Annotated in this window: 47 protein-coding genes and 1 pseudogene (1 of these 48 only partly in view); 19 read left to right on the top strand and 29 right to left on the bottom strand. The window is 73.8% G+C overall.

Annotated elements, in window-relative coordinates:
* Positions 1–218 (top strand): annotated as a pseudogene (locus AC1RSJ_RS02950) (DEAD/DEAH box helicase); the annotation flags it as partial.
* Between the two features lie 174 nt (positions 219–392).
* Here the strand turns inward: AC1RSJ_RS02950 and AC1RSJ_RS02945 are convergent.
* Positions 393–974 (bottom strand): NUDIX hydrolase family protein, encoded by a 582-nt coding sequence (locus tag AC1RSJ_RS02945; protein WP_493116833.1) that lies wholly within the window; start codon positions 972–974, stop codon positions 393–395.
* A 149-nt stretch (positions 975–1,123) separates the two neighbouring features.
* On the opposite strand from AC1RSJ_RS02945, the gene AC1RSJ_RS02940 reads away from it, so the two are divergent.
* The 7 genes from AC1RSJ_RS02940 (at position 1,124) to AC1RSJ_RS02910 (ending at position 10,474) form a co-directional block, all read left to right on the top strand.
* Positions 1,124–2,260, top strand: a complete 1,137-nt coding sequence (locus AC1RSJ_RS02940) for an enolase C-terminal domain-like protein (RefSeq protein ID WP_493116832.1) — start codon at positions 1,124–1,126, stop codon at positions 2,258–2,260.
* The gene (gene kduI, locus AC1RSJ_RS02935) at positions 2,257–3,072 is read left to right on the top strand and encodes a 5-dehydro-4-deoxy-D-glucuronate isomerase (RefSeq protein WP_493116831.1); all 816 of its coding nucleotides are present in this window, start codon (positions 2,257–2,259) and stop codon (positions 3,070–3,072) included. Before AC1RSJ_RS02940 ends, kduI begins: the two co-directional genes overlap by 4 nt.
* 56 nt (positions 3,073–3,128) lie before the next feature.
* Positions 3,129–3,881, top strand: coding sequence for an SDR family oxidoreductase (locus tag AC1RSJ_RS02930; protein ID WP_493116843.1), 753 nt, complete (start codon positions 3,129–3,131; stop codon positions 3,879–3,881).
* Positions 3,882–3,943: 62 nt separating this feature from the next.
* Positions 3,944–4,582, top strand: coding sequence for an alpha/beta hydrolase (locus tag AC1RSJ_RS02925; protein ID WP_493116830.1), 639 nt, complete (start codon positions 3,944–3,946; stop codon positions 4,580–4,582).
* Between the two features lie 93 nt (positions 4,583–4,675).
* Positions 4,676–9,370, top strand: a complete 4,695-nt coding sequence (locus tag AC1RSJ_RS02920; protein WP_493116829.1) for an ATP-dependent helicase — start codon at positions 4,676–4,678, stop codon at positions 9,368–9,370.
* A gap of 4 nt (positions 9,371–9,374) precedes the next feature.
* Positions 9,375–10,172: a DNA-formamidopyrimidine glycosylase family protein gene (locus AC1RSJ_RS02915; RefSeq protein ID WP_493116828.1), complete on the top strand. Its 798-nt coding sequence runs from the start codon at positions 9,375–9,377 to the stop codon at positions 10,170–10,172.
* Entirely contained in the window at positions 10,169–10,474 is a 306-nt protein-coding gene (locus tag AC1RSJ_RS02910; RefSeq protein ID WP_493116827.1) for a DUF1905 domain-containing protein, read from the top strand. The genes AC1RSJ_RS02915 and AC1RSJ_RS02910 overlap by 4 nt, the downstream gene beginning before the upstream one ends.
* Positions 10,475–10,551: 77 nt before the next feature.
* On the opposite strand, the gene AC1RSJ_RS02905 is transcribed toward AC1RSJ_RS02910, so the two are convergent.
* Positions 10,552–11,280: a hypothetical protein gene (locus AC1RSJ_RS02905; RefSeq protein WP_493116826.1), complete on the bottom strand. Its 729-nt coding sequence runs from the start codon at positions 11,278–11,280 to the stop codon at positions 10,552–10,554.
* A gap of 124 nt (positions 11,281–11,404) precedes the next feature.
* On the opposite strand from AC1RSJ_RS02905, the gene AC1RSJ_RS02900 reads away from it, so the two are divergent.
* Entirely contained in the window at positions 11,405–12,517 is a 1,113-nt protein-coding gene (locus tag AC1RSJ_RS02900; RefSeq protein WP_493116825.1) for a DNA glycosylase AlkZ-like family protein, read from the top strand.
* Between the two features lie 116 nt (positions 12,518–12,633).
* On the opposite strand, the gene AC1RSJ_RS02895 is transcribed toward AC1RSJ_RS02900, so the two are convergent.
* On the bottom strand, positions 12,634–14,022 hold the full coding sequence (locus tag AC1RSJ_RS02895) for a glycoside hydrolase family 32 protein (RefSeq protein ID WP_493116824.1): 1,389 nt from the start codon (positions 14,020–14,022) through the stop codon (positions 12,634–12,636).
* A 47-nt stretch (positions 14,023–14,069) separates the two neighbouring features.
* Here AC1RSJ_RS02895 and AC1RSJ_RS02890 point away from each other — a divergent pair, with 47 nt between their 5' ends.
* Complete coding sequence (locus AC1RSJ_RS02890; protein WP_493116823.1) at positions 14,070–15,161, top strand: glycoside hydrolase family 172 protein; 1,092 nt, start codon at positions 14,070–14,072, stop codon at positions 15,159–15,161.
* Between the two features lie 200 nt (positions 15,162–15,361).
* Here the strand turns inward: AC1RSJ_RS02890 and AC1RSJ_RS02885 are convergent, their stop codons facing one another.
* The gene (locus AC1RSJ_RS02885) at positions 15,362–16,705 is read right to left on the bottom strand and encodes an alpha-L-fucosidase (protein WP_493116822.1); all 1,344 of its coding nucleotides are present in this window, start codon (positions 16,703–16,705) and stop codon (positions 15,362–15,364) included.
* Between the two features lie 87 nt (positions 16,706–16,792).
* Here AC1RSJ_RS02885 and AC1RSJ_RS02880 point away from each other — a divergent pair, with 87 nt between their 5' ends.
* The gene (locus AC1RSJ_RS02880; RefSeq protein WP_493116821.1) at positions 16,793–17,722 is read left to right on the top strand and encodes a helix-turn-helix domain-containing protein; all 930 of its coding nucleotides are present in this window, start codon (positions 16,793–16,795) and stop codon (positions 17,720–17,722) included.
* Between the two features lie 297 nt (positions 17,723–18,019).
* Here AC1RSJ_RS02880 and AC1RSJ_RS02875 read toward each other — a convergent pair whose 3' ends face one another.
* The 3 genes from AC1RSJ_RS02875 to AC1RSJ_RS02865 are packed head-to-tail and all read right to left on the bottom strand — an operon-like array spanning position 18,020 to position 20,870.
* A complete protein-coding gene (locus tag AC1RSJ_RS02875) occupies positions 18,020–18,844 on the bottom strand; it encodes an alpha/beta fold hydrolase (protein ID WP_493116820.1) in 825 nt (274 codons plus the stop codon).
* A complete protein-coding gene (locus tag AC1RSJ_RS02870; protein ID WP_493116819.1) occupies positions 18,841–20,235 on the bottom strand; it encodes an FAD-binding oxidoreductase in 1,395 nt (464 codons plus the stop codon). Before AC1RSJ_RS02870 ends, AC1RSJ_RS02875 begins: the two co-directional genes overlap by 4 nt.
* The gene (locus tag AC1RSJ_RS02865) at positions 20,232–20,870 is read right to left on the bottom strand and encodes a LysE family translocator (protein WP_493116818.1); all 639 of its coding nucleotides are present in this window, start codon (positions 20,868–20,870) and stop codon (positions 20,232–20,234) included. Before AC1RSJ_RS02865 ends, AC1RSJ_RS02870 begins: the two co-directional genes overlap by 4 nt.
* Positions 20,871–20,929: 59 nt before the next feature.
* Here AC1RSJ_RS02865 and AC1RSJ_RS02860 point away from each other — a divergent pair, with 59 nt between their 5' ends.
* Both AC1RSJ_RS02860 and AC1RSJ_RS02855 read left to right on the top strand, forming a co-directional pair.
* The gene (locus tag AC1RSJ_RS02860; protein ID WP_493116817.1) at positions 20,930–21,907 is read left to right on the top strand and encodes a glycoside hydrolase family 43 protein; all 978 of its coding nucleotides are present in this window, start codon (positions 20,930–20,932) and stop codon (positions 21,905–21,907) included.
* Complete coding sequence (locus AC1RSJ_RS02855; protein ID WP_493116816.1) at positions 21,904–22,302, top strand: hypothetical protein; 399 nt, start codon at positions 21,904–21,906, stop codon at positions 22,300–22,302. The genes AC1RSJ_RS02860 and AC1RSJ_RS02855 overlap by 4 nt, the downstream gene beginning before the upstream one ends.
* 40 nt (positions 22,303–22,342) lie before the next feature.
* Here AC1RSJ_RS02855 and AC1RSJ_RS02850 read toward each other — a convergent pair whose 3' ends face one another.
* From AC1RSJ_RS02850 to AC1RSJ_RS02825, 6 genes are all read right to left on the bottom strand, one after another.
* Positions 22,343–23,215 carry an ATP-binding cassette domain-containing protein gene (locus tag AC1RSJ_RS02850; protein ID WP_493116815.1) on the bottom strand — a complete coding sequence of 291 codons (873 nt, stop codon included), beginning with the start codon at positions 23,213–23,215 and terminating at the stop codon, positions 22,343–22,345.
* Complete coding sequence (locus AC1RSJ_RS02845; protein WP_493116814.1) at positions 23,212–24,255, bottom strand: ABC transporter permease; 1,044 nt, start codon at positions 24,253–24,255, stop codon at positions 23,212–23,214. The genes AC1RSJ_RS02850 and AC1RSJ_RS02845 overlap by 4 nt, the downstream gene beginning before the upstream one ends.
* 67 nt (positions 24,256–24,322) lie before the next feature.
* Positions 24,323–25,288, bottom strand: coding sequence for a sugar ABC transporter substrate-binding protein (locus AC1RSJ_RS02840; protein WP_493116813.1), 966 nt, complete (start codon positions 25,286–25,288; stop codon positions 24,323–24,325).
* Positions 25,289–25,331: 43 nt separating this feature from the next.
* Complete coding sequence (locus AC1RSJ_RS02835) at positions 25,332–26,231, bottom strand: TIM barrel protein (protein ID WP_493116812.1); 900 nt, start codon at positions 26,229–26,231, stop codon at positions 25,332–25,334.
* Positions 26,232–26,346: 115 nt separating this feature from the next.
* Entirely contained in the window at positions 26,347–27,144 is a 798-nt protein-coding gene (locus tag AC1RSJ_RS02830; protein WP_493116811.1) for a TIM barrel protein, read from the bottom strand.
* The gene (locus AC1RSJ_RS02825) at positions 27,141–28,235 is read right to left on the bottom strand and encodes a transaldolase family protein (RefSeq protein ID WP_493116810.1); all 1,095 of its coding nucleotides are present in this window, start codon (positions 28,233–28,235) and stop codon (positions 27,141–27,143) included. The genes AC1RSJ_RS02830 and AC1RSJ_RS02825 overlap by 4 nt, the downstream gene beginning before the upstream one ends.
* Positions 28,236–28,378: 143 nt before the next feature.
* Between AC1RSJ_RS02825 and AC1RSJ_RS02820 the strand changes: the two genes are divergently transcribed.
* Entirely contained in the window at positions 28,379–29,134 is a 756-nt protein-coding gene (locus AC1RSJ_RS02820) for a GntR family transcriptional regulator (protein WP_493116809.1), read from the top strand.
* Here the strand turns inward: AC1RSJ_RS02820 and AC1RSJ_RS02815 are convergent.
* From AC1RSJ_RS02815 to AC1RSJ_RS02775, 9 genes are all read right to left on the bottom strand, one after another.
* Positions 29,101–29,679 (bottom strand): hypothetical protein, encoded by a 579-nt coding sequence (locus AC1RSJ_RS02815; protein ID WP_493116808.1) that lies wholly within the window; start codon positions 29,677–29,679, stop codon positions 29,101–29,103. The genes AC1RSJ_RS02820 and AC1RSJ_RS02815 overlap by 34 nt on opposite strands.
* Before the next feature lie 49 nt (positions 29,680–29,728).
* On the bottom strand, positions 29,729–30,739 hold the full coding sequence (gene iolG, locus AC1RSJ_RS02810; protein ID WP_493116807.1) for an inositol 2-dehydrogenase: 1,011 nt from the start codon (positions 30,737–30,739) through the stop codon (positions 29,729–29,731).
* Between the two features lie 60 nt (positions 30,740–30,799).
* Positions 30,800–32,695, bottom strand: coding sequence for a 3D-(3,5/4)-trihydroxycyclohexane-1,2-dione acylhydrolase (decyclizing) (iolD, locus tag AC1RSJ_RS02805; protein WP_493116806.1), 1,896 nt, complete (start codon positions 32,693–32,695; stop codon positions 30,800–30,802).
* Between the two features lie 18 nt (positions 32,696–32,713).
* Positions 32,714–33,556: a 5-deoxy-glucuronate isomerase gene (locus AC1RSJ_RS02800; protein WP_493116805.1), complete on the bottom strand. Its 843-nt coding sequence runs from the start codon at positions 33,554–33,556 to the stop codon at positions 32,714–32,716.
* Between the two features lie 23 nt (positions 33,557–33,579).
* Positions 33,580–35,082 carry a CoA-acylating methylmalonate-semialdehyde dehydrogenase gene (locus tag AC1RSJ_RS02795; RefSeq protein ID WP_493116804.1) on the bottom strand — a complete coding sequence of 501 codons (1,503 nt, stop codon included), beginning with the start codon at positions 35,080–35,082 and terminating at the stop codon, positions 33,580–33,582.
* Between the two features lie 34 nt (positions 35,083–35,116).
* Positions 35,117–36,019 carry a Cgl0159 family (beta/alpha)8-fold protein gene (locus tag AC1RSJ_RS02790; RefSeq protein WP_493116803.1) on the bottom strand — a complete coding sequence of 301 codons (903 nt, stop codon included), beginning with the start codon at positions 36,017–36,019 and terminating at the stop codon, positions 35,117–35,119.
* Positions 36,016–36,981, bottom strand: coding sequence for a 5-dehydro-2-deoxygluconokinase (gene iolC / locus AC1RSJ_RS02785; RefSeq protein ID WP_493116802.1), 966 nt, complete (start codon positions 36,979–36,981; stop codon positions 36,016–36,018). The genes AC1RSJ_RS02790 and iolC overlap by 4 nt, the downstream gene beginning before the upstream one ends.
* A 62-nt stretch (positions 36,982–37,043) precedes the next feature.
* Positions 37,044–38,237 (bottom strand): Gfo/Idh/MocA family protein, encoded by a 1,194-nt coding sequence (locus AC1RSJ_RS02780; protein WP_493116801.1) that lies wholly within the window; start codon positions 38,235–38,237, stop codon positions 37,044–37,046.
* A gap of 111 nt (positions 38,238–38,348) precedes the next feature.
* On the bottom strand, positions 38,349–39,200 hold the full coding sequence (locus tag AC1RSJ_RS02775; RefSeq protein WP_493116800.1) for an NAD-dependent epimerase/dehydratase family protein: 852 nt from the start codon (positions 39,198–39,200) through the stop codon (positions 38,349–38,351).
* A 79-nt stretch (positions 39,201–39,279) separates the two neighbouring features.
* On the opposite strand from AC1RSJ_RS02775, the gene AC1RSJ_RS02770 reads away from it, so the two are divergent.
* From AC1RSJ_RS02770 to AC1RSJ_RS02760, 3 genes are all read left to right on the top strand, one after another.
* Complete coding sequence (locus tag AC1RSJ_RS02770; RefSeq protein WP_493116799.1) at positions 39,280–39,963, top strand: SDR family NAD(P)-dependent oxidoreductase; 684 nt, start codon at positions 39,280–39,282, stop codon at positions 39,961–39,963.
* A 102-nt stretch (positions 39,964–40,065) separates the two neighbouring features.
* Complete coding sequence (locus AC1RSJ_RS02765; protein ID WP_493116798.1) at positions 40,066–43,014, top strand: glycosyl hydrolase; 2,949 nt, start codon at positions 40,066–40,068, stop codon at positions 43,012–43,014.
* Positions 43,015–43,084: 70 nt separating this feature from the next.
* Positions 43,085–43,606: a DUF6609 family protein gene (locus tag AC1RSJ_RS02760; protein WP_493116797.1), complete on the top strand. Its 522-nt coding sequence runs from the start codon at positions 43,085–43,087 to the stop codon at positions 43,604–43,606.
* Positions 43,607–43,734: 128 nt separating this feature from the next.
* On the opposite strand, the gene AC1RSJ_RS02755 is transcribed toward AC1RSJ_RS02760, so the two are convergent.
* Both AC1RSJ_RS02755 and AC1RSJ_RS02750 read right to left on the bottom strand, forming a co-directional pair.
* Positions 43,735–44,139 carry a VOC family protein gene (locus AC1RSJ_RS02755; RefSeq protein WP_493116796.1) on the bottom strand — a complete coding sequence of 135 codons (405 nt, stop codon included), beginning with the start codon at positions 44,137–44,139 and terminating at the stop codon, positions 43,735–43,737.
* Positions 44,140–44,148: 9 nt separating this feature from the next.
* Positions 44,149–44,610: a helix-turn-helix transcriptional regulator gene (locus AC1RSJ_RS02750; protein WP_493116795.1), complete on the bottom strand. Its 462-nt coding sequence runs from the start codon at positions 44,608–44,610 to the stop codon at positions 44,149–44,151.
* Positions 44,611–44,688: 78 nt separating this feature from the next.
* Here AC1RSJ_RS02750 and AC1RSJ_RS02745 point away from each other — a divergent pair, with 78 nt between their 5' ends.
* Positions 44,689–45,072 (top strand): VOC family protein, encoded by a 384-nt coding sequence (locus AC1RSJ_RS02745; protein ID WP_493116794.1) that lies wholly within the window; start codon positions 44,689–44,691, stop codon positions 45,070–45,072.
* A 7-nt stretch (positions 45,073–45,079) separates the two neighbouring features.
* Here AC1RSJ_RS02745 and AC1RSJ_RS02740 read toward each other — a convergent pair whose 3' ends face one another.
* The 5 genes from AC1RSJ_RS02740 to AC1RSJ_RS02720 are packed head-to-tail and all read right to left on the bottom strand — an operon-like array spanning position 45,080 to position 50,282.
* Positions 45,080–45,904, bottom strand: coding sequence for a ThuA domain-containing protein (locus AC1RSJ_RS02740; protein WP_493116793.1), 825 nt, complete (start codon positions 45,902–45,904; stop codon positions 45,080–45,082).
* Positions 45,901–47,109 (bottom strand): Gfo/Idh/MocA family protein, encoded by a 1,209-nt coding sequence (locus AC1RSJ_RS02735; protein WP_493116792.1) that lies wholly within the window; start codon positions 47,107–47,109, stop codon positions 45,901–45,903. The genes AC1RSJ_RS02740 and AC1RSJ_RS02735 overlap by 4 nt, the downstream gene beginning before the upstream one ends.
* Positions 47,106–48,002, bottom strand: a complete 897-nt coding sequence (locus tag AC1RSJ_RS02730; protein WP_493116791.1) for a carbohydrate ABC transporter permease — start codon at positions 48,000–48,002, stop codon at positions 47,106–47,108. Before AC1RSJ_RS02730 ends, AC1RSJ_RS02735 begins: the two co-directional genes overlap by 4 nt.
* A gap of 1 nt (position 48,003) precedes the next feature.
* Positions 48,004–48,948, bottom strand: coding sequence for a carbohydrate ABC transporter permease (locus tag AC1RSJ_RS02725; protein WP_493116790.1), 945 nt, complete (start codon positions 48,946–48,948; stop codon positions 48,004–48,006).
* Positions 48,945–50,282 (bottom strand): ABC transporter substrate-binding protein, encoded by a 1,338-nt coding sequence (locus tag AC1RSJ_RS02720; protein ID WP_493116789.1) that lies wholly within the window; start codon positions 50,280–50,282, stop codon positions 48,945–48,947. Before AC1RSJ_RS02720 ends, AC1RSJ_RS02725 begins: the two co-directional genes overlap by 4 nt.
* A 210-nt stretch (positions 50,283–50,492) precedes the next feature.
* Here AC1RSJ_RS02720 and AC1RSJ_RS02715 point away from each other — a divergent pair, with 210 nt between their 5' ends.
* Positions 50,493–51,133, top strand: partial view of an ROK family transcriptional regulator gene (locus tag AC1RSJ_RS02715; RefSeq protein WP_493116788.1) — the 5' portion only. 571 nt of this gene lie beyond the right edge of the window; only the first 641 of its 1,212 coding nucleotides appear in the window; its start codon is at positions 50,493–50,495; its stop codon lies beyond the right edge, outside the window.

The following is a 51,133-nucleotide window of genomic DNA, read 5'->3' as shown; positions in this document are numbered from 1 at the left end:
GTGCCGCAGCGGGCGCCGAGGCCGGCGCCGGGCGCCGTCAGGGCGGCTCCGGTCAGGGTCAGCGCTCCGGCGGATCGGGCACCGGCCGCGCCGGCGGCTCGCGCGACGGCCAGCGCTCGGGCTCGACCCGCAGCGGCTCGACCACGATGTACTCGACGTCGTCCGGCTCGCAGTCGAACGGCGGCGCCCGCCGCACGGGCCGTCGCGCCCAGGGCTGATCCGGCCCGATCGATCCCCGTTCTCCAGGACGGTCGACCCCGTTCTGCAGGACGAATCGCGCCGATTCACGCGGGATCCGGCGACCCGGTCCTGCAGAACAGATCTGTCCTGCAGAACGGATCGGTGATCCGGACCCGGTGCGGTGCGCGCCGGCCGGCCGGCCCCGAGCGGGACTAGCCGAGCACGCCGACGGAGGCCAGCGCGGCGCGCAGCAGCGTGCCGCGTCCGCCCTCCATCTCGGCGTGCACCGCGGAGGACGAGGCCTCGGCCGGCGTCATCCAGGTGAGCTCGAGCGCGTCCTGGCGCGGCTCGCACGTGCCGGTGACCGGCACCACGTAAGCGAGTGCGACGGCGTGCTGACGGTCGTCGACGTAGGCGGAGAGCCCCGGGATCGGGAAGTACTCCGCGACCGAGAACGGCACCGGGCTCGTCGGCAGCTGCGGGAACGCCATCGGCCCGAGGTCCTTCTCGAGATGGCGGAACAGCGCGTCGCGCAGCGTCTCCCCGAACATCACGCGGCCGCTCACGAGCGTGCGCGTGATCTCGCCGGCGGCGTTCGCGCGCAGCAGCACGCCCACGCTCGTGACGACGCCCATCCCGTCCGTGCGCACCGGCACGGCCTCCACGTACAGCAGCGGGATGCGCCGGCGCACGTTCGCCAGCTCGGCGTCGGAGAGCCAGGCCGAATTCGCGTCCTCGGGCTCGGAAGCGGATGATCCGGAGCCGGGAGGGTCGGGGGTGCCCACGTTCGCCATGCTCCGATGCTACGGATGCGCGGACGCGAGTGCGGACAGCGGCGCGGATACGCCCGGGCGATCCTCCGAGGTCGCAGGAGATCCGGGGTCGGAGGGGACGTCCGGCGGATAGCGTTGACGACGACCCGGAACCGTCGCGAAGGAGCGCCATGTCCGCCGACCCCGCCATCGCCGCCGTGGAGCTCGGAGAGCTCGTCACGCGCTACCCCAGGACCGTCGGGCGCAACGCCCGCCTCGGCAGCCACGGCCCCGGACCCGATTCGCAGATCGCGGTGCTCCGCACCGACGACGGCCGGGTCGGCTGGGCCCTCACCGAGGGTCCGACCGGCGGAGCGGACGCCCTCGTCGGCCGTCCGCTCTCCGAGCTGATCGGACCGGACGGCATCCGCGACGACGCCCACCAGCCCTTCGACGCCGCCCTGCACGACCTGCTCGGGGTGGTCGAGGACCGCCCGGTGGCCGCGCTGCTCGGCGGCGCCGGACTGCGCGGCGGCCCGATCGGGGCCGACGGAATCCCGGTGCCCGTCTACGACGGCGCGATCTACTTCGACGACCTCGACCCGGAGGACGCCCCCCGCGGCATCGAGCGGCTGCTCGAGGAATGCGCCCAGGACGCCGACCTCGGCTTCACCGGCTTCAAGCTGAAGATCGGCCGCGGCAACCGCTGGATGGACCGGGAGGCCGGCGACCGCCGCGACATCGAGGTCACGCGCGCCATCCGCGAGGCGTACCCGGATGCGCGGCTGCTCGTCGACGCGAACGACGGCTACGACCGCGCCGGGTTCCTCGCCTACCTCGAGGCCGTCGCCGACGTGGGGCTGTACTGGGTGGAGGAGCCGTTCCTCGACGACCGCGCCGACCTGCTCGCGCTCCGCGCCCGGCTCGACGAGCTGAGCCCGGCGACGCTGATCGCGGAGGGCGAGACCTCGCCCGAGGTCGAGACGCTGCTGCCGATCGCGGCCGAGGGCGGCATCGACGTGCTGCTCATGGACGTCATGTCGTACGGCATCACCGCCTGGCGCCGCGTCATGCCCCGCGTGGTCGAGGCGGGCGCCGAGGGGTCGCCGCACGCCTGGGGGCGCCCGCTCAAGACGCTCTACGCCGCGCACCTCGCGCTCGGCCTCGGCGGCGTGCCGGTCGTGGAGGGCGTGCCCGGGCTCACGGACGGCGTCGACGCCGAGCTCGTGCGCATCCGCGACGGTGCGATCACGGTGACCGACCGGCCGGGGTTCGGCCTCGCGCTCCCGCCGGCCGACCGCATCCGCCCGCTGGAGGTCCGCTCGTGAGAGCGCTGCCGTCGACCCACCCCGACGACTTCGCGGCGCTCGGCACCGACGGGCTGCGCGACCGCTTCCTGGCCGACGGCCTGTTCTCGCCGGGCGAGGTCACCTGGGCCTGGGCCGCCGACGACCGGATGCTGCTCGGCGGCGTCGACGTCGAGGGCGGTCCCATCGCGATCGCCGCGCCCGAGGAGCTGCACGCGCCGTCGCTGCTGGCCGGGCGCGAGCTCGCGATCGTCTGCCTCGCCGGCGAGCTGACCGCGGAGGTCGACGGCGAGCGCCACGCGATCGCCGCGCTCGACGTGCTCTACGTCGGACGCGGCGCGGCCTCCGTCGCGCTGAGCGGGGCGGGGCGCGCGTACCTGGTGTCCGCGCCGGCGCACGCCGCGCATCCGACCGCGCTCGCCCGACGGTCCGAGGTGTTCTCCGCGGATCTCGGCGAGCCGGAGTCGGCGAACGTGCGCACGATCCGCCGCTACATCCACGCCGACGGCGTCGCCTCGGCGAACCTCGTGCTCGGTATCACGACGCTCGCCCCCGGCAGCGTGTGGAACACGATGCCCGCGCACACCCACGCGCGGCGCACGGAGGTGTACCTCTACACCGGGCTCGGGCCGGACGGACGGGTGCTGCACCTCGCCGGACCGCCGTCGGCCACCCGCTCGATCGTGGTCGCGGACGACGAGGCGGTCGTCGCGCCCGGATGGTCGGTGCACCTCGGCGTCGGCACGCGCGCCTACTCGTTCGTCTGGGCGATGGCGGGCGAGAACCAGGACTACGCCGACATGGACGCCGTCGACGCCGCGGAGCTGCGGTGACGGACGCGCCGTCAGGCGCGGTGCAGTCGGCCGCAGTGCAGTCGGCCGCGGCGCCCCTGTTCGACCTCACCGGGCGGCTCGCCGCGGTGACCGGCGCGCGCCGGGGCATCGGGCGGGCGATCGCCACAGCCCTCGCCGCGGCCGGGGCCGACATCATCGGCATCAGCAGCTCGCAGGAGCGCGGCAGCGCGGTGCAGCACGACGTCGAGGCGCTCGGGCGCACGTTCGAGCCGATCCGGCTCGACCTCGCCGACCGCGACGCCGTCGTCGCCCTCGGCCGCGAGCTGCGCGATCGGGAGCGCGCCGTCGACGTGCTCGTCAACAACGCGGGGCTCATCCGCCGCGCGCCGGCCGTCGAGCATCCCCTCGCCGACTGGGACGAGGTGCTCGCCGTCGACCTCGCCAACCAGTTCGCGCTCACCCAGCCGATCGCCGAGCGGATGCTCGCGCGCGGCGCAGGGAAGATCCTCTTCACGGCATCGCTGCTGAGCTTCCAGGGCGGCGTGAACGTGCCGGGGTACGCGGCCGCGAAGTCCGGCATCGCGGGGCTCACCCGCGCTCTCGCGAACGAGTGGGCGCCGCGCGGGGTCAACGTGAACGCGATCGTGCCCGGGTACATCGCGACGGACAACACGGAGGCCCTCCGCGCCGACCCGGACCGCTCGCGGCAGCTGCTCGAGCGCATCCCGGCCGGGCGCTGGGGTCGAGCCGAGGACCTCGGCGGCGCGGCCGTGTTCCTCGCCTCGCCGGCGGCGGACTACGTGCACGGTGTGCTGCTGCCGGTCGACGGCGGCTGGCTCGCGCGGTAGGCGGCGGGCCCGCTCCGGATCCTCGTCAGCGCTCGGATCGGGGGCCCGCGTAGCGTGGGGACATGCGCGTCGACCCGTCCGCCGTCCTCTGGAGCACGCCGACCGCCGAGCGGGCCGGGCGTCCGCTGCTCGTGCTGCTCCACGGCCGCGGCTCGCACGAGGGCGACCTGTTCGGCCTGACGCCGCGGCTGCCGCTCGGCGCCACGATCGCGTCGCTGCGGGCGCCGATCTCGGAGGGGCAGGGCCACTCCTGGTTCCCGTCCGACGGGACGCCCGGCGACGTGTCCGCGACGGCGGCGGACGCCGCAGCGGGTGCCGTGCTCGAGTGGCTCGATACGCAGGACACCTCCGCCGGGGTCGGGCTGCTCGGCTTCAGCCAGGGCGCGATCGTCGGCACCCAGGCGCTCCGGCTCGCGCCGCGCCGATTCGACTACCTCGTCGCGCTGAGCGGCTACGTCGCCCGCCAGGACTCGGAGGGGGATGCACGGCTGCGCGAGCTGCCGACGCCGGTCTTCTGGGGCCGCGGCGACGCGGACCACGTCATCCCGGCCGCGTCGGTCGAGTGGAGCATCCCCTGGTTCGCGACGCACACCGCTCTCACCGAGCGCGTCTACCGCGGCATGGGCCACAGCGTCTCCCCCGACGAGCTCGGCGACATCGCCTCGTTCATCGCCGGCCGTCTGACGCCGGGCGGCCCCTGATCCCGCACCGGCCCGCATCGCCGCACCTGATCGCCGGCTCCGGATCAGGATCCCGGATCGGCGCGTGTCGGACGCTCCGGGCAGGATGAGCGGATGGGCGACGTGCTCGAGCGCTTCTCCCCGGCGACCCGCGAGTGGTTCACGGGGTCGTTCCGCGCGCCCACGCCCGCCCAGTCCGGCGCCTGGGACGCGATCTCGACCGGCCGCAACGCGCTCGTCGTCGCGCCGACCGGCTCGGGCAAGACGCTCTCGGCCTTCCTCTGGTCGCTCGACCGGCTGGCGACGACGCCGCGTCCGGACGATCCGAAGCACCGCACCCGCGTGCTGTACCTCTCGCCGCTGAAGGCGCTCGGCGTCGACGTGGAGCGCAACCTCCGCTCGCCGCTCGTCGGCATCACCCAGACGGCGAAACGGCTCGGCGCCGAGGTGCCGGCGATCTCGGTCGGCGTGCGCTCCGGCGACACGCCCGCGGCGGACCGGCGGACGCTGCTGCGGGATCCGCCCGACATCCTCATCACGACGCCCGAGTCGCTGTTCCTCATGCTCACGAGCGCCGCGCGCGAGACCCTCGCCGGCGTGGAGACGGTCATCGTCGACGAGGTGCATGCGGTCGCGGCGACGAAGCGCGGCGCGCACCTCGCCGTCTCGCTCGAGCGCCTCGACGCGATGCTCGAGAAGCCGGCCCAGCGGATCGGCCTGTCGGCGACCGTGCGGCCGCGGGAGGAGGTGGCCCGCTTCCTCGGCGGCCGCGCGCCCGTCGAGATCGTGGCGCCGCCCATCCAGAAGACGTTCGAGCTGCGCGTCGTCGTGCCGGTCGAGGACATGACCGAGCTCGGCGTGCGGAACGCGTCGCCCGATCCGTCGCTCGACGACGACGGCGCCGACGAGGCGGGGCTGCAGAGCGCCGGCTCGATCTGGCCGCACGTCGACGCGGCGATCGTCGACGAGGTGCTGCGGCACCGGTCGACGATCGTGTTCGCGAACTCGCGGCGACTGGCCGAGCGGCTGACGGGGCGGCTCAACGAGCTGTACGAGGAGATGGTCACCGGCGAGGCGCCCGCGACGTTCCCGGCGGAGGCGGTGGCCGGCTCCGGGATCACCCGCGTGGCGACCCTGGAGAAGGAGCGCACCGCGACCGACGAGGCGCCGGTGCTCGCCCGCGCGCACCACGGCTCCGTGTCGAAGGAGCAGCGGGCGGTCATCGAGGACGACCTCAAGTCCGGCCGCCTGCGCTGCGTCGTGGCCACCAGCTCGCTCGAGCTCGGCATCGACATGGGCGCCGTCGACCTGGTCATCCAGGTCGAGTCGCCGCCGAGCGTGGCGAGCGGGCTGCAGCGGATCGGGCGCGCCGGCCACCAGGTCGGCGAGATCTCGAAGGGCGTGCTGTTCCCGAAGCACCGGGCCGACCTGCTCCACATCACGGTCGCGAGCGAGCGGATGCGGGAGGGCCTCATCGAGTCGATGGCCGTGCCGCAGAACCCGCTCGACATCCTCGCGCAGCAGACCGTGGCCGCGGTCGCGCTCGACGAGCTCGACGTCGAGGAGTGGTTCGAGACGGTGCGCCGCAGCGCGCCGTTCGCCGCCCTGCCGCGCTCGGCGTTCGAGGCGGTGCTCGACCTGCTCAGCGGGCGGTATCCGTCCGACGAGTTCGCCGAGCTGCGTCCGCGCATCGTCTGGGACCGCGTCGCCGGCACGATCGCCGGCCGCCCCGGCGCGCAGCGGCTCGCGGTCACGAGCGGCGGCACCATCCCCGACCGCGGGCTGTTCGGCGTGTTCATCGTCGGCTCCGAGGAGTCCGGCGGGCGCCGCGTCGGCGAGCTCGACGAGGAGATGGTCTACGAGTCCCGCGTCGGCGACGTCTTCGCGCTCGGCGCGACGAGCTGGCGGATCGAGGAGATCACCTCCGACCGCGTGCTCGTGACGCCCGCGTTCGGGCAGCCCGGCCGCGTGCCGTTCTGGAAGGGCGACGGACTCGGCCGCCCCGCCGAGCTCGGCCGCGCGGTCGGCGCCTTCACCGCGGAGCTCGCCGCGGCGCCCGGGGGCAGCCCGGCCGCGGACGCGATGGGCGAGCGCCTCGTCGCCGCCGGCCTCGACGAGTGGGCGGTCGGCAACCTCCGCGCGTTCGTCCGGGAGCAGCAGGAGGCGACCGGCACAGTGCCCACCGACCGGACCCTGCTCGTCGAGCGCTTCCGCGACGAGCTCGGCGACTGGCGCCTCGTGCTGCACTCCCCGTACGGCACGCCGGTGCACGCGCCGTGGGCGCTCGCGGTGACCGCGCGCATCCGGGAGCGGCTCGGCGTGGACGGCTCGGCGATGGCCGGCGACGACGGCATCGTCGTGCGCCTGCCCGACACGGATGCCGAGCCGCCCGGCGCCGACCTGTTCGTGTTCGAGCGCGACGAGCTCGAGCAGCTCATCACCGACGAGGTCGGCGGCTCGGCGCTGTTCGCGTCCCGCTTCCGCGAGTCCGCGGCGCGCGCCCTGCTGCTGCCGCGGCAGAACCCCGGGCGCCGCTCCCCGCTCTGGCAGCAGCGGCAGCGCAGCGCGCAGCTGCTCGAGGTGGCGCGCAAGTACCCGAGCTTCCCGATCATCCTCGAGACGGTGCGCGAGGTGCTGCAGGACGCCTACGACCTGCCCGCGCTGCTCGAGCTCATCAGCGACATCGGCGCCCGCCGGGTGCGGATGACGGAGGTCGAGAGCGAGACGCCGTCGCCCTTCGCGCGCACGCTGCTGTTCGGCTACGTCGCGGCGTTCATGTACGAGGGCGACTCGCCGCTGGCCGAGCGCCGGGCCGCGGCGCTGAGCCTCGACCCCGGCATGCTCGCCGAGCTGCTCGGCCGCGCCGAGCTGCGCGAGCTGCTGGATCCGGCCGTGATCGACCAGACCGAGCGGGAGCTGCAGCGGCTCGTGCCCGAGCGGCACGCCCGCGACGCGGAGGGGGTCGTCGACCTGCTCCGGCTGCTCGGGCCGCTGGCGGAGGACGAGATCGCGGCGCGGGCGCAGCCCGAGCTCGTGCCGAGGATCGCCGAGACGCTGCGCGAGCTCGCCCGGGCCAATCGCGCCATCCCCGCGACGATCGCCGGCGTCGAGCGCTGGGCCGGGGTCGATGACGCGGCGCGGCTTCGCGACGCCCTCGGCACGCCGATCCCGCACGGGGTGCCGAGCGCCTTCCTCGAGCCGGTTGCCGACCCGGTCGGCGACCTGGTGAGCCGCTACGCCCGCACGCACGCCCCGTTCACGATCGCGGAGGCCGCCGCGCGGCTCGGGCTCGGCGTCGCGGTCGTGCAGGACGCGCTGCGCCGCCTGGCCGGCGACCGCCGCGTCGTCGAGGGCGAGTTCCGGCCGGGAGCATCCGGCACGGAGTGGGTCGACGCCGAGGTGCTCCGCCGACTCCGCAGCCGGAGCCTCGCCGCCCTCCGCCAGGAGGTCGAGCCGGTGCCGCAGGATGCGCTCGCCCGCTTCCTGCCCGACTGGCAGCACGTGACCGCGCGCCGCCCGGACGGCACGGCGGGGGCGCTGCGCGGGCTCGACGGCGTCGTCCAGGTGGTCGACCAGCTGGCCGGCGTCGCCCTGCCGGCCTCCGCGTGGGAGTCGCTCGTGCTGCCGTCGCGGGTGCGCGACTACTCCCCGGCGTGGCTCGACGAGCTCACGACGACCGGCGAGGTGATCTGGGCGGGCGCCGGCGAGCTGCCCGGCGGCGACGGCTGGGTGAGCCTCCACCTCGCGGACTCGGCCCCGCTCACGCTCGGCGAGCCGGCCGCGTTCGACCGGACGCCGCTGCACGACCGCATCCAGGAGGTGCTCGTGATGGGCGGCGCCTGGTTCTTCCGCCAGCTCGCGACGGCCGTCGGACCCGTCGACGGGGCGATGCCCGACGACAAGGATCTCGCGGCGGCGCTCTGGGACCTCGTCTGGGCCGGCATCGTCGGCAACGACACGGTCGCGCCGCTGCGGGCACGGCTCGGCGCGACGACGACCCGGCCCCGCACGGCGCCGCGCGCCCGCGGCTACCGCGGCGCTCGGGCGAAGTACGCGGCGGCACGGAATGCCACGGCCGCCATCGCCGCGACCGCGCCGCCCACCGTCTCGGGTCGCTGGAGCCTGCTGCCCGCGATCGAGCCGGACGACACGGTGCGCGCCGCGGCCGCCTCCGAGGGGCTGCTCGAGCGGCACGGCATCGTCACACGCGGTGCCGCCGTCGCCGAGGGCGTGCGCGGCGGCTTCGGCACCGCCTACCGCGTGCTGGCGAAGCTCGAGGAGGCCGGCCGCGTGCGCCGCGGCTACTTCGTCGAGCACCTCGGCGCCGCCCAGTTCGCCACGCCCGCCACCGTCGACCGGGTGCGCACCTTCGCCCGCGACGTCGACGCCCGCAGCGACGGCGACGCCGCGGCGCCGGTCGCGATCGCCCTCGCCGCGACCGACCCCGCGAACCCGTACGGCGCCGCGCTCGGCTGGCCGGACGGGGCCGGCGGCCATCGACCGGGCCGCAAGGCCGGCGCCCTCGTCGTGCTCGTCGACGGCCGGCTCGCCGCGTACTCGGAGCGCGGCGGCAAGACTCTGCTGACCTTCGGCGCGATCGGCGACCCGTCGTCCGCACCCGATCCCGACCGCGCGGAGGAGCGCACGCATGCGGCCGCGGCCGCGCTCGCCGGCGCCATCCGCTCGACGCGCGGCCTGCTGCGGGTGGAGAAGGTCGACGGCGAGTTCGCCGTCGGCACCCCGTTCGGCGCCGCGCTCGCCCGCGCGGGGTTCGCCGCCACGCCGCAGGGCCTGCGGCTGCGGGGCTGATCGGATGCCGGAAGGGGACACCGTCTTCCGCGCGGCCCGCGACCAGCACGAGGCGCTCGCCGGGCTGGTGCTCGCGCGCAGCGACTTCCGGGTGCCGAAGCTCGCGACCGTCGACCTCGCCGGCGAGACGGTGCACGAGGTGGTGGCGCGCGGCAAGCATCTGCTGCACCGGATCGGCGGCTGGAGTCTGCACACCCACCTCAAGATGGAGGGCACCTGGCGCGTCTACCGCGACGGCCGGCGCTGGAAACGGCCGGCCTTCGAGGCCCGTGTCGTGCTCGACGCGCCGCGCGTGCAGTCCGTCGGCTTCGCGCTCGGCATCGTCGAGCTGGTGCCGCGCGACGAGGAGGACACGGTCGTCGGCCATCTCGGCCCAGACCTGCTCGGCCCGGACTGGGACGCCGCGGCGGCCGTCGAGCTGCTGACCGCCGACCCGGAGCGCCCGGTCTTCGTCGCGCTGCTCGACCAGCGGAGCATGGCCGGGCTCGGGAACGTCTACGCGAACGAGCTCTGCTTCCTGCGCGGCCTCGATCCGCACCGCCCGATCGGCGAGGTGCGCGACGTGCCGAAGGTCGTCGATCTCGCGTCGCGCCTCATCCGAACGAACCGCGACCGGCGGGCGCGCGTCACGACCGGCGTCGACCGCCCGGGCGAGCGGGCGTGGGTCTACAGCCGCGGCGGGCAGCCGTGCCGGCGGTGCGGCACGCGCATCCGCTCCGGCGAGCTCGGCGCGACGGAGCTGACGGAGCGGTTCGTGTGGTGGTGCCCGAGCTGCCAGCCCGAGTGGGAGGGCGCCGGATGAGCGCGCACGAGTTCGACGCGGAGCTCTGGGTCTGGGACGCGCGGCCGCGGGAGACCTGGACGTTCGTGAGCCTGCCGGAGGACGACTCGGCGGAGATCGCGGAGCTCGCCGAGACGATGCCGCGCGCGGGCTTCGGAGCCGTGCGGGTCGAGGTCACGGTCGGCCGGACGAGCTGGCGCACCTCCGTCTTCCCGGGCGGCGACGGGCGCTACTCGCTGCCGATCAAGGCGCAGGTGCGCCGGCGCGAGGGACTCGAGATCGGCGGACCGGTGCACGTCGAGCTGGAGACGGTCGACTTCTGACGCCGGGTCGGGGCAGTGGCGGGCCCTCAGCGACGACGGCGGCTCAGCGGCGCCGGGCGCTCAGCGCCGTCCGATGCTCAGCGGCGGCGCTGCCACTCGACGGCGTGCACGAGGCCGACGGCGAGGATCGCCGCGATGCCGACGCCGATCGCGATCGGCGAGGCCGTGATCTGGAACTGCAGCTGCAGGTAGTTCGCGGCGTTCGTCAGGTTGCCCTGGTCGTCGAGCAGGTCGCCGAGGCTGCGGTAGACCGCGACGCCGGCGATGACCATGAGGATGCCGAGGGCCAGCACCGCCCAGAGGAACGGATTGCGGCGGATGTCGCGCGGGCCGAGCTCGGCGGGGGCGTCGTCGTGGTCGACGGTCGCCCACGAACCGACCGAGCCGGTGGTCCAGGAGGTGGCGGGGTCCGGGCGCGGGCCGCGGCCGACGTCGACGTGGTCGGGCTCGGGTCCGGTGCCCGGAGCGGGTGCGGCCGGTGCCGACGGCGCGGCCGGCCGACCGCTCGCAGCGGGGGCGGTGCCGGAGGTGGAGGCGGCCGGCGCCGGCGAGGCGAGCCGTCCGCCGGCGGGTCCCGCCGACGCCGAACCGGGCGGCGCGTACGGCGAGGAGGCGGGGTCGACGCGGCTCGCGGTGACCGTGCCGCCGGACGGGGCCGACGCATCCGTTCCCGACACCGACGGCTGCGGGGCGAGCCGGGGCGCGTACGGGTTGCGGTCGCCCGCGGGCCGCGCGGGCGCGGTGCTCGGGTCGAAGCCGCGTTGGAACTTGGGGTCGAAACGCGGGTCGAGATCGTCGTCGGCCATGCGCGAAGCCTAGATCCCGAGTCCGCCGAGCGCCTGGGGTGCTCGCCAGTTCCGTCGAGGGGAGGCGGGTGACGAGCTGGCGGGACGTCGGGCGGACGTCGGACGGGGCGTGCACACTGGACGCGTGACGACGCCGGCCGACGAGCTCGTCCTGTCGCGGCAGGACGCGCGCCGCATCGCGCTGCTCGCGCAGCGGCTCGACGCGGACTCCATCGAGGCCGGCCCCTCCGTCGAGGAGACCGTCGCCGCACTCGGCGTGCTGCACCTGGACTGGACGCCGACGATCGCACCCGGTCACGACCACCTCCTGTCCACGCGGATCGGCGCGGGCTACGACCCCGACGACCTCTGGCGCGCGATCCAGGTGGAGCGCTCCCTGTTCGAGCTCGACCTCGCGATCCGGCCCGTCGACGCGCTGCCGCTCTACCGCCCGCTGCTCCGCGACTGGCCGCCGTACGGCGGATGGCGCGAGTGGCTCGACGACAACGAGCCGTTCCGCGACGACGTGCTCGAGCGGCTTCGCCTCGACGGCCCGCTGGCCGCGACGGAGATCGAGGACACGAGCATCCGGCCGTGGCGCTCGACCGGCTGGACGAACGGCAAGAACGTCGTGCGGATGCTCGACTCGCTCGAGCGCCGCGGCGAGATCGCCGTCGCCGACCGCGAGGGCGTCGTGCGGCGCTACGACCTCGCCGAGCGCGTGCATCCGCGCGGGCAGGCCGGGGTCGACGACGAGACGGCGCGAGCCGAGCGGATGCGCCGTCTGCTCGCCGCGCGCGGCATCTCCCGCACCCGGCTGGTCGGCTCCGAGTTCGAGCCGGCGCAGCGGATCGAGCTCGGCGTCCCGGCGCGCGTGGAGGGGGTCCGCGGCGCCTGGCAGGTGGATCCCGGCGCGCTGGAGCGGCTGTCGGGGTTCCGCGGACGCACCGCGCTGCTCAACCCGCTCGACCGGCTGGTGTTCGACCGGACCCGGCTGCTCGAGCTGTTCGAGACCGAGTACACGCTCGAGATGTACAAGCCGAAGGCCAAGCGCCGCTGGGGCTACTTCGCGCTGCCGATCCTGCACGGCGACCGCATCGTCGGGAAGCTCGACGCGACGGTCGAGCGGGAGGCGGGGCGGCTGCGAGTCGACGCCGTGCACGAGGACGAGCCGTTCGACACGGCGACCGCCGCGGCGGTCCGCCGGGAGATCCGCGCGCTGGCGGACTGGCTGCGGGTGCGGGTCGATCTGGGGTAGCGGAACACCGCTGGCTGAGGAGGCGCGCCAGCGCCGTCTCGAAGCCTCAGGTCCGCACACGTGAGGCTTCGAGACGCCCGTCGACGGCCTCCTCAGCCAGCGGGTTGCGGAAGGCCCTAGCCGAGCTCCCAGGCGCGCGCGGTGCCCTCCGCACCCGTCACGACCACGTCCCACGGCGGCGGCGCCGTCGGGTAGACGCGCGCGCTCGCGGACCGACCGGAGGCGGTGAACACCTCGAGCGCCGAGCCGTCGAGGAACACCCGCACCTCGGCGCCCGCCAGCTCGTCGTCGGCGAGGCGGACCGGATGCGCCGCTGCGCGGGCATCCGCGCTCGCCGCCGAGCGGTCGACGGTCAACTCGCCCGCGACCGGGTCGATCGAGATCTCGAGCCGCTCGCCGGCGCTCGTGGTCAGCACCACCGAGACCGCCGCCGACCCGACCGGCACCGCCAGCTCGACGGCCTGCGGCACGCTGACGGCACCGTCGACGACGCCGAGCTCGGATACCCGGAGCGCGTCGAGCTGCGGCGCGGGGGCGAGCCGCGGACGGCCGTCCGGCGCGAGCGAGAAGACGCGCGGGAGGCTCAGCATCCCGGCCCAGTCGGCCTCGAGCCACCACTCGTCCTGCCGGCTCTCGACGAGCCAGCCCCAGACGAGCGGGCCGTCCGGCCCGTCGCGGTACACGGACGGCGCGTAGAACGCATCGCCCGCGTCGAGCCGGTGCACGGCGTACTCGCCGAGACCGCCGTCGGCGGGATCGGCCGGGTCGCCGACCAGGGCGAGCACCGGGCCGAAGCCGCTGCGGTCGGGGTTCATGCCGACCCCGTCGCCCATCGCGGCGAAGAGGATGATGCGGCGGCCGTCGACGTCGATCACCTGCGGGCACTCCCACATCGAGCCGAGCAGCTGCCCCTCGACCTCGGTGCGAGGATCGGCGGTGCCGACGAGGCCGAGCGTGGTCCACGACTCGAGGTCGTCGGAGGCCGCGAGGCGGATGCCGGGGCGGCCGTCCTCATCGCCCTGGCCGAGCGCCATCCGCCAGCTGCCGTCCGGCTCCTGCCAGACGAACGGATCGCGGAGCTGCTCGACGCGCTCCTCGGCGGCCGGCGCCGCGACGATCGACCGCGGGTCGCCGAACGAGCGGCCGCCGTCCGAGGAGTCGGCGCGCACCGGCGGCTGGTGCCGGTCCTCGCGCTGGTGCGCCGAGTAGAACGCCGCGATGCGCCCGTCCTCGAGCGCGACCGTGTTGCCCGACCAGACGCCGTCCTCGTCGACGGAGCCGGGCAGCGGGGTGATCGAGACGCGGTGCTGCGTCCAGTGGGCGAGGTCGGTGCTGGACAGGTGCCCCCAGGAGACCGGGGCGATCGGGGCGGTGGACGGGCGGAACTGGTACCAGAGGTGCCAGACGCCGTCGGCGAGCAGGGGGCCGTTCGGGTCGTTGACCCAGCCGGTGGCGGGTCGGGGGTGGACGCGGGGGAACAGGTGGTCGTGCGCACGCGAAGTCACCCGGATAGCGTGTCAGAACCGCCGCCCGTCTCGATGAGGAGATCCCCGTGCCCGCCGACTGGACCGCGCTGACCCGCGCCCCCGGACCCGCCCGCAGCCGCTCCATCAACGGCGAGAACCCGACGGGTGCGCCGGGCTCCGCCGGCACCGCCGCCTCGCCGCTCGGCCCGGGCCGCAAGGGCCGTCCGTTCGTGCCGGCGCCCTCGGGCGCGACCGTGCTGCTCGCCGACATCGAGGGCCCCGGGGTCATCCGGCACCTCTGGTTCACCGTGCCGGACCGCACCGCGGCCGGCCCCGCCGTGCTGCGCGACCTCGTGCTGCGCATCACGTGGGACGAGCAGACCACGCCGAGCGTCGAGGTGCCGCTCGGCGACTTCTTCTGCAACGGCTTCGGCGTGCGCACGCCGATCACGAGCGAGCCGATCTCGGTCGGATCGAACGGGGGGCTCAACGCCTGGTTCCCGATGCCGTTCCGCTCGCGCGCGCGGCTCGAGCTGGTCAGCGAGCACCCGGCCGACCTGCCCGAGGTGTACTACCAGGTGGACCTCACGGTCGGCGACGAGCTGCCGGACGACGTGGCGCTGTTCCATGCGCAATGGCGCCGCTCGAACGCCGCGACCGCGCTCGGCGAAGACCACGTGCTCGTCGACATCCCGGTCGGCGCCGGCCACTACGTCGGCAGCTACATCGCGCTCACCTCGCTCGAGCGGGAGTGGTGGGGCGAGGGCGAGACGAAGTTCTTCATCGACGACGACACCGACCTCCCGACGCAGACGAGCACCGGGCTCGAGGACTACGTCGGCGGCGCGTGGGCGTTCCTCGAGGAGCGCACGGACGGCGGCGGTCTCGTGCCCGTCACGTTCAGCGCGGCGTACTGCGGGTATGCGTACGCCTCGCCGGTCGACCCGGTGCAGCGCTACGGCCAGCCGGAGTCGCACGGCATGTACCGCTGGCACCTGCCCGACCCGGTGATCTTCACCGAGCGGCTGCGGGTCACGCTGCAGCAGATCGGGGCCGCGCCGGACCGCGGGCTGTTCGAGCGGAGCGACGACGTGTCGACGGTCGCGTACTGGTACCAGGCCGGGCCGACCACCCCGTTCCCGCCGCTGCCGGACCGGGAGGGCCGCCGTCCGCGGTAGCGCGCAACCGGATGGCTGAGCCGCTCGAGGCTCCGCTCGCGCGACCCGCTGGCTGAGCAGCGACGAAGGAGCGTATCGAAGCCCCGCGTCTGCAGACATCCGGCTTCGATACGCGCGGCAGAGCGCGCTACTCAGCCATCGTCGATGGGCGAGCGGCAGAGATCGCGAGCGGCCCTTCGACCGGATCAGGGACCCGGAGCTCAGGCCCGCACGAGCGCGGCGTGCTCGATCACCGGGTCGCCGCGCACCTCCGGTAACGCGATCTCGACCTCGTCGACCTCCGCCGGGTCGAAGCGGAGGATGCGCTGGTAGCCGACCGTCCCGGCCTCGCCCAGCGTCGTCCATCCGCCGCCCGCGAGCCGGCCGCGCACGACGAGTCGCTCCACGCGCTGGCCCCGCGCGATGTCCTCCCGGATCACCGCCGCCGCCACCCGGGTCGGACCGCCGAGCTCGAACCGCAGCGTCGGCACCCCGTCCGCGTCGATCCGCTCCCCCGGCACCGCCAGCGCCCGCTCCCGGAAATCCGCGATCCGCTCCCCCAGCCCGGACAGCGCCGCGACGTCGACATCGGCGATCACGCCCTCCCGCGTCGGCGGCACGTTGAGCAGCAGCGTGCAGTTGCCGCCGACGCTGTTCACCCAGAGCTCGAAAAGCTCGTCGGCGGACCGCACGGCGCCGTCCTCCGCCGGATGGTGGAACCAGCCCGGCCGGATCGAGGTGTCGACCTCGGCCGGGTACCAGACCAGGTCGTGCTCGCGGCCCGCGACCGCAGCGCGGCTGCCGAGGTCGTCGAGGTCGCTCGTCACCCGCCGTGCGAACGCCGGGTCGTCGGACTGCTGCGACAGCGCGGCCGTGCGCTCGGCCCGCTGCAGCTCACGAGGCACCACGCTCCACTCGTCCGCCCGCGTCGCGCCGGCCTCGTTGCCGACCCAGCGCACGTCCGGACCGCAGATGCTGATCGCGGCCTCCGGCTGCAGCTCCCGGATGGTCGCCACGTAGCGGTCCCAGTCGTACTCCTGGCGGCGCCCGCTGGGCCCCTCGCCGTTCGCGCCGTCCATCCACACGGAGAACAGCGGACCGTACCCGGTGAGCAGCTCGGTGAGCTGCGCGACGTAGAGGTCGTCGTAGCCGGCGCCGGACCCGTACGACGCGTCCGTGCGATCCCACGGCGACAGGTACACCCCGAACGCCAGTCCGTGCCGTCGGGCGGCGTCCGCCACCTCCCGCACGACGTCGCCCGCGCCGCCCCGCCACGGCGACGACGCGACCGAGTGGCGGGTGGTCGCGGTCGGCCAGAGGCAGAAGCCGTCGTGGTGCTTCGCCGTGAGGATGACGCCGGTGAGCCCGCCGGCGGCGAGCGCGCGCATCCAGTGGTCCGCGTCGAGGCGGCCGGGGTCGAACAGGGCGGGATCCTCGTGGCCGGCGCCCCACTCGACGTCGGTCATCGTGTTCATGCCGAAGTGCGCGAAGCCGTACAGCTCGCGGCGCTGCCACGCGATCTGGCGGGGGTGCGGTCGGACGGCGAGGAGGGCGTCGAGGTCCACCCGTCCAGCCTAGGCACGAGCGCCGACGGCGCACCCTGGGTGCGACGGGACCAGGATGCGCGGCGCCGGCCCGCCTATCGTTGCCGCGTGCCCCGATCCTCGCCCGCCGGCCCCGGCCCGCTCGGCGAGTACCTCCGCGCCCGCCGCGAGCTCGTCGACCCGGCGTCGGCCGGAATCCGGACCACCGGCGTCCGGCGCACCCCGGGCCTCCGCCGCGAGGAGGTCGCGACGCTCGCGGGCATCAGCGCCGACTACTACCTGCGGCTCGAGCAGGGCCGCGACCGCAACCCGTCCGCGCAGGTGCTCGACGCGCTGGCCCGGGTGCTCGGGCTCGACGGCCCGGCCCGCGACTACCTGCTCGGGCTGCCGTCGGGCGCTCCGACCGCACGGCGGGCATCGCGCTTGCCCCGCCGCGAGGTCGTGCCCGCCGGCATCCTCCAGCTGCTCGCCTCGCTGACGCTGCCCGCCTTCGTCGAGTCGCGGCGGTTCGACGTGCTCGCGGCCAATCCGCTCGCCACCGCGGTCGACGCCTCACTGCGGGCCGGCGGCAACCGGATGCGGTCGCTCTTCCTCGACCCCGCCGCCGGCGAACTCTGGGGCGCGGACCGGGAGGCCGCGGCCGCCGCGCTCGTCGCCTCGTTCCGCGCGTCGATCGGCGCGGATCCGGACGAGGAGACCGAGCGCCTCGTCGGCGAGCTCTCCGTGCGCAGCGAGCTGTTCCGCACGCTGTGGGCGCGGCACGACGTCCGCGCGCTCGGCGGCGGCCTGGCGCGGCTGCGGCATCCGCAGGTCGGCGAGCTCGAGCTGCGGCGCGAGAAGCTGCCGCTGGCGGACGCCGACGGCCAGCTGCTCGTGATCTACCACCCCGAGCCCGGGTCGCCATCGGCGCTCGCGCTCGGACTGCTCGGCTCGCTCGCCGCGATGCCGAGGACGGACGGAGTGGCCCCGCCCGTGCCGGAGGCGGCGGCCCCGCCGGTGCCGGAGGCGGCGGCGTCGGACGCGGAACCGCGGCGCTGATCGACCGGGCGCGCTAGGGGATCAGCTCCGAGATCTCGCAGTCCTCGCACACCCAGACCCGCACCCGCGCCGTCATGTCGACGCCGCAGCGCGGGCAGATCGGCGCCTCGTCGCGCTGTCCCCCATCGGCCATGCGGCGACCGTACGCCGCGGAGATCCGAGGGTCGATGAGGTTGCGCTCCTGCCCACGACCCTCACACCTGCCCGCGGGCGGACGCTCAGGTGGGAGGGCGACGGGGTCGCGGCGTCCGGTACTTCGGACGGACCCGGCACCGGCCCGGACGCGACGGCCCCCGCTCAGCGCGCGGGCAGCCCCGCCAGGAACTCGAGCAGGAGCGCGTTGAACCGCCGAGGCTGCTCGACGTTGGCCGCGTGCCCGTCGTGCCGGATCACGGCCGAGCTCGCCGTCGGGCTCAGCGCCGCCGCGGCCGCCGCATGCCCGGCCGGCCAGAACTCGCTGTCGGCGCCGGCGACGAACAGCACGGGGATCCGCGTCGCCGCGATCACCGGTCGCCAGTCCGCGACGGCATGGTCGTGCAGCACCGCGAGCTCGGCCGGGCTCAGTGCCCTCTCGCTGCCGCGCTCCCCGCTCAGCGCCCGGATCAGCCGCGGCAGCCGGAGACCGCGGCGCCAGAGCGGGGTGCCGTGGCCGGTCGGGGGCACGCCCTCGGCGAAGAACGCGTCCGCGTTCGCGTCGTCGTAGCCGTAGAAGCCGAACGGCCAGTCGGGCGCGTTCCGCATGCGCGGCGTCTGGTCGACGATCACGGCGCCGGCGAGCCGCTCGGACCCCGACCGCGCGAGATGCGCCCAGACCGTGTTGCCGCCCATCGACTGGGCGACCACGGCGACGTCGCGCAGGTCGAGCTCGCGCAGCAGCGCGTCGACGTCGGACGCGCGGTGCGCCATCGAGCTCGCCTCGACCGGCGGCCGGTCGGAGGTGCCGTGGCCGCGGAGGTCCGCGGCGATCACGCGGTACCCGGCGCGCTCGAGCGCCGGCCGCTGGTACAGCCAGCCGGTGCGCGCCGCCGTGAACCCGGCGAGGAGCAGCACCGGCCGGCCGTCCGGCGCACCGGTGTCGTCGTAGTCGAGGCGGAGGCCGTCCGCCGTCGTCAGCGACCTCATCCCGGGAACGCCTTGCCGGGGTTGAGCACGCCGTCCGGATCGAGCGCGTCCTTGATCGCCCGGTGCATCCGCTGCACGCGCGGCGGCAGCTCGGCCGCGGCGCCCGCGAGCTTGAGCAGGCCGACGCCGTGCTCCCCGGTGACCGTGCCGCCGAGGTCGAGGCAGTCGGCCACGATCCGGTCGAACGCGCGCTTCGCCCGCTCCCGCGCGGCGTCGTCGCCCTCCGGCGCGATGATCAGCGGATGCAGGTTGCCGTCGCCGGCGTGGGCGATGTTCGCGATCGTCACGTCGTGCTCCTCGGCCGTGCGCTGGATGCGGGCGAGCATCTCGGGCACCGCGCGCCGCGGCACGCAGACGTCCTCGGTGAGCACGGGCCCGAGGCGCTCGAGCGCCGGGTAGGCGAGCCGCCGGGCGAGGAACAGCCGCGCCGACTCCTCCGCGTCGGACGCGCGGCGCACGTCGGCGGCGCCGGCCTCCGCCATGATCGCCTCCACCCGCGCCGCCAGCGCCGCACCGACCGCGCCGGGCTCGTCGATGCGGCACAGCAGCAGCGCCTCCGCGTCGGCGGGCACGTCGAGGCCCTGCCAGTCGCGCACCGCGCGGAGGCAGGTGCGGTCGACGAGCTCGAGCGCCGCGGGCAGGATGCCGGCCGCGGCGATGGCGGCGACGGCGACGCCCGCCGCCGGCAGCGCCGCGAACGCGCCGACGACGGCCCGCTCCTCGCGGCCGGCGAGCGGCAGCAGCGACACGGTGACCTCGGTCACGATGCCGAGGGTGCCCTCCGAGCCGACGAGCAGGCCGACGAGGTCGTACCCGGTGACGCCCTTCGCGGTGCGGCGGCCGAGGTGCACGATCGCGCCGTCCGCGAGCACCGCTGTGAGGCCGATCACGTAGTCGCGGGTGACGCCGTACTTCACGCAGCACAGGCCGCCGGCGTTCGTGGCGACGTTGCCCCCGATGGTCGACCACGACGAGCTGGCCGGATCCGGCGGGTACCAGAGCCCGTGCTCCGCGACCGCCGCCCGCAGCGCGTCGTTGACGACGCCCGCCTCGACGACGGCGAACCGCTCCTCCGCGTCGATCTCGACCACGCGGTCCATCCGCTCGAGCGAGACGACGATCGAGTCGTCGACCGCATTCGCGCCGCCCGAGAGCCCGGTGCCGGCACCGCGCGGCACGACGCGCAGCGCGTGCTCGGCGGCGAACCGCACGGCCTCCGCGACCTCGGCGGTGGTCGTCGCGAGCACGACCGCGAGCGGGCGGACGTACGGGGCCCACTCCGCGTCGTCGTGGCTGTAGCGGTCGAGGCCGGCCTCGTCGACGAGCACCTCGGCGCCCGGGATCAGCGCGGCGAGCTCGGCGGCGAGCTCGGCCGTCGCGGCTGCGGTCACTCGCGCGCCCCGGACCCGAGCAGCACGCCGCCGAGCCCGATCATCATCACGCCGCCGGCGCCGCGCATCGTCGCGAGCCGCCGCGGCGAGCGGGCGAACCAGCCGCGCGCGGCGCCGGCGACCAGCGCCCAGACGCTGTCGCAGACCAGGCCGGTCGCGGCCAGCACCGCGCCGAACACGAGCATCTGCGTCGGCACCGAGCCGCGGCCGACGTCGACGAACTGCGGCAGCACGGCGAGCAGGAAGACGATCGACTTCGGGTTGGTCACGCCGACGACGACGCCGTGGGCGATGAGGCGCCAGGGCGGAGCGCGGTGCAGGTCTGCCTCCGTCATCCCGGCCCCGTCGCGGCGATGCCGGATCGCCTGGATGCCGAGGTAGACGAGGTACCCGGCGCCGCCGATCCTGAGGATCCAGAACGCGACCTCGGAGGCCGCGATGACCGCGCCGACGCCGAAGGCGACCGCGACGACCAGCACGCTCGTGCCGAGTGCGTTGCCGACGACGCTGAGCAGCCCGCCGGTGCGGCCGTGCACGAGCGAGCGCCCGATGACGAAGAGCACGCTGGGACCCGGCATCGCGATGAGGATGAGGGCCGCGAGCGCGAAGGCGGCGAGGTGATCGAGCGCGGGCATGGGCACACGCTACGCCGGTGCGGACGCGGCGCGACCCGCGCATCCGGCAGACTGGCGGCATGGATCTCGACGACGAGCCCGGCACGTTCGCCAACCCCGCACTCGGCCGCGGGGCCGACCCGTACATCGTGGTGGACGGCGGCCGCTACCACCTGGTGCAGTCCGGCGGCGTCGGCGTGCAGCTGCGCAGCTCCGACTCCCTCCTCACGCTCGCGGACGCGGAGCCGGTGACGCTGTGGGAGGGCGGCCGCGACGGCTCGCCGTGCTGCGAGTGGTGGGCGCCGGAGATCCATCACCTCGACGGCCGGTGGGTCGTCTACGTCGCGGCCGACGACGGCGACAACGTGAACCACCGCACTTACGTGCTCGAGGCCGACGAGCTGGCCGGCCCCTACCGCTGGCTCGGCGAGCTCGAGCTGCCGGACGGCAAGTGGGCGATCGACTGCACCGTGTTCGACGCGGGCGGGGCTCGCTACGTGTCGTGGTCGGGCTGGGAGGGCGACGTCAACGGCCGGCAGGACATCTTCCTGGCGCGGCTGGACGGCCTCACCCGAACGACCGGCCCGCGCGTCGTCATCTCGACGCCGGAGCTCGAGTGGGAGCGCTCGGTCGGCGACATCGGCGTGCTCGTCAACGAGGGCCCGGCCGTGCTCGTGCGCGAGGGCCGCGTGCTGCTCACCTACTCGGCGTCCGGATGCTGGACCCCCGACTACGCGCTCGGCCTGCTCAGCGCAGACGAGCACGCCGACCTGATGGACCCGGCGTCGTGGACGAAGCACCCCGAGCCGCTGCTGCGCCGCGACGACGCGGCCGGCATCTACGGCACCGGCCACAATGCGTTCTTCCCGTCGCCGGACGGCACCGAGACCTGGAACGCGTTCCACGCCGTGCGCACCCCGGACGGCAGCTGCGGATCGGACCGCGAGATCCACCTGCAGCCGGTGGCCTGGGACGCGGACGGCTTCCCGGTGCTCGGCCCGCCGATCGGACGCGGCGTGCGCATCCCGCTGCCCTCGGGCGACGCGCGCTCCGCATGACCCGCTACGTGATCGATGCCCCGACCGCGATCCGCCTCGCCCGCGAGGGCCTCGTGCCGGCGGCGGCGCATCGCCTCGTCGCGCCCGCGCTGCTCCGATCCCAGGCGCTGCAGCTCCTGCACGCCGAGACCCGGTCGGGTGCGCTGAGCCGGGCCGAGGGCCGGAAGCTGCTCGAGGGGCTCGCCGGCCAGCGCATCCGCCTGCTCGGCGACCGGGTGTCGCGCGCGACCGCCTGGAAGGTCGCGGAGGAGCAGGACTGGCCGGAGACGGCGCCCGCCGAGTACGTCGCGGTCACGCGGCTGCAGGCGGACGCGCTCATCGCGCTGGATCCGGAGCTGCGCCGGCTGGCCGACGGGCTCGTGCCGCTCGCGGTGTTCGACGACCTGCTGCGCTGAGGCCGGATGCGGCCGCCCGTCCGGACGGCCGCATCCGGTCTCAGGCGCGTCCCGCGTCCGCGACCGGAGACGGCGCCGCGTCGGTGCGGACCTCGCGGGCGAGCTCCGAGTCGGCGCCGAGCTCGCGCTCCAGCTCGTGCGCCAGGTCGTCGAGCTCCGCGCCGCCCGCCATCATCGCGGTGAGATCCGAGAGGCTCAGCTCCGCCTTCGAGAAGGTGCCGAGGCTCGCGCCGCGCTGCAGCAGCATGAACCGGTCGCCGATCGGATAGGCGTGGTGCGGGTTGTGCGTGATGAACACGACGCCGAGACCGCGGTCGCGGGCCCGGGCGATGTAGCGCAGCACCACCCCGGACTGCTTGACGCCGAGCGCGGCGGTCGGCTCGTCGAGGATGAGCACGCGGGCGCCGAAGTACACGGCCCGCGCGATCGCGACGCACTGCCGCTCGCCGCCCGACAAGGTGCCGATGGGCTGGTCGACGTCGCGGAGCTCGATGCCCATGCGCGCGAGCTCCTCGTAGGTCGTCGACTTCATCGCCTTCACGTCGAGCCGCCGGAACGGGCCGACACCCCGCGTCGGCTCGGAGCCGAGGAAGAAGTTGCGCCACACCGGCATGAGCGGCACCACCGCGAGGTCCTGGTAGACCGTCGCGATGCCCGCGTCGAGGGCGGCACGGGGCGAGGCGAACGTCGTCGGCTCGCCGTCGACGAGCAGCTCGCCGTCGGAGGGCTGGTGCGATCCGGCGAGGATCTTGATGAACGTCGACTTGCCGGCGCCGTTGTCGCCCAGGACGCAGGTGACCTCGCCGGCGCGGACGACGGTCGAGACGTCGCGGAGCGCGCTCACCGCGCCGTAGCGCTTGCCGATGCCGCGGGCCTCGACGAGCGCCGGCGCGGCGGCCGTCGCGGCGCTCATCGCGAGCCTCCCGCCCGCAGCCGGACGATGTGGTTCAGCAGCACCGCGCCGAGCAGCATGGCGCCGAGGAACGTGCGCAGCCAGTTGGTGTCCCACTGCGCGAACGTGATGCCCTGGAACGTCATGCCGTAGATCAGCGCGCCGAGGGCCGCGCCGACCGCGGAGCCGTAGCCGCCGGTGAGGAGGCAGCCGCCGACGACGGCGCAGATGATGTAGATGAACTCCTGCCCGACGCCGGTGTTCGCCTGCACCGTCGAGGTGCGGAAGAGCGAGATCATGCCGACCAGCCAGCCCGCGCCGGCGGTCGTCATGAACAGGCCGACCTTCGTGCGCAGCACCGGCACGCCGATCTGCCGCGCCGAGGTCTGCGCCCCGCCGACGGCGAAGATCCAGTTGCCGGCGCGCGTGCGCAGCAGCACCCAGGTCGCGATGATCGTGACGACGATCCACCACAGCACCGACACGTAGAACGTGCCGCCGCCGATCGTGATCGAGGTGCCGAACAGCGGCTGGATCGAGTCGTAGAACGGCACCTTCGTCATGCCCTGGATCGACACCTGCCCGGTGATGAGCTTCGTGACCGCGAGGTCGATGCCGGCGAGCACGAAGAAGGTGCCGAGCGTCACGATGAAGCTCGGCAGCCCGGTGCGCATCACGAGGTAGCCGTTCAGCGCGCCGACGGCGAGCACGACCACGAGCGACACGAGCACCGCGACCCAGATGTTGAGGCCGTAGTGCGTGGTGAGCACGCCGACGATGAGGGCGCTGAAGCCGGTCATGACGCCGGCGGAGAGGTCGAACTCGCCGCCGATCATGAGCATCGCGACGGCGACCGCCATGATGCCGAACGTCGACGCCGACTCGAGCCAGACGCCCGCGCCCGCGAGCGAGAGGAAGCGGCCCGTGTAGACGGAGAAGAAGACGAGCACCGCGATCGCGGCCACGAGGGCGCCGATCTCCGGTCTCGTGAACAGCCGCACGATGCGGCTGCGGTCGAGCGGACGCCGGGTGGCGGCCGTCACGATGTCGGTCGTGGTCACGGGGTTCCTTTCCGTGGGGCCGGCCGGCCGCGCTGCGGTGCGCGGCCGCCCGGCGGGAGGACGAGGGTCAGCGGGTGCCCTGCTTGGCGTACTTCGCGACCTCGGCGGCGTTGTCCTTCGTGATGAAGGCGGGGCCGGAGTAGACCGGCTGGCCGCCGCCGATGACGTTGCCGTTGATCGACTTCAGGTACAGCGCGGTGACGCCGAGGAAGCCCTGCACGTAGGGCTGCTGGTCGACCGCGAAGGCGATCTTGCCGTCCTCGATGTCGCTCACGACGTCCTCGGAGAGGTCGAACGTGGCCACCTGGGCCTTCGAGCCGGACTCGCCGACGGCGCCGACCGCGTCGATCGCGTACTGGCCGCCGAGCGTGAGCACGCCGTCGATGGAGTCGTCGGCCTCGAGCTTCGACTTGATGGTGGCCTTCACCTCGGAGTCGTTGGTGCCGTCGACCTGCAGGTTCGACAGAGTCGCGCCCATCGTCGAGGCGGCCGCCTTGCAGCGGTCCTCGAGGCCGACGTTGCCCGCCTCCTGGATCACGCAGAGCGCGTTCTTCCAGCCGAGGCCCTTGAGCTGCTTGCCGACCTCCTGGCCGGCGACCGTCTCGCTCTGGCCGATGTGGGTGAACGCGCCGAACTCGGCGGAGCGCTCGAGGCCGGAGTTGATGGTCACGACCGGGATGCCGGCCGCGACGGCCTTCTTCACGCTCGACTCGACGCCGTCCGGGTTGGCCATCGAGACGACGATGCCGTCGACCTTCTGGGCGACCGCGTTGTCGATGAGCTGCGACTGCTTCGCCGGATCGGGGTCCGCGTTGTAGGTGACCTTGACGCCGTAGTCGCCGCCCGCGCGCTCGGCGCCGGACTTGACGCGGTCCCAGAACGCGTCGCCGGGGCCGGAGTGGGTGATCACGGCGTACGTGATGTCCTTGGTGTTCTTCGATGCGCCCTCGGACTCCTGGCCGGTGCCGCTGCAGCCGGCGAGGAGCAGCCCGGCGGCGGCGACGATGCCGACCGCGGTGAGCAGTCTCTTCATGGTGTGGGGTTCCTCTCGGTGGGTCCCGCCCGCGGGCGGGGGTTCAGGGGGCCGTGGGGACGGCGAGGGCCGCGACGACCGCGTCGCGGCTCGCGGTGACGGCTGCGAGCACCGCACCGGGCGCGGGCGGGCCCGCGAGCTTGATGTCCTGCTCGAGCACATACCAGCCGGTGAAGCCGGCGCGCTCGAGGGTGCGGACGATGCCGTCCACGTCGACGTCCCCCTGGCCGGCCGGCACGAACAGGCCGAGGGTGATGGCGTCGGAGAAGGGCAGGGAGCCGTCGGCGACGCGCGCGGCGAGGGCGCCGTCCACGTCTTTAACGTGCACGTGCGCGACCCGGGCCGCGTGCCGGGCGGCGACGGCGGCCGGGTCTGAGCCGGCGGCGAGCAGGTGGCCCGTGTCGAGGCAGATGCCGATGGCCGAGCCGGCGACGATGCGGTCGACGTGCTCGCCGGTCTCGATCATCGTGCCGATGTGGGGGTGCACGGTGGCGAGCACCCCGGACGCGGCGGCGTGCTCGCGCAGGCGGTCGAGGTTGGCCAGCAGGGTGCGCCACTGCGCGTCGTCGAGCTCGGGACGCGCGTCGTAGCCGTCGAGGCCGGTCGCCGCCGCGAGCACGAGCACGTCGGCGCCGGTGATCCGGCAGCGCTCGAGGAAGCCGTCGATCTCGGCGACGACGTCGACCGCCGGGTCGTGGAGCACGACCGGCACGAAGCCGCCGATCGCGCGGAGGCCGGCGCCGGCCAGCAGGTCGCGCGCCGCCGCCGGGTCCGAGGGCAGGAACCCGTCCGGACCGAACTCGGTCGCGGCGAGGCCGGCCTCGGCCATCTCGGCGAGCACGGCGTCCGCGTCGAGCTGGTGGCCCCAGGCGGGCACCTCGCTGACGCCCCAGGAGATGGGGGCGGCGGCGATGCGGGCCTGGGCGGCGGTGTCGGTCGTCATCGAGCTCGTGTCCTCCGTGTTCCGACGGCGATGTCGGGTCGAGTGTGACCGGGTCCCGGTCGAGTGTCAAGCATTTGTTCGCACATACTGTCATCCTGTGCTGGAAGACGAGGGATCAGGGTGAGAAGGCCGTCCGGAACGCGTCGAGCGCGGCATCCGGATCGCCGCTCGCGCCCCCCTCGAGCGCGACGACGCCGTCGTAGCCGAGCCGGACGAGCTCCTGCGCGATGGCGGGATAGCGGATCTCGCCCGTGCCAGGCTCGAGGCGCCCCGGCACGTCGGCCACCTGGATCTCGCCGATCCAGGGCAGCGCCGTGCGCACGGTCGAGATGAGATCGCCCTCCCCGATCTGCGCGTGGTACAGGTCGAGGTTGAGCCGCAGCGCCGGGCTGTCGACGGCGCCGACGAGCGCGATCGTGTCGGCCGCCGACGCGAACGGCGTGCCCGGATGGTCGACGCGCGTGTTGAGGTTCTCGAGCGTGAAGACGCGCCCGCCCTCCTCGCCGAGCTCGGCGATGCGGCGCAGGGTGTCGAGTGCGCGCAGCCGCTCGCGTGCCCCGGTCAGCTCGCCGGGCCGCACCGGCAGCCCGCCGGGTCCGAGTCCGGTGCCGTGCAGGTTGAGTCGCGGCGAGTCGATGACGGCGGCCGCCTCGAGCGAGCGGCGGGCCGTGGCGAGCAGCGCGGCGATGCCGTCGTCCGTGACGAGGTCGCCCTCGAGATAGCCGGTCATCGAGGAGAACACCGCGCCGGTGGCGGCGAGCGCCGGGAGGTCTTTGCCGCTCCAGTCCCAGATCTCGACCTCGAAGCCGCGCTCGTGCAGGTGCTCGACGCGCCACAGCACGGGCCGGTCGAGGAAGAGCATCTCGGCCGTCGCGGCGAGGCGGTAGCGCACGGCGGCGCCCGTTCCGCTCATGCGGGGTCGGGCACGAGCACGTCGCGGACGAGCGCGTCGAGCTGCGCGTCCGCCTCGAGGAACTGCCGGAGGGTGCGGCGGGTGGCGCCGAAGTCCTCGAACTCGTCGATCGTCATCCCATCCGGCTCGTAGGCGCGGCGGAAGTCCGGCACGCGCTCGAGCAGCGTCGCGACGATGCGCGGGTCGACCGGGGTGTCGATCCGCGGCTCTGCGCCGAGCGGGTTCTCGTTGATGCGCAGCTGCCAGTCGAACGGCGGCGAGACGACGAGATCGCCCCCGACGAGCTCGGACCACTGCATGTGGTTGCGGAAGGCGGCGGAGAGGATGCGCGACCGGAAGCCGCGCTCGCGGAAGATCTCGTAGCCGCGCTTGAGCGCGGCGACGCCGGCCCACTCGAGCGCCCCGGGGTCGATGAGCACGCGGTCGCGCGCGACGGTGTGCTTGAGCCAGTCGTCGAGCCGCCCGCCCATGATCGTGACGACCGGGCCCATCTCGGCGGTGTCGTGGCCGTCGGCCTCGCGGCGGGCGAGCCCGCGCTCGACCGCCTCGCCCACGGCGACGGCCTGCGGCACTGTGAACGACACGGTCGCGTTGATGCTGACGCCGCGCGCGGTGACTTCCTCGATCGCCTCGATGCCGACCCGGGTGGCGGGGATCTTGACGATGATGTTCGGCGCCAGCGAGTCGAAGTGCATGGCCTGCGCCACGAGCGCGTCCGCGTCGCGGTGCAGCCGCGGATCGGTCTGCACCGACAGCCGGCCGTTGCGGCCCCGGTGCTCGCGGAAGATCGGCTCGAGCAGCGCCGCGGCCTCGACCGACAGCGCCTCGACGGCGAGCCAGCCGAGCTCGGCCTCCCCCGCGGTCGGATGCCGCGCGGCGAGCGCGCGGAGCCTCGGCACCCAGACGTCGAGGTGCGAGGAGATCACGGTGTACGCGATCACCGGGTTGCAGGTCGCCCCGACTGCGCCGAACCCGATCGAGCGGGCGAGCTCCTCCGGATCGGCCGAGTCGTTCCAGAGGGCGGTCGCCGTCGTGGCCGCCGCCCGGGCCAGCGGCGGGAGGGTCTCGAGCTCCGGTCCGGTGAGGGTCATGGGGGTGCTCCGCCTTCCGCGTCGTCGCGGGCGACCGGGATCCGATCGCCATGTACCAATGTACTGACATTTTATCCCGGACGCCAGATCCCGGTCGCCTGCTGTTATCGTCAGCACAAAGTCAGACCCGAGGAGATCAGCCGATGGCGTCGACGCCGACCCTGCCCCTGAGCCTGTTCATGGACATCGACCGCTCCGGTCCGATCCCGCTGTACTACCAGGTGGCCAGCCGCATCGAGGCGGCGATCGCGGACGGCACCGTGCCCCCCGGCACCCGCATCGACAACGAGCTCGACCTCGCCGACCGCCTCGGCCTGTCGCGCCCCACGATCCGCCGCGCCATCCAGGAGCTCGTGAACAAGGGCCTCGTCGTGCGCCGCCGCGGCATCGGCACCCAGGTCGTGCACGGCGCGGTGAGCCGCAAGATGGAGCTCACCAGCCTGTGGGAGGACCTCTCCGGCTCCGACCAGAAGCCGGAGACCCGGCTGCTCGAGCACGAGATCCGTGTGGCCGGCGACACCGCCGAGCGGCTCGGCGTCGATCCGGAGGCGCCGATCCTGCACCTGCGCCGCCTGCGGATCGCGAACGGCGTGCCCCTCGCGATCCTGGAGAACTCGCTCCCCGAGCCGTACACCGATTTCGGCCGCGAGGAGCTCGAGGAGTTCGGGCTGTACCAGCTCATGCGCAGCCGGGGCGTCACGTTCCGGGTCGCCCAGCAGCGCATCGGCGCCCGGGCCGCGACGGTCGACGAGTCGAAGCTGCTCGAGATCAAGCGCCACGACGCCGTGCTCGCGATGGACCGCGTCGCCTACGACAACGCGGGCGTCGCCGTCGAGGCCGGCCACCACTGCTACCGGCCGGACCGCTACTCGTTCGAGGTCACGCTCGTCGACCGCTGATCCGTCTCGGCATCCGGCGGGAGCAGCGCGGCGAGCTCCGCGGCGAGCGCGGCGAGCCGCTCGGCGTGCCCGTCGTCGTCCGCCGGCTCCGGCACGAACGGCAGCCGCGGCTCGAGCGCTCGGCCCATGTCGTCGGCGGCGTCGAGGCGCGCGCGTTCGACGAGATCCCCGACCGCGGCGGGGTTCGCCGCGCGGCGCTCCAGCTCGAGCGCGAGCCCGCGCAGCATCGCCGCGCGCCGCGACTGGCGCGGACCGTCGGCGCTGAGCGGCAGCAGCCGGCGCTCAATCCGCTCGGCGTCCGCCGTCTGCTCCGCCGCGAGCTCCCGCAACCGGCGTCGCGCCGACGTGCTCGCGCGCAGCGGGTCGTAGTCGAGTCCGTCGCGCAGCGCCGAGATGACGATGCCGTTGCGGATGGCGAGCCGCACCGCGGCGTCGGCCACGAGCAGGCTCTCCTCGATCACGCGCGCGAGCGGCGCCTCCGCGGCGGTCGGCGGATCGACGTACCGGCCGACGTTCACGCGCCGGCGCCTCCAGGGCAGGCGCATGGTCCCATGGTGCCCGAGTCCGGACGCGCCGGCGGACGGGCTCGCGCGCTCAGACCGCCGGGCTCCGCCGCTCGGCGATCGACTCGCGGACACCCGTGCGGGCGCTCCGGTCCGCCGCGTCGGCGAGCAGCAGGGCCTCGCGTCCGTCACGCAGCGTCGTCGGCACCCGCTCCCCCGCCGTGATCGCGGCGACGAACGCGTCGAGCTCGGCGCGATAGGCGAGCGCGTAGCGCTCGAGGAAGAAGTCGAGGTACGCACCGGCGGCACCCGAGACCCCGGCGCCGGCGAACCGGACCGCGGTGGCCGTGTGGTTCTCCGCCGACAGCATCCCTCGCGGGCCGAACACCTCGAGCCGCTGGTCGTAGCCGGCCGAGCTGTGCCGCGAGTTGACGATCGTCACGACCGCGCCGGAGGCCGCGCGCAGCGTCGTCACGGCGCCGTCGATGTCGCCGTCGGCGACCGTGTCCGGGTCGAGGCGCTGCCCGACCGCCGACACCTCGTCGATCTCGCCGACCAGGAACCGCGCCATGTCGAGGTCGTGGATGGCCATGTCGCGGAACAGCCCGCCCGACTGCGCGAGGTAGGCCAGCGGCGGCGGGGCCGGGTCGCGGCTGATGATCGTCACCTGCTCGACCGGCCCGATCTCGCCGGCGTCCACCCGGGCGCGGATCTCGGCGAAGCCGGGATCGAACCGCCGGTTGAAGCCGACCATCACCCGGTCGCCGCCGTCGCCGATCCGCGCCAGCGCGTCGTCGACCCGTGCGAGGTCGAGGTCGACCGGCTTCTCGACGAGCGCGGCCTGCCCGGCGGCGATGGCTGCAAGGATCTGCTCGACGTGGAACGGGGTGGGCGAGCCGATGATGACCGCGTCGATGCGGCCGGCGTCGAACACGTCGTCGACCGTGGTCGTCGCGGCAGCGCCGTGCTCGGCGGCGAGCGCGTCGGCGGCGCCCGGCACCGGGTCGGCGACGAGCACGAGCTCGGCGCCGGGGTGCGCGGCGAGCGAGCGGGCGTGCACGCGGCCGATGCGGCCGGCGCCGATGAGGCCGAATCTCAGCATGGGGTCTCCTCAGGGGTCGACGTCCGCGGCGCGGACGGGTCGGGGTCGGATCGGCCGGACTCAGCCGAGCAGCGGGCGCTGCGCGCGGCGCTGCTCCTCGTACTCCGCCCGCGCGGCGGTGGTGCTCGGCAGGGTGGCGACCTCGGCGACGGGCACGTCCCACCATCCGGCGTTGTCCGGCGCGTAGACGAGCGGGTCGGACTCGATGTGGATCAGCGTGGACGCGGTCGACGCCTTCGCCTGCGCGACGGCGGCCGACAGCCGCGCCGACGCATCCGGTCCCGGGGCGATCTCGATCACCTCGACGCCGTAGCTCCTGGCGTTCGCGGCGAGGTCGACCGGGAGGATCTGCTCGCCCTGGAAGTTGCGGGCGGCCGGATCGTAGCTGCGGTACTTCGTGCCGAACCGCTCGGAGCCGATCGTCTCCGACAGGTGGCCGATCGACGCGTAGCCCTGGTTCTGGATGAGCACGACGATGATCTTGATGCCCTCCGCGACCGCCGTCACGAGCTCGGTGTGGAGCATGAGGTACGAGCCGTCGCCGACCATGACGATGACGTCGCGGTCATCGCCGGACGCCTCGGCGCCCCGCTTCACGCCGAGCCCGCCGGCGATCTCGTAGCCCATCGTCGAGAAGGCGTACTCCACGTGGTAGCCGAGCGGGTCGCGCACGCGCCAGAGCTTGTGCAGGTCGCCCGGCAGCGATCCGGCGGCCTGCACCACGACGTCGCGGGGATCGGCGGCGCGCTGCACCGCCCCGATGATCTCCGGCTGGCCGGGGCGCTCGGCGCCGGTCGGCGCGAGCGCCGCATCCGCGGTGCGGGTCCACTCCGCGATCTCGGAGCCGTACCGGCGCTCGAACGCCGCGTCGACGCGGAAGCCGGCGAGCTCCTCCAGCAGGGCGACGAGCGTCTCGCGCGCATCCGCGATCACCGGGAGCTGCGAGCCGTGCTTGTAGGCGTCGAACGAAGCCACGTTGATGTTGACGAAGGTGACGCCGGGGTCCTGGAAGACCGTCCGCGAGGCCGTCGTGAAGTCGCTGTAGCGCGTGCCGATGCCGATCACGACGTCCGCGTCCGCGGCGAGGCGGTTCGCGGCGAGCGTGCCGGTCGCGCCGATGCCGCCGAGGTTCTGCGGGTGGTCCCAGTCGAGCACGCCGCCGCCGGCCTGCGAGGTGCCGACCGGGATGCCGGTCGCCTCGACGAGCGCGCGGAGCTGCTGCTCGGCGGCGGAGTAGAGCACGCCGCCGCCGGCGACGATGAGCGGGCGCTTCGCGGCCCGGATGGCGGCCACGGCCCGGGCGAGCGCGCCGCGCTCCGGCAGCGGACGGCGCAGGTGCCACTCGCGCGGCTGGAGGAACTCGACGGGCACGTCGAGCGCCTCCGCCTGCACGTCCTCGGGCAGCGCGATCGTCACGGCGCCGGTCTCGGCCGGGTCGGTGAGCACGCGCAGCGCGCCGAGCGCGATCGAGTACAGCTGCTCCGGCCGCTGCACGCGGTCGAAGAAGCGCGACAGCGGGCGGAACGCATCCGTGACCTGGATGCCCGGATCGTGCGGCAGCTCCAGCTGCTGCAGCACCGGGTCGGCGACGCGCGTCGCGAAGGTGTCGGACGGCAGCAGCAGCGCCGGCAGCCGGTTCGCCGTCGCGAGGGCGGCGCCGGTGAGCAGGTTCGCGGCACCGGGGCCGACGGACGCGGCGGAGGCGAACGTGCCGAGCCGGCGGTGCATCCGCGCGTAGCCGACCGACTGATGCACCATCGCCTGCTCGTTGCGGGCCTGGTGGTACGGCATCAGGTCGGGCTGCTCGACGTTGAGCTGCTTCAGCGCCTGCCCGACGCCGGCCACGTTGCCGTGGCCGAAGATGCCGAACGTGCCGGCGATCGTGCGCTCGCGGTGGTCGCCGTCGACCGTCCACTGGTTCGCCAGGAACTCGATCAGCGCCTGGCCGACCGTCATCCGTCGCGTCGTCATGTCTCAGGAGCTCCAGGTGTCGCGGATCCACGCGTGCGCGGGATCGTCGGTGATGCGCCAGGCGCGGCCCTCGTCGGGACCGGCCATGACGTTGAGGTAGTAGAGGTCGTAGCCCGGCATCGCCCCGGCGGGACCGTGGAAGCCGTGCGGGATCAGCGCGACGTCGCCGGGTCGCACCAGCTCGACCAGGTCGATCGGGTGCCCGGGCGAGTCGTACGCGGCGAAGACCCCGATCGGATCGGCGCCGGGCGCGGCGGTGGCGGCGAGGCCCTCCGCGACCGCGAGGTCGAAGAAGTAGATCTCCTCGAGCCGGGTCTCGGTGTCGCCGGCCTCGTCGTGCTTGTGCGGCGGCACGCCCGACCAGTTGCCTGCCGGCGTGATGACCTCGCAGACGAGCAGCTTCGCGGCGTCGAGCGCGCCGGGCAGGCCGAAGTTGCGCACGACGCGCGACGACGCCCCACCCCCGCGGTGCTCGACGGGCACGTCGGCGGCGCGGATGACCTGCAGCGGCAGCGGTGCGGTGCCGGCCGGCACCGGCGCCTCCGCGATCGCGACGCGCCCCGGCGCATGCACCGTCGCGGCGGCGCCGACGGGCAGGTACAGCGCATCGGCGGGACCCGCGAACACGGAGGCCCGGCCCGCGAGCCGCACCTCGCCCTCGGCGTTCTCGACGACCACGTCGTTCTCGAGCGGCACGATCATCCGCTCGAGGGCGCCGGCGGGCAGCACGAGGTCGCCGGAGCCGACCCGCAGACCGGTGTGCGCCCAGCCCTCGATCGAGTCGTCGACGACGACGTCCCACCCGTCGCGGGCGAGCTCGCCCCGTCGCGAGAACCAGTCCGTCATGCCGCTGCCGTCACCCGTCGCGATCAGTTCTGCGGGAAGCCGAGGTTGATGCCGCCGTGGCTCGGGTCGAGCCAGCGCGAGGTGACCGCCTTCTCCTGCGTGAAGAAGTCGAAGCCCGCCGGGCCGTACGCCTTGTTCGCGCCGAACAGCGACTGCTTCCAGCCGCCGAACGAGTAGTACCCGACCGGCACCGGGATCGGCACGTTGATGCCGATCATGCCGACCTGCACCTCGTTCTGGAACCGCCGCGCGGCGCCGCCGTCGTTCGTGAAGATCGCCGTGCCGTTGCCGAACGCGCCGGAGTTGATGAGCTCGACGCCCTCCTCGTAGGAGGCGACGCGCACGACCGAGAGCACCGGTCCGAAGATCTCCTCGGTGTAGGCGCGCGAGGTCGTCGGCACGTTGTCGAGCAGGGTCGGGCCCAGCCAGAAGCCGTCGGCCTCGCCGTCCGCCTGCACGCCGCGGCCGTCGACCACGACGGTCGCGCCGTCCGCGGCTGCGACGTCGATGTACGAGGCGACCTTGTCGCGGTGCTGCCCCGTCACGAGCGGACCCATGTCGGGCTCGCGGCGGCCGTCGCCGATGCGCAGCCGGCCGATCCGCTCGGACACCTTCGCGATGAGGTCGTCGGCGATCGGCTCGACGGCGAGCACGACCGAGACCGCCATGCAGCGCTCGCCCGCGGAGCCGAAGCCCGCGTTGATCGCCGAGTCGGCGACGAGGTCGAGGTCGGCGTCCGGGAGCACGAGCATGTGGTTCTTCGCGCCGCCGAGGGCCTGCACGCGCTTGCCGTTCCGCGCCGCGGTCTCGTAGATGTACTGGGCGATCGGCGTCGAGCCGACGAACGAGATGCTGCGCACCTCCGGCGCGTTCAGCAGGCCGTCCACCGCGAGCTTGTCGCCCTGCAGCACGTTGAAGACGCCGTCCGGGAGGCCGGCCTCCTTCCACAGCTCCGCCATCCAGAGCGCCGCCGACGGGTCCTTCTCGGAGGGCTTCAGCACGACCGTGTTGCCGGCCGCGATCGCGATCGGGAAGAACCACATCGGCACCATGGCCGGGAAGTTGAAGGGGCTGATGATGCCGACCACGCCGAGCGGCTGCTTCAGCGAGTAGACGTCGACGCCGGTCGAGACGTTCTCGGAGTGGCCGCCCTTGAGGAAGTGCGGGAAGCCGGTCGCGAGCTCGACGACCTCGAGGCCGCGGGCGACCTCGCCGCCGGCATCCGAGAGCACCTTGCCGTGCTCGCTCGTGATGATCTCGGCGAGCTCGCCCTTGCGGGCGTTGAGCAGCTCGCGGAAGCGGAAGATGACGCCCTGGCGCTTCGAGATCGGGGTGTCGCGCCAGCCCGGGAACGCGGCCTCGGCGGCCGCGACGGCCGCGTCGATCTCCTCCTGCGAGGCGAGCGCGACGTGCTTCGTCTGCACACCGAGCGCCGGGTCGTAGACGGGCGCGGTGCGGCCGGAGGTGCTCGCCACCTCGGCGCCGCCGATCCAGTGGTTGACGGTCTTCAGTGCCGTGTCGGTCATGGTCTGCCTCGGTTCCTTCGGTGGTGGCTGGTGATCAGCGGGCGGCGACGGTGCGGTGCACGAGTCGGGCGGCGGTGTCGACGGCCGCGGCGACGTCGTCGTCCGCAGGGTAGAGCAGGGTGCGGCCCACCACGAGCCCGCGCACGCCCGGCAGCGCGAGCGCGCGCTCCCAGCCCGCGTAGGTCTCGTCGGGCGCGGAGTCCGGATCGCCGCCGAGCAGCAGCGTCGGCAGCGTGGTCGCCTCCATGACGCGCTCCATGTCGTCGATGACGGGCAGCTTCAGCCAGGTGTACGCACTGGTCGAGCCGAGCCCGGCCGCGATGGCGGCGGAGAGCACGACGGCGTCGGCGGAGAGGTCGTTGCCGATGCGGCCGTCGCGCCACTCGCTGATGAAGGGCTCGAGCATGATCGGCACGCCCTCGGCCGCGGCGGCGGTGACGGCCTCGGCGTTCGCCTGGAGGGTCGGCGCGGTCGCCCGGTCGGCCAGGTTGATGCGCACGAGGGTCTTGAGCATGTCGAGGCCGGCCGCGCGCGCACCCTCGGCGCGATAGGCGGTGAAGCGGTCGTCCATCTCGAACGCGGCACCGCGGAGGCCGCCGCGGTTCATCGAGCCGACGGCGATCCGCCCCTCGAGCAGGCCGAGGGCGGCGAGGTCGTCGAGGATGTCGGGCGTGCCGAGCACCCCGTCGACGGCCGGGTTGCCCAGGGCGACCGCGAGGCGCTCGAGCAGGCCGTAGCGGGAGGCCATGGCGGAGCCGTCGCCCCGCACGCCGAGCGCGCCGCGGGCCGGATGATCGGCCGCGACGATGAAGAGGCGACGGTCGTCCCCGAGCAGATCGCGGCGCGGGCGGCGGGCGAGCGCGTCGGCGATCCGCTCGGGCGCCAGCGCACGGGTCTCGCGCAGCCGGGCGAAGTCCTCCGGCCCGAGCGCGGTCACGAGGCGGCTCCGGCGAGGAGCGCCTCGACCTCGGCGGAGGTCGGCATGGCCGTCGAGCACTCACGGCGGCCGGCGACGATGGCGCCCGCGACGTTCGCGAAGCGCAGCATCCGCTCGAGCGACCAGCCCTCGATGAGGCCGTGGGCGATCGCGCCGCCGAAGCCGTCGCCGGCGCCGAGCCCGTTGACGACCTGCACGGGGTACGGCGGCACCTCGACGGTCTCGTCGCGCGTCTTGGCGAGCACGCCGCGCGGCCCCTGCTTCACGATCGCGAGCTCGACGCCGCGCTCGAGCAGCGCGTCCGCGGCGCGGTGCGGATCGGTCTCGCCGACCGCGACCTCGCATTCCTCGCGGTTGCCGATCGCGACGGTCACGTGCTCGAGCGCGCGCGCCACCTGGCCGGACGCCTCGTCCGGCCGCGCCCAGAACATCGGGCGGTAGTCCAGGTCGAGCACGGTGTGGCCGCGGCGGGCGCGGGCCTCCCAGGCGGTGAAGTGCGCGCTGCGGCTCGGCTCCTGCGACAGGCCGGTCACGGTCGCCCAGAAGATCTTCGCGCGGTAGATCGCGTCGAGGTCGAGGTCCTTCGCGGCGATGACGAGATCCGGCGCGATCGGCGCCCGGTAGAAGTAGAGCGGGAAGTCGTCGGGCGGGAAGATCTCGCAGAACGTGACCGGGGTGTTGAGTCCGGAGACCGGGGCGACGAACTCGTCGCTGACGCCGAGCCGCACGAGCTCCTGGTGCACGTAGCGGCCGAACGGGTCGTCGCCGGTGCGGGTGATGACGGCGCTCGCGAGGCCGTGCCGCGCGGCGGCGACGGCGACGTTCGTCGCGCTGCCGCCGAGGTACTTGCCGAACGTCTGCACGTCCTCGAGGCCGACGCCGTCCTGCAGCGGGTAGATGTCCACGCCGACGCGCCCGATGGTGAGCAGGTCGAAGGTGGTCGCGGAGCGGTGCGGTGTCATCGGGGTACGTCCTCGTCCCGGGGGCGGATCATCGTGCGTCCAACGCTAGCACGTTGCTTGGCCTAATGTACTGACAAAGATGCGACGGTGTCCGTCCACGAGCCGGAGGCCGCGGACGCCGCGATCGCGTCGGCGATCTCTGCGGCGCGGACCGCGTCGTGGAGGCTCGCGCCCGGCGCCGTGCCGTCCGCGATGGACCGCACGAACCGCTCCGCCTCGATCACCTTGAGGTCGTCGTAGCTCATCGGGTTGGCGGCCCCCGGCTGGAATCGGCCGAAGTCGCCGGCGCCCACGCCGACGTGCACGGTGCGGACGGGCGCCTCGTTCGCACCGGAGTCCGCGATCTGCAGCTCGCCCATCCGCCGGTAGTCCCAGGCGAGCGAGCCCGTCGAACCCTGCACGGTGAAGCCGTAGTCGTTCTGCCGCCCGACGGCGACGCGGCTGACCTCGAGCGTGGCACGCGCCGGACCGGCGAAGCGCAGGATCGCCGCGGCCCAGTCCTCGTTCTCGACAGCGGTCGGCGTGCCGGTCGCGGCGAGCTGGTGGCCGGTCGTCGCGCCGTCCGGACGCAGCCGGGTCGGGATGAGGATCGAGCTCTCGCCCAGCACCTGCACGGGCTCGCCGACGAGCCGGCGGACGAGGTCGATCGCGTGCGAGCCGAGATCCGGCAGCACGCCGTGGCCCGCACGGCGCTGCTCGTAGCGCCAGGTGAAGGCGCCGGCGGGATCCGCGGCGTAGTCGCTCGCGAACCGGACGGCGGCGGTGGCGACGTCGCCGATCGCCCCGTCCGCGAGCAGCGCGAGCGCGGCCTCCACGGCCGGCGCGACGGCGTAGTTGAAGCCGACGGCGGCCCGCACGCCGGCCCGCTCGATCGCCGCGGCCACGGCCCGCGCATCCTCGGCGCCGACCCCGACCGGCTTCTCGATCCAGACGTGCTTCCCGGCCTCCGCGGCGGCGATGGCGATCTCGCGGTGCAGGAAGTTCGGCGTCGTGATGCTCAGCGCGTCGATCCGGTCGTCGGCGAGCAGATCGCGCCAGTCCTCGACGGCGATCTCGGCGCCGAACCTCGCGGCGGCCTCGGCGGCGCGACCGGGCACGTCGTCCGCGATCGCGACGAGCCGCACCCGCGGCCCGTCCGGGTAGTGGTGCGCGATGCGCGTGTAGGCCTGCGCGTGCACGCGGCCCATCCATCCGAACCCGACGACCCCGACCCGGATCTCGTCCCGGGACGCCGTCGTCCCCTCGGCTGCCGCCACGGCCTGCTCCTCCGCCTCGCCATCGCCGGCGCCCGATGGGCCGGCTTGACCTAATGTACTGACAAACGGCGGGGAGTCAACCGGGGCCGCGCCCGCGGCCCGTCGCGGCGGTCAGTACCCCGGGGTGCGGGCGGCGACCTCGTCGTCCGACGCGGCGGACACCTCGCGCACCCAGGTGCCGAAGTCGCGCGACGGGCGGTAGCCCGCCTCGGTCCAGCCGCCCGTGTTCGGGCGCTCCGGCGCTCGCGACACGTCGATGCCGAAGCGCTCCACTACGTCGCGCGAGCCGGGGAAGACGCGGTCGAGCGTGCCGATCGGATCGGCGGACCAGCCCGCGAGGTCGTCGTCGGAGAACGAGTCCGGCTGCACCGCGTCGATCACGAGCGAGCCCTCGTTCGCCCCGGCCCAGTCGACGCCGAGCACGACGGCGTCGAGCACGTCCTCCCGGTCGACGCGGCCGTAGAGCAGGTCGCGGCCGTAGCCCTCGACCCAGCCGGTCCACGGCGTGAAGCTGCCGGGGCGCACCGCGACGGTCGTGAGGTCGTGGGCGCGGCGGGTGTACTCGAGCACCTGCTCGCCGATCACCTTCGTGAAGCCGTACTTGTCCCACGGGTTGTGGATCGCCTGCGACGAGAGCCAGACCACGCGGTGCACGCCGGCGGCGACCGCCGACTGCAGCGCCGAGACCGTGCCGTCGAGGTTGAGCGACCAGAACTCGGCCTCGGTGCGCTCGCCGGAGTGGATGCCGTGCCAGGCCGGCAGGTGCAGCAGCAGGTCCGCGCCCTCGAGCACCGCGTCGAGCGAGCCCGGCTCGCGCACGTCCGCCGGCGCGACCTCCGCCCGCGGATCGAACCCGCCGACGCCCGGCAGGTCCGACAGCACCACGCTGTGACCCGCATCCAGCAGCTTCGGGGCGACGCCGCGCCCGACGTTGCCGCCCGCTCCCGTGATGACGATCCGCATCGAATCCAGCTCCTTCGCCGTGTGGTCGCGACCACGCTAGCGCCGACAGGTGTCGCCGCGCCGGGCTAGCGTGGCGGTCATGGATCTCGGCCTCGAAGGACGCGTCGCACTGGTCGCCGGCGGCACCGGCTACATCGGGCGGGCGGTCGTCGACCGGCTCCGCGCTGAGGGGGCGACGGTCGTCGCCGCCTCCCGGCATCCGGGCGGTCCCGACGACGTCGAGCTCGACGGCCTCGACGACGACTCGGCCCGCGCCGCCGTCGCCGAGGTGCTCGCCCGGCACGGGCGCCTCGACGCGCTCGTCGTCACCGCGGCACCGCCGGCGCAGACGCTCGATCCGGCCCGCAGCACCGATCCGGAGGCGGTGCTCGAGGGCATCGACGCGAAGTCGCTCGTCTTCCTCCGACTCGCGAACGCGGCCCTCCCGGTCATGCGCGAGGCCGGGTACGGCCGGATCGTCGGCGTCGCCGGGCAGAACGGCTACCTCACCGGCACGATCGTGGGCTCGGTGCGGAACGCCGCGCTGATCATCGCCGCGAAGAATCTGGCGGACGCCGTCGCCGGCAGCGGCGTGACGGTCACGACCGTGAGCCCCGGCGGCGTGACGGACGAGCCGTCGGCGGAGGTCGGCCAGGGCCGCGGCGGCGAGTCGAGCCCCGACCAGATCGCCGACGTCATCGCCTTCCTCGCCTCGCCCCGGTCGGCCGCGGTCAGCGGTCAGGACATCGCCGCGGGCCACCGCGTCCGCGGCGCCATCCTCTAGCCGGGATCGCCCCGCCGCACCACGACATCCCGTCGGGTCTTGAAACGTTCCAACGGTGTGCCCTAGCGTGACCTCACCGTCCACGTACAAGGGAGTGCGCGCATGAGCATCGACGACCTCGCCGACGCGATCCGGAAGCCCGCGATCGAGTTCCGGCCCGAGCTGCGCTGGTGGCTCGCCGAGGGCCTCCACACCGACGCCACGCTGCGTCGCGAGATCGAGGCCGCGCACGCACTCGGCTTCGGCGGCATGGAGTTCCTCGCCATGGACGAGGGCGCGATCGACCACGCACGCTACGGCTGGGGCTCCGAGGAGTGGGTGCACGACTCGCAGATCGTCGTCGAGGAGACGACCCGACGCGGCATGTCGGTGAGCTTCACGTCGGGCACGAACTGGTCGAACGCGAACCTGCCGACGATCGACGCCGACCATCCGGCCGCGGCGCAGGAGCTCGACCTCACGATCGAGGACCTGGACGGCGGAGCCCGCCGCAGCGGTCCGCTCCCGCGCGTCGACCTCGAGGCCGTGCCGACCGACCACATCATCCCCGGCGAGCGCGGCGCGATCCACGACCAGCGCCTGCTCGCCGTCGTCGCCGCGCCGATCGAGGGCGAGACCGCCGGCGGCGTCGTGCTCGACCCGGACCGCGTGCTCGACCTCACCGTGCACGTCGTCGACGGCGAGCTGGACTGGCAGGCGCCGGCCGGGTCGCGCTGGCGCGTCTTCGTCTTCTGGCTGCACGGCACCGGTCAGACGGCGTCGCCCTCCGCCTCCGTCAACTGGACCGTCAACTACCTCGAGCGCGCCGGGGCCGACGCCGTCATCGACTACTGGAGCACGGTCGTGCTGACGCCCGAGCTCCGGGCCCAGGTCGAGCAGAACCCGCGCGCGCAGATGTACATGGACTCGCTCGAGCTCTCCACCTGGGGGCAGGGCGGCATCCTCTGGGGTCCGTCGGTCGCCGAGGAGTTCCGCCGCCGCCGCGGCTACGACCTCACCCCCTGGCTGCCGTTCGTCGTGCGCAGCTACCAGATGATGGCCGCGTCCACCGAGTACCGGAACGCGCCGGTCGCGGGCCGGGAGACGGACGTCGAGAAGGTGCGCTTCGACGTGGTGCGCACGCTCACCGACCTCTACATCGAGAACATGCTGCGGCCGTTCGCGGCGTTCCTGCACGAGAACGGCATCCTGCTGCGCTCCGAGATCAGCTACGGCCTGCCGTTCGAGCTGACCCGGCCCGGTCCGGAGGTCGACGGCATCGAGACCGAGTCGCTCGAGTTCGGCTCGCAGATCGACGCCTACCGGCTGCTCGGCGGTCCGGCGCACCTGTTCGGCAAGCAGTACTCGTCGGAGACCGGGGCGACGACGCGCAACCACATGCTCGACCACCGGTTCTACGACCAGATGATCGCGACCCAGCTCGCCGCCGGCATCACGAAGACGGTGCTGCACGGCTGGGCGAGCACGGCCGGCGCCGAGGGCGTGACCGAGTGGCCGGGCCACGAGGGCATGTGGCCGATGTTCAGCGAGCGCTTCGACACCCGGCAGCCCGGCGCGGAGTTCTACCCGCTCTGGAACGACCGGATCGGCCGGCTCCAGCACGTGCTGCGGCGCGGCGAGCCCCGCATCGACGTCGGCATCCTGCGCACGGACCACTTCACCGACAACCTGTCCGGCTTCGTCTTCGTCGGACCGGACGGCGAGCGCATCCTCGACGAGGACGCCTACGGCCGGATGTGGATGCGCGACCGCCAGAACCACTGGTGGCAGGACCTCGGCATGCAGGATGCGGGCTGGACCTACGAGTTCCTCGACGGCTCGCTGCTGCTGCACCCCGACGTGGAGCTCGTCGACGGGCTCGTGCAGCCGCACGGACCGGGCTACCAGGCCGTGATCGTGTTCCAGTCGTCGCTCGACCCGGACGTCGCCCGCCACCTCGTCGAGTGGGCGCGCGCCGGCCTCCGCGTGCTGCTCGTGCACGGCGCCCGCGAGCTCAAGCTGCTGCTGCGGGACGAGCACATCGTGCACGAGCGCGCGGCGGCGCAGACCCCGGGCCTCGACGGACGGGATGGCGAGCTGGCGGCCGCCATCCGGGAGCTGACGAGCCTGCCGACGGTGCGCGAGGTCGACTCCCCCGCAGACGCCGTGGCGGCGCTGCGCGACCTCGGCGTGACCGGCCGCGCGGAGTTCACGGCCGAGAACCGGTCGGTGCTCTCGTACCTCCGCGAGGAGGGCGACCTGCTGCACCTGTACCTGTACCACTTCCTCTACGAGACGGGCGAGCCGACGGAGGTCGAGGTGCGGCTGCCCGGTGAGGGCGCGGCCTACCGGATCGACGCCGGCACCGGCGCCATCCGCCCGCATCCGGATGCCCGTGCCGAGGGCGGCGCCACGCTCGTGCGCCTGCGGCTCGCGCCCGGCGAGACCGCGCTCGTCACGCTGGACCGGTCGCAGGCACCGGCCGGCGAGGCCGTCGCGGCGACCGTGCGCGAGATCCCGGTCGACGGCTGGACCGCCGTCGTGGAGAGCTGGGACGCCGGCGAGCCCGAGCTGCTCACCGAGGACCGCGGGCTCGGCTACGTGACGCGGGAGGTGCGGCCGACGACCGCGGTGACCGAGCTCGCCGCGGCGCCCGGTCCGCTCGCGCCGTGGAGCGAGCTCGCGGAGGTCGGGCCGGAGGTGTCCGGCGTCGGGCGCTATACCGCGTCCGTCGACCTCGGCGAGCTGCCGGACGGCGCCCGCGTGCTGCTCGACCTCGGCTCGACGGGCGGCGGCCTCGCCTCCGTCAGCGTCGGCGGATCGGCGCCGCGCGGCGCGGACACCTCGGCGCCCGTCGTCGATATCACCGACCTGGTCGGGGTCGGCCCGGTCGACCTCGAGGTGCGCGTGTCGAGCTCGCTGAACAACCGGCTCATCGCCCGCGGCTACTACGACCAGCTGCCGGACATCGCCCGCGAGCTGCTCGGACTGCCGAGCGGCCCGCACGTGACGCGGGTGCGGGAGCACGGCCTGCTCGGCCCGGTGCGCGTGCTCGTCGAGACCCGGTCCTGACCCGCCGGGCGGCCCCCGGTCGGGGGTCACCCGGATGTCACCCGCGGACCGCCCGGTCTACCGTCGACGGATGAACGAGCTGGCGGAGCAGCCGGAGCTCTTCCCGCTCATGCGCGGGGGCGGGGCGTTCCTCGCGGCCGTCGGCCTCGGGATCGTCGTCGGCGCGCTCGGCGACCGGCGCTGGCGCACGATCGCGCTCATCGCCGGCGCCGCCCTCGGCATCCTCGCGATGGCCGTGCTCGGCATCACGAAGCTCGCGTTCGCGGGCGTCGGCTACCCGGCCGCCTGGCAGTGGGTCGTGCTCGGCTCCGCGTTCCTCGTGGAGGGCCTGCTGGTCAACCTCGTCGTGCGGCGGATCCCCGATACCGGGTCGCGGCGGTTCTGGCTGTGGATGCTCGTCGTCGTCGGCGTGCACTTCCTCATCCTGCTGCCGAGCCACGGCGCGATCTGCGGCGGCCTCGCACTCGTGTGCATCGCGAACGCGGCCCTCGGGCTCCGGCTGGAGCGGGTCGACGTCCGCGTGTTCTGGGCGGTCGACGGCCTGCTCAAGGTCGCCGCCGGCATCGCGATGGTGCTGATCAGCCTGATCTGAGCCGATCCCCCGGTCTCCGGCTCCCGCGGCTCCGTCCGGCGGTCATCGATTCGTGCGATCGGGGCGCTTCCGGCACTCCGGATCGCCCCGATCCCACGAATCGATGAAGGTGCTGATGACGTGCCGCGTCAGGCCTGCTCGATGCGGATCATGTTGCCGGCGGGGTCGCGCACCGCCGCGTCCCGGGCGCCCCAGAACTGGTCGGCGGGCTCGGAGACCACGTCGGCGTCCGGCGAGGCGGCCACCTTCTCGAACGTCGCGTCGAGGTCGTCGGCCCGGAACTGCACCATGCCGAGCTCGCCCTTCGCGAGCAGTGCGGCGAGCGCGTCGCCGTCCTCCGCCGAGCGGCCGGCCTGCGGCTGGGACAGCACGATCTGGATCTCGGGCTGGGTCTCGGACCGCAGCACGATCCAGCGGAACCCGTCGTTCTCGACCTCGCTGACGACCTCGAACCCGAGGGTGTCGCGGTAGAAGCCGACGGCCGTGGCCGGGTCGTCGACGTAGATGTGCACGTGGCTGATGGAGACGCTCATGCGGCGAGACTAGGCGGAGGCCTCCGGGGTCGCTTCTCCGATCCTGCTCGACATCGCAGCGGATGCCGCCGGCGGCATGCGCCTCGGGCGGGTGACCGCCATCGCCCGGCACGTGGACAGCCCGCGCAGTTCCTCGTGCCCGCGGGCGCGGTACGCCGACGGCGTCTCGCCCACCAGCTCGGTGAACCGCGCCGAGAACGAGCCGAGGCTGGTCGCGCCGACGGCCATGCAGACCTCCGTCACGCTGAGGTCGGCATTGCGCAGGAGCGCCTTCGCGCGCTCGATGCGCCGGGTCATCAGGTACGAGTACGGCGACTCGGCGTAGACGTCCTTGAACCGCCGGCTGAAGTGCGCCGTCGACATGAGCGCGGTCCGTGCGAGCGCGGCGACGTCGAGCGGATCCGCGTACTCCCGGTCGATCCGGTCGCGGGCGCGCCGCAGCCGGCGCAGCTCGTCGAGGTCGGTCGGCACGCGACCATCCTGCACCGGGCGGGCGCAGGGGTCGACGGCGACCGGGTGGCCTGGTGTGCTGGGCACATGAGCTCTCGCATGTCCGCGATCAACATCACCTGCCGCGACCACGAGTCCCTCGGCGCGTTCTGGCAGCAGGTGCTCGCCCTCGCCGAGGATCCCGACGATCCCAACCTGCCCGGCGACCCGGTCACGGTCTACTTCACGGCGCCGGTCGCGGTGCGTTTCCTGTTCCAGCCGCCGGAGGACGGCGCGGACTTCGCGCCGCGCATCCACTTCGACGTGGATGCCGACGACCGCACTCGCGACGAGGAGGTCGACCGGCTCCTCGCGCTCGGCGCCGAGCTGGTGGCGGACGAGCGCCGCCCCGACGGCACCGGGTGGGCCACCCTGCGCGATCCGGACGGCTACGAGCTCTGCGTGCAGCGCAGCGCCGCGGAGCGCGCCGCGGCGTCGGCGTGATGCGCTCTCAGGCTCCCGGCCGCTCGATCGGCTCGCGCGTGTAGTAGTCGACGAGTCCCTCGGGCATCGGCAGCACGGGGCGGCCGAACTCGCCGGTGAGGTACATCGGCGTGACCGTGTAGGGCTCCCGCGCGCGCTCGGGACGCGCCCAGCGCACCCCGTTCGCGATGACCCGGCGCACGTCCGGGTGGTGGTAGACGGGGTAGATCTCGTCGCCCGGGCTGAAGTAGAAGACCTTGCCATAGCCGCGGCGGTAGGTGATGCCGCCGCGGAACACCTCGCCGCCGGAGAAGCTCGAGATGAAGATCAGCTCGTCGGGCTCCGGGATGTCGAAGAACTCGCCGTACATCTCCTGCCCGGGGATGACGATCGGGTTCGGCACGCCCTCGGCGATCGGATGCCGCGGCGCGACCGTCCAGACCAGCTCGCTGTCGCCGTCGTTGCGCCACCGGAGGCTGCAGGTGGTGCCCATGAGCCGGCGGAAGATCTTCGAGTGGTGCCCGGAGTGCAGCACGATGATGCCCATCCCCTCGAGCACGTGCCGCTGGATGCGCTCCACGACCTCGTCGGAGACCTCCTCGTGGGCGGTGTGGCCCCACCAGAGCAGCACGTCGGTCTCGGCGAGCAGCGCCTCGGTCATGCCGTGCTCGGGCTCGTCGAGCACCCGCGTGACGACGACGGCGCCGTCGCCGAGGTGCTCGCGCACGCCGTCGGCGATGGTGGCGTGCATGCCCTCCGGGTAGATGCCGCGGACCGTCGCGTTGATCTGCTCGTGGCGGTTCTCGCCCCAGACGACGACGCGGATCGGGGTGGTGGTGACGGTGTCGGTCATCGGGCGCCTCCCGACGCGGTGGTGATGGATGCAGTGGTGATCGATCCAGTGGTGGTGGATGCGGCGGCGAGGCGGTCGGGCGCACCCCAGCCGCGACGCGCGAGCGCCTCGGCCGCGGAGCCCCAGGACCGGAGCACGCCGGCGACGTCGGGCTGCTGCTCCTCGTCGACGGCCTGCGCGAGCGCGGACTCGAGCAGGTCGGCGAGCACGACGCGCTGCCCGCCGAGGTCGCTGGAGCGGATCGCGCCCTCGACCATGGCGAGGCTGAGCACGTTGGCGCGCACCTCGTTCGACGGGGTGCGGCCGGTGCGCACGGCGCCGGCGAACTCGGTCAGCGAGCCCTCGACCTCCTCCGGCGCGTCCGGCAGCTCGACGGCGACCGGGGCGGCGCCGGACGCGACGTCGACGGTCGGGGCCGAGTCGCCGTCCCAGGCCGCGGCGCCGCGCTCGGCCCAGACGTGCCAGTCCGCGTTCCACGAGCTGGGCATGCCGGGCGTCGCGCGGCTGCCCGAGTAGACGAAGCGCGCGCCGGACGCGAGCTCGAACTCCGCGGTGGCCGCCGCGTCGCCGGCGAACCAGCTCCAGGGCGGGTTCCAGCTGCTGCAGCGCACCGCGACCGGCTCGTCGCCGGTGAGGAAGCGGAGGATGTCGAAGTGGTGGATCGACATGTCCACCAGCAGCGGATGCGCCATCTGCTCGCGGAAGCCGGGCTCGTGGTCCTCGTGGAAGAACTCCGCCGTGACCGCGCCGAGCGGGCCGAGCCGGGCGACTGCGTCGCGGAACGCGGTGAGCGAGTTCCAGTAACGCCGCGACTGGCTCACCATGAGCAGCCCGCCGGTGAGGTCGGTCAGCGCGACCTGCGCCAGCGCCTCGGCGAGCGTCGGGCCGAGCGGCTTCTCGCACAGCACCGGGAGGCCGAGCCGCAGCGCCTGCTCGTTGACGATGCGGTGGGCCTGCGGCACGGTCACGTCGATGACGGCGCCGGCGGCGGAGCGCTCCGCGACCTCGGCGAGCGACGAGCCGACCACGACGTCCGCGAGCCCCGCGTCCGCCACGGCGGCGGTCGCGAGGTCGAGATCGAGGTCGACGACGCCGACCGGCACGGCCACCGGCGACGACGCGAGGATCCGGATCCAGTGCCGGCCCATCGCGCCGGCGCCGACCACCACGACGGGCAGGCGCCCGCCGTCCGATGCCGAGGTCATCCCTTGACCGCCCCTCCCAGGCTGGAGCGGAGCAGGTGCTTCCGCACGAACACGTAGAGCACCGCGGGCGGGGCGACGTAGACGATCGCGCTCGCCGCGAGCAGGCCCCAGTCCACCTGGTTGTGCTCGCTGAAGGCGCGGAACAGGCCGATGGAGAGCGGATACAGCTCCTGGCTCTGCAGCATCACGAGCGGCGTGAGGAAGTCGCCCCAGACGTTCATGAACGTGAGCATCGCGGCGGCGCCGAGACCCGGGCCGACGAGCGGCAGCACGATGCGCCAGATCGACTGCAGCCGGGTGCTGCCGTCGACCCACGACGCCTCCTCGAGCTCGATCGGCACGGCCGAGATGGTGCCCTTGAGCAGCCACAGCGTCACCGGCAGGTGCATCACCGCCTCGACGAGGATGAGGCCGATCAGGGTGTTCGAGAGCTGCAGGTTCACCATGATCAGGTACAGCGCGACGATCGTGGCCGGGGCCGGCACGACGCGGATGAGCAGGATCGCGAACATGAACGTGCGACGGCCCGGGAACTCGAACCGCGCCAGCGCGTAGCCGCCCGCGAGCCCGAGGGCGAGGTTCAGCGCGGTCGAGCTGACGCCGATGATGAGGCTGTTCAGCAGGAGGAGCGGGGTGCCCGAGTTCGTGAAGAACTTCACGAAGTTCTCGAATGAGAAGTCCGGGAGCTGCACGACGGGGCCGGCATCGCCGTCCACCGCGCTGAGGATCACCCAGAGGAACGGCACCAGGCAGAACAGCGCCAGCAGTCCGATGAGCAGGTAGCCGAAGATGCGCTGCGCGCGCTCGACGGCGGTGAGCGGGCGCCGGCGGAACCGGCGCGGCGCCGTCGGCTTCGTCGTCGCCACCTGAGCGGGGATCGCGGTCGTCGTCATGTCAGACCTCCACCTTCGCCAGCCGGACGTAGACCAGGCCGAGCACGAGCACGATCGCGAGCAGGATCATCGACGCGGCGCTGCCGATGCCGACCTGCGAGAACTGCAGGGCCCGCTCGTAGATGTAGATGGCGGCGATGCGGGTCTGCCCGCCCGGTCCGCCCTGGGTCAGGAAGTACACCAGGCCGAAGACGCCGACCGTGCTGATCGTCGTGAGCAGCAGGTAGAGGAACACCGGACCGCGGATGAGCGGCAGCGTGACGTGGCGGAACACCTGCACCGCCTTGGCGCCGTCCATCCGCGCCGCCTCGATGAGCTCCACCGGCACGTCCTCGAGCGCGGCCTGGAACATGATCATGGCGAAGGCGATGCCGCGCCAGATGTTGACGGCGATGACGGAGGCCATCGGCACGACCTGCAGCCAGTCGGTCGGGTCGGCGCCGAAGACGCCCGTCAGACGGTTCAGCGTGCCGGACGCGTTGTTCGAGAGCACGCTCGCCCAGGTGAGCGAGGCGACCACCTCCGGCACGACCATCGGCATGAGCACGGCCGCGCCGAACAGCCCCTTGCCGCGCATCCACGGCCGGCTGAGCAGGATCGCCGCGAGCATGCCGAGCACGGTCTGCCCGATGATCGCGGAGTAGAGCACGAACTCGCCGGTGTGGCCGAGCGAGCCGAGGAAGTCGGCGTTCGTCAGCAGGTACACGTAGTTGTCGATGCCGATGAACTTCGGATCGCGCGCGGCGAAGCCGGTCAGCTGCGTGTTCGTGAAGCTGAGCACCACGCCGTAGACGGCGGGCGCGACGATGAAGACCGCGATGAGCGCCGCGGCGGGGCCGAGGAGCAGGAGCACATACGGCCACGTGCGGCGACGCGGCCGCCGCCTCGGCGACGACGGCCGGGGGGCCGTCGCCGCCGAGGCGGTCGGGGTGGAGACGCTGGTCACTTGATGAGGTTCGGTCCCAGCAGATCCGTCGCGTCCTTCACGAACGCGTCGTAGGCCTGCTTGCCGTCGGCCTTGCCGCTGATGATCAGCTCGGTCGAGGTCGCGATGGCCTGCGAGATCTGGTCGCTGCCGTCGCCGGTGGGCACGTACACGCTGGTGGCCAGGTTGTCCTGCGCCTCCAGCAGCTTCGGCTCGTCGGCGTAGGGCTTCACGTCCGTCAGGTCGTCGCGCGGCGACGCGGCGCCGGAGGCGACGAGCTGCTCCGCGAGGGCGGTGCCGGAGGAGAGGTACTTCGCCAGCTCGAACGCCGCCTCCTTGTTCTGCGACTTCTCCGGGATGGCGTAGCCGAAGCCGAGCCCGCTCCAGCCGAACGGCTTGTCGCCGTCGCGCAGGGCCGGGTACTGCCAGGTGTCGACCTTCGTGGTCAGGTCGGGGATCGGCGTGGCGCCCTCGGGGCCCCAGTCGTACTTCCACCCCCAGCTGCCCTGGGCCGCGACCTGGATCTTGCCGGCCGGGAACTTGTCGTACTTCGTGGGCTCCCACGGGTTCGGGTTCTCGAGGTCCTGCACCGGCAGGAGGCCCTTCGTGGTCAGCTCCGAGTAGAGGTCGAAGACCGCGGGGAAGCCGCTGCTCTTGAGATCCCACTTGCCGGTCTTCAGGCTGTAGTAGCTCTGGTCGGTGCCGCCGAGGATGGGCTGGAAGCCCTCGTTCCAGGCGCCGCCGCCCCACGACGTGCCCGCCGGGATGACGATCGGGGTGTCGCCCGTCGCGGCCTTGACCTGCTCGAGGCGCGAGATCAGATCGTCCCAGGTGGCCGGCTGCTCGGTGTCGATGCCGAGCTGCTCGAGGATGTCCTTGCGGTAGAAGAGGTTCTGCACGCCGGTGTCGTGCACGAGGGCGTAGACCTTGCCGTCCTGGCGCACCATCGACTTCTTGATGGTCGGGTAGTAGTGGTCCCAGCCATCCCACTTCGACAGGTCGTCGTCGAGCGGGGCGAGGTAGCCGGCGCCGGCGAACCCGGGCACCAGGCTGTCGCCCATGTCGATGAGGTCGGGCGCCTTGCCGGCGATGAGCTGCTGGGTGATCTTCGTCTTGAACTGGTCGTCGGTCAGCACGTCGGCGACGAGCTTGACCTTGATGTCCTTGCCCTGCTTCTTCATCTCGGCCTCGAAGCCCGGGAGGACCTTCTTGAGGGCGTCGATGCGGGTCTGCTGGAACTCCATCACGGTGATGGTCGTCGAGCCGCCGGCGTCGCCGCCGCTCGAGCAGGCCGTGAGGCCGGCGGCCGCCACCAGGGTGGCGACGGCGGCGGCGATCACGCGGGTGCGCTTCATTGCGTGCCTCTCTCCGCTCGCCCCATTCGGCTACTTTGCCGATTCAATGGGAAAAAGCGTCGCCTGATGTTAGGACATGGATCTCCCGCGGGTCAATCGGCTCGACGCGGGGCGTTACCGAGCCGTGATCCTGCTCAAGGTGGACTTCCTCCAGGTGTCGGAAGTAAAGGCGATTGGGCATCGGAGGCATCGACGCGCGATACTCGCACCGTGTACCGCGGCAGCAGCCTCCTCCGTCTCGCGGACTACAACCAGGCCGTCATCCTCGACCTCGTGCGCCGCTCCCCCGGACTGAGCCGCACGGAGCTGCAGCGCGCCTCCGGGCTCGCCTCGCAGACCATCTCGAACATCACCCGACGGCTCATCGACACCGAGCTCATCCGCGAGTCGGAGCCCGCCGACACGGCGCGCGGCCGGCCGAGCATCCCCCTGGCCCCGAACGGCGCCGGCGCCTACGCCGTGGGCGTGCACATCGACCCGGCGCGCATCACGCTGCTGCTGCTCGACGTGGCCGGCGCCGTGCTGCGGCAGCAGGAGCTGCGCACGCCGCAGGCGACCAACCCGGGCGAGGTCACCGCGCTCGTCGCCGTCAGCGCCGGCCGGCTCATCCGGGAGGCGGGGATCGACCGCGACCGCGTGCTCGGACTCGGCATCGCCGCCCCGGGTCCGCTCGACGTGCGCGAGGGCATCGTGCTCGATCCGCCCCAGCTGCCGGAGTGGCGGAACGTGCGGCTGCGCGCCGACCTCCATGACGCGACCGGGCTGCCCGTGCTGCTCGACAAGGACGTCACCGCCGCCGCCACCGCCGAGCTGCGCGCGTCGAGCTCGCCCGACTTCCTGTTCCTCTACCT

Source organism: Schumannella sp. GW821-FHT10F01 (assembly GCF_058809295.1).
This window is presented reverse-complemented; position numbering and strand designations above follow the sequence as displayed.

What these genes read in the sequence shown, in the direction of transcription:
- AC1RSJ_RS02760 (WP_493116797.1), top strand. Translation starts at nt 43,085, where the DNA reads ATGAACGAGCTGGCGGAGCAGCCGGAGCTCTTCCCGCTCATGCGCGGG.
- AC1RSJ_RS02855 (WP_493116816.1), top strand. Translation starts at nt 21,904, where the DNA reads ATGACCCGCTACGTGATCGATGCCCCGACCGCGATCCGCCTCGCCCGC.
- AC1RSJ_RS02865 (WP_493116818.1), bottom strand. Translation starts at nt 20,870, where the DNA reads ATGCCCGCGCTCGATCACCTCGCCGCCTTCGCGCTCGCGGCCCTCATC.
- AC1RSJ_RS02850 (WP_493116815.1), bottom strand. Translation starts at nt 23,215, where the DNA reads ATGAGCGCCGCGACGGCCGCCGCGCCGGCGCTCGTCGAGGCCCGCGGC.
- AC1RSJ_RS02775 (WP_493116800.1), bottom strand. Translation starts at nt 39,200, where the DNA reads ATGCGGATCGTCATCACGGGAGCGGGCGGCAACGTCGGGCGCGGCGTC.
- AC1RSJ_RS02920 (WP_493116829.1), top strand. Translation starts at nt 4,676, where the DNA reads ATGGGCGACGTGCTCGAGCGCTTCTCCCCGGCGACCCGCGAGTGGTTC.
- AC1RSJ_RS02800 (WP_493116805.1), bottom strand. Translation starts at nt 33,556, where the DNA reads ATGACGGACTGGTTCTCGCGACGGGGCGAGCTCGCCCGCGACGGGTGG.
- AC1RSJ_RS02940 (WP_493116832.1), top strand. Translation starts at nt 1,124, where the DNA reads ATGTCCGCCGACCCCGCCATCGCCGCCGTGGAGCTCGGAGAGCTCGTC.
- AC1RSJ_RS02905 (WP_493116826.1), bottom strand. Translation starts at nt 11,280, where the DNA reads ATGGCCGACGACGATCTCGACCCGCGTTTCGACCCCAAGTTCCAACGC.
- AC1RSJ_RS02795 (WP_493116804.1), bottom strand. Translation starts at nt 35,082, where the DNA reads ATGACCGACACGGCACTGAAGACCGTCAACCACTGGATCGGCGGCGCC.
- AC1RSJ_RS02945 (WP_493116833.1), bottom strand. Translation starts at nt 974, where the DNA reads ATGGCGAACGTGGGCACCCCCGACCCTCCCGGCTCCGGATCATCCGCT.
- AC1RSJ_RS02860 (WP_493116817.1), top strand. Translation starts at nt 20,930, where the DNA reads ATGGATCTCGACGACGAGCCCGGCACGTTCGCCAACCCCGCACTCGGC.
- AC1RSJ_RS02840 (WP_493116813.1), bottom strand. Translation starts at nt 25,288, where the DNA reads ATGAAGAGACTGCTCACCGCGGTCGGCATCGTCGCCGCCGCCGGGCTG.
- AC1RSJ_RS02735 (WP_493116792.1), bottom strand. Translation starts at nt 47,109, where the DNA reads ATGACCTCGGCATCGGACGGCGGGCGCCTGCCCGTCGTGGTGGTCGGC.
- iolD (WP_493116806.1), bottom strand. Translation starts at nt 32,695, where the DNA reads ATGACGGTCGGCCAGGCGCTGATCGAGTTCCTGGCGAACCAGTGGACG.
- AC1RSJ_RS02915 (WP_493116828.1), top strand. Translation starts at nt 9,375, where the DNA reads ATGCCGGAAGGGGACACCGTCTTCCGCGCGGCCCGCGACCAGCACGAG.
- AC1RSJ_RS02720 (WP_493116789.1), bottom strand. Translation starts at nt 50,282, where the DNA reads ATGAAGCGCACCCGCGTGATCGCCGCCGCCGTCGCCACCCTGGTGGCG.
- AC1RSJ_RS02875 (WP_493116820.1), bottom strand. Translation starts at nt 18,844, where the DNA reads ATGAGGTCGCTGACGACGGCGGACGGCCTCCGCCTCGACTACGACGAC.
- AC1RSJ_RS02745 (WP_493116794.1), top strand. Translation starts at nt 44,689, where the DNA reads ATGTCCGCGATCAACATCACCTGCCGCGACCACGAGTCCCTCGGCGCG.
- iolG (WP_493116807.1), bottom strand. Translation starts at nt 30,739, where the DNA reads ATGCTGAGATTCGGCCTCATCGGCGCCGGCCGCATCGGCCGCGTGCAC.
- AC1RSJ_RS02740 (WP_493116793.1), bottom strand. Translation starts at nt 45,904, where the DNA reads ATGACCGACACCGTCACCACCACCCCGATCCGCGTCGTCGTCTGGGGC.
- AC1RSJ_RS02815 (WP_493116808.1), bottom strand. Translation starts at nt 29,679, where the DNA reads ATGCGCCTGCCCTGGAGGCGCCGGCGCGTGAACGTCGGCCGGTACGTC.
- AC1RSJ_RS02770 (WP_493116799.1), top strand. Translation starts at nt 39,280, where the DNA reads ATGGATCTCGGCCTCGAAGGACGCGTCGCACTGGTCGCCGGCGGCACC.
- AC1RSJ_RS02830 (WP_493116811.1), bottom strand. Translation starts at nt 27,144, where the DNA reads ATGAGCGGAACGGGCGCCGCCGTGCGCTACCGCCTCGCCGCGACGGCC.
- AC1RSJ_RS02925 (WP_493116830.1), top strand. Translation starts at nt 3,944, where the DNA reads ATGCGCGTCGACCCGTCCGCCGTCCTCTGGAGCACGCCGACCGCCGAG.
- AC1RSJ_RS02910 (WP_493116827.1), top strand. Translation starts at nt 10,169, where the DNA reads ATGAGCGCGCACGAGTTCGACGCGGAGCTCTGGGTCTGGGACGCGCGG.
- AC1RSJ_RS02835 (WP_493116812.1), bottom strand. Translation starts at nt 26,231, where the DNA reads ATGACGACCGACACCGCCGCCCAGGCCCGCATCGCCGCCGCCCCCATC.
- AC1RSJ_RS02755 (WP_493116796.1), bottom strand. Translation starts at nt 44,139, where the DNA reads ATGAGCGTCTCCATCAGCCACGTGCACATCTACGTCGACGACCCGGCC.
- AC1RSJ_RS02730 (WP_493116791.1), bottom strand. Translation starts at nt 48,002, where the DNA reads ATGACGACGACCGCGATCCCCGCTCAGGTGGCGACGACGAAGCCGACG.
- iolC (WP_493116802.1), bottom strand. Translation starts at nt 36,981, where the DNA reads ATGACACCGCACCGCTCCGCGACCACCTTCGACCTGCTCACCATCGGG.
- AC1RSJ_RS02765 (WP_493116798.1), top strand. Translation starts at nt 40,066, where the DNA reads ATGAGCATCGACGACCTCGCCGACGCGATCCGGAAGCCCGCGATCGAG.
- AC1RSJ_RS02820 (WP_493116809.1), top strand. Translation starts at nt 28,379, where the DNA reads ATGGCGTCGACGCCGACCCTGCCCCTGAGCCTGTTCATGGACATCGAC.
- AC1RSJ_RS02825 (WP_493116810.1), bottom strand. Translation starts at nt 28,235, where the DNA reads ATGACCCTCACCGGACCGGAGCTCGAGACCCTCCCGCCGCTGGCCCGG.